Annotated in this window: 58 protein-coding genes, 3 tRNA genes, 2 pseudogenes and 1 riboswitch (2 of these 64 running past the window's edge); of the genes and pseudogenes, 21 read left to right on the top strand and 42 right to left on the bottom strand. The window is 43.9% G+C overall.

The genetic code is table 11. From position 1 onward, the window contains the following. A protein-coding gene (locus EL144_RS02440) for a divergent polysaccharide deacetylase family protein (RefSeq protein ID WP_232010646.1) crosses the window boundary here: on the top strand, positions 1 to 709 show its 3' portion. 197 nt of this gene lie to the left of the window's left edge; the window shows 709 of its 906 coding nt (coding positions 198-906); the start codon falls outside the window, past its left edge; it ends in the stop codon at positions 707 to 709. 61 nt (positions 710 to 770) lie between these two features. Here EL144_RS02440 and EL144_RS02435 read toward each other — a convergent pair whose 3' ends face one another. The 9 genes from EL144_RS02435 to deoC all read right to left on the bottom strand — a co-directional run bounded on the left by EL144_RS02435 (position 771) and on the right by deoC (position 8,965). Then, positions 771 to 1,253 carry a pentapeptide repeat-containing protein gene (locus EL144_RS02435; RefSeq protein ID WP_005701921.1) on the bottom strand — a complete coding sequence of 161 codons (483 nt, stop codon included), beginning with the start codon at positions 1,251 to 1,253 and terminating at the stop codon, positions 771 to 773. A 21-nt stretch (positions 1,254 to 1,274) separates the two neighbouring features. Then, the gene (locus tag EL144_RS02430) at positions 1,275 to 2,360 is read right to left on the bottom strand and encodes a tetratricopeptide repeat protein (RefSeq protein WP_032995005.1); all 1,086 of its coding nucleotides are present in this window, start codon (positions 2,358 to 2,360) and stop codon (positions 1,275 to 1,277) included. 17 nt (positions 2,361 to 2,377) lie between these two features. Next, the gene (locus EL144_RS02425; protein ID WP_005703472.1) at positions 2,378 to 3,964 is read right to left on the bottom strand and encodes a DUF4384 domain-containing protein; all 1,587 of its coding nucleotides are present in this window, start codon (positions 3,962 to 3,964) and stop codon (positions 2,378 to 2,380) included. Positions 3,965 to 4,019: 55 nt separating this feature from the next. Beyond that, positions 4,020 to 4,400: a hypothetical protein gene (locus tag EL144_RS02420; protein WP_005701924.1), complete on the bottom strand. Its 381-nt coding sequence runs from the start codon at positions 4,398 to 4,400 to the stop codon at positions 4,020 to 4,022. 62 nt (positions 4,401 to 4,462) lie between these two features. Continuing rightward, on the bottom strand, positions 4,463 to 4,840 hold the full coding sequence (locus EL144_RS02415; RefSeq protein ID WP_225791922.1) for a hypothetical protein: 378 nt from the start codon (positions 4,838 to 4,840) through the stop codon (positions 4,463 to 4,465). A 137-nt stretch (positions 4,841 to 4,977) separates the two neighbouring features. Then, positions 4,978 to 5,346 carry a hypothetical protein gene (locus EL144_RS02410; RefSeq protein WP_032995007.1) on the bottom strand — a complete coding sequence of 123 codons (369 nt, stop codon included), beginning with the start codon at positions 5,344 to 5,346 and terminating at the stop codon, positions 4,978 to 4,980. Positions 5,347 to 5,875: 529 nt separating this feature from the next. Then, a complete protein-coding gene (locus EL144_RS02405) occupies positions 5,876 to 7,411 on the bottom strand; it encodes a YifB family Mg chelatase-like AAA ATPase (protein ID WP_005703474.1) in 1,536 nt (511 codons plus the stop codon). 108 nt (positions 7,412 to 7,519) lie between these two features. Further along, on the bottom strand, positions 7,520 to 8,269 hold the full coding sequence (gene deoR / locus EL144_RS02400) for a DNA-binding transcriptional repressor DeoR (RefSeq protein ID WP_005703475.1): 750 nt from the start codon (positions 8,267 to 8,269) through the stop codon (positions 7,520 to 7,522). 24 nt (positions 8,270 to 8,293) lie between these two features. Continuing rightward, on the bottom strand, positions 8,294 to 8,965 hold the full coding sequence (gene deoC / locus EL144_RS02395) for a deoxyribose-phosphate aldolase (protein WP_005703476.1): 672 nt from the start codon (positions 8,963 to 8,965) through the stop codon (positions 8,294 to 8,296). A 233-nt stretch (positions 8,966 to 9,198) separates the two neighbouring features. Here deoC and EL144_RS02390 point away from each other — a divergent pair, with 233 nt between their 5' ends. Beyond that, positions 9,199 to 10,566 (top strand): patatin-like phospholipase family protein, encoded by a 1,368-nt coding sequence (locus EL144_RS02390; protein ID WP_050332724.1) that lies wholly within the window; start codon positions 9,199 to 9,201, stop codon positions 10,564 to 10,566. A gap of 191 nt (positions 10,567 to 10,757) precedes the next feature. Beyond that, the gene (locus tag EL144_RS02385; RefSeq protein WP_005703478.1) at positions 10,758 to 11,159 is read left to right on the top strand and encodes a pyrimidine dimer DNA glycosylase/endonuclease V; all 402 of its coding nucleotides are present in this window, start codon (positions 10,758 to 10,760) and stop codon (positions 11,157 to 11,159) included. A 306-nt stretch (positions 11,160 to 11,465) separates the two neighbouring features. Here the strand turns inward: EL144_RS02385 and EL144_RS02380 are convergent, their stop codons facing one another. The 6 genes and pseudogenes from EL144_RS02380 to EL144_RS02355 form a co-directional block, all read right to left on the bottom strand. Then, positions 11,466 to 11,780 carry a hypothetical protein gene (locus EL144_RS02380; RefSeq protein ID WP_005703479.1) on the bottom strand — a complete coding sequence of 105 codons (315 nt, stop codon included), beginning with the start codon at positions 11,778 to 11,780 and terminating at the stop codon, positions 11,466 to 11,468. A 288-nt stretch (positions 11,781 to 12,068) separates the two neighbouring features. Then, entirely contained in the window at positions 12,069 to 13,250 is a 1,182-nt protein-coding gene (purT, locus tag EL144_RS02375) for a formate-dependent phosphoribosylglycinamide formyltransferase (protein WP_005703481.1), read from the bottom strand. A gap of 17 nt (positions 13,251 to 13,267) precedes the next feature. Then, positions 13,268 to 13,771 carry an S-ribosylhomocysteine lyase gene (luxS, locus tag EL144_RS02370; RefSeq protein ID WP_005703482.1) on the bottom strand — a complete coding sequence of 168 codons (504 nt, stop codon included), beginning with the start codon at positions 13,769 to 13,771 and terminating at the stop codon, positions 13,268 to 13,270. 200 nt (positions 13,772 to 13,971) lie between these two features. Further along, positions 13,972 to 14,460 (bottom strand): YqaA family protein, encoded by a 489-nt coding sequence (locus EL144_RS02365; RefSeq protein ID WP_005703483.1) that lies wholly within the window; start codon positions 14,458 to 14,460, stop codon positions 13,972 to 13,974. Continuing rightward, positions 14,453 to 15,067, bottom strand: a pseudogene (locus EL144_RS02360) (sugar O-acetyltransferase). Before EL144_RS02360 ends, EL144_RS02365 begins: the two are co-directional and overlap by 8 nt. Continuing rightward, positions 15,061 to 15,669, bottom strand: coding sequence for a beta-phosphoglucomutase family hydrolase (locus tag EL144_RS02355; protein ID WP_005703486.1), 609 nt, complete (start codon positions 15,667 to 15,669; stop codon positions 15,061 to 15,063). Before EL144_RS02355 ends, EL144_RS02360 begins: the two are co-directional and overlap by 7 nt. Positions 15,670 to 15,798: 129 nt before the next feature. Here EL144_RS02355 and EL144_RS02350 point away from each other — a divergent pair, with 129 nt between their 5' ends. Continuing rightward, positions 15,799 to 16,179: a PRD domain-containing protein gene (locus EL144_RS02350; protein ID WP_005703487.1), complete on the top strand. Its 381-nt coding sequence runs from the start codon at positions 15,799 to 15,801 to the stop codon at positions 16,177 to 16,179. 71 nt (positions 16,180 to 16,250) lie between these two features. On the opposite strand, the gene EL144_RS02345 is transcribed toward EL144_RS02350, so the two are convergent. From EL144_RS02345 to EL144_RS02320, 6 genes are all read right to left on the bottom strand, one after another. Then, positions 16,251 to 16,327: transfer RNA gene (locus tag EL144_RS02345), tRNA-Arg, on the bottom strand. 54 nt (positions 16,328 to 16,381) lie between these two features. Then, positions 16,382 to 16,458 (bottom strand) — tRNA-Arg (locus EL144_RS02340). A 17-nt stretch (positions 16,459 to 16,475) separates the two neighbouring features. Continuing rightward, positions 16,476 to 16,569: transfer RNA gene (locus EL144_RS02335), tRNA-Ser, on the bottom strand. Positions 16,570 to 16,693: 124 nt separating this feature from the next. Continuing rightward, positions 16,694 to 18,709 carry a DNA helicase Rep gene (gene rep / locus EL144_RS02330; RefSeq protein WP_050332727.1) on the bottom strand — a complete coding sequence of 672 codons (2,016 nt, stop codon included), beginning with the start codon at positions 18,707 to 18,709 and terminating at the stop codon, positions 16,694 to 16,696. A 9-nt stretch (positions 18,710 to 18,718) separates the two neighbouring features. Next, a complete protein-coding gene (locus EL144_RS02325) occupies positions 18,719 to 18,949 on the bottom strand; it encodes a YceK/YidQ family lipoprotein (RefSeq protein ID WP_032995010.1) in 231 nt (76 codons plus the stop codon). Positions 18,950 to 19,060: 111 nt separating this feature from the next. Then, the gene (locus EL144_RS02320) at positions 19,061 to 19,621 is read right to left on the bottom strand and encodes a porin family protein (RefSeq protein ID WP_005703492.1); all 561 of its coding nucleotides are present in this window, start codon (positions 19,619 to 19,621) and stop codon (positions 19,061 to 19,063) included. Positions 19,622 to 19,835: 214 nt separating this feature from the next. Between EL144_RS02320 and polA the strand changes: the two genes are divergently transcribed. Beyond that, positions 19,836 to 22,634, top strand: a complete 2,799-nt coding sequence (gene polA / locus EL144_RS02315; RefSeq protein WP_050332731.1) for a DNA polymerase I — start codon at positions 19,836 to 19,838, stop codon at positions 22,632 to 22,634. A gap of 15 nt (positions 22,635 to 22,649) precedes the next feature. Continuing rightward, complete coding sequence (locus EL144_RS02310; RefSeq protein ID WP_005703495.1) at positions 22,650 to 22,967, top strand: cupin domain-containing protein; 318 nt, start codon at positions 22,650 to 22,652, stop codon at positions 22,965 to 22,967. 109 nt (positions 22,968 to 23,076) lie between these two features. Here the strand turns inward: EL144_RS02310 and EL144_RS02305 are convergent, their stop codons facing one another. After that, positions 23,077 to 24,258, bottom strand: a complete 1,182-nt coding sequence (locus EL144_RS02305; RefSeq protein ID WP_005703496.1) for a glutathionylspermidine synthase family protein — start codon at positions 24,256 to 24,258, stop codon at positions 23,077 to 23,079. A gap of 2 nt (positions 24,259 to 24,260) precedes the next feature. After that, a complete protein-coding gene (locus EL144_RS02300) occupies positions 24,261 to 24,812 on the bottom strand; it encodes a hypothetical protein (RefSeq protein ID WP_005703497.1) in 552 nt (183 codons plus the stop codon). Between the two features lie 232 nt (positions 24,813 to 25,044). On the opposite strand from EL144_RS02300, the gene EL144_RS02295 reads away from it, so the two are divergent. Beyond that, complete coding sequence (locus EL144_RS02295; protein ID WP_005703498.1) at positions 25,045 to 26,325, top strand: O-acetylhomoserine aminocarboxypropyltransferase/cysteine synthase family protein; 1,281 nt, start codon at positions 25,045 to 25,047, stop codon at positions 26,323 to 26,325. 108 nt (positions 26,326 to 26,433) lie between these two features. On the opposite strand, the gene brnQ is transcribed toward EL144_RS02295, so the two are convergent. Continuing rightward, positions 26,434 to 27,762 carry a branched-chain amino acid transport system II carrier protein gene (brnQ, locus tag EL144_RS02290; RefSeq protein WP_005703499.1) on the bottom strand — a complete coding sequence of 443 codons (1,329 nt, stop codon included), beginning with the start codon at positions 27,760 to 27,762 and terminating at the stop codon, positions 26,434 to 26,436. A gap of 121 nt (positions 27,763 to 27,883) precedes the next feature. Continuing rightward, positions 27,884 to 29,251: a bifunctional UDP-N-acetylglucosamine diphosphorylase/glucosamine-1-phosphate N-acetyltransferase GlmU gene (gene glmU / locus EL144_RS02285; protein WP_005703501.1), complete on the bottom strand. Its 1,368-nt coding sequence runs from the start codon at positions 29,249 to 29,251 to the stop codon at positions 27,884 to 27,886. An 82-nt stretch (positions 29,252 to 29,333) separates the two neighbouring features. Between glmU and EL144_RS02280 the strand changes: the two genes are divergently transcribed. Beyond that, positions 29,334 to 30,464, top strand: a complete 1,131-nt coding sequence (locus EL144_RS02280) for an anhydro-N-acetylmuramic acid kinase (RefSeq protein ID WP_005703502.1) — start codon at positions 29,334 to 29,336, stop codon at positions 30,462 to 30,464. Next, positions 30,461 to 31,375 (top strand): N-acetylmuramic acid 6-phosphate etherase, encoded by a 915-nt coding sequence (gene murQ, locus EL144_RS02275; RefSeq protein WP_005703503.1) that lies wholly within the window; start codon positions 30,461 to 30,463, stop codon positions 31,373 to 31,375. The genes EL144_RS02280 and murQ overlap by 4 nt, the downstream gene beginning before the upstream one ends. A gap of 162 nt (positions 31,376 to 31,537) precedes the next feature. Here murQ and EL144_RS02270 read toward each other — a convergent pair. From EL144_RS02270 to EL144_RS02205, 14 genes and pseudogenes are all read right to left on the bottom strand, one after another. After that, positions 31,538 to 31,681, bottom strand: a pseudogene (locus EL144_RS02270) (class I SAM-dependent methyltransferase); the annotation flags it as partial. A 624-nt stretch (positions 31,682 to 32,305) separates the two neighbouring features. Continuing rightward, a complete protein-coding gene (locus EL144_RS11485) occupies positions 32,306 to 32,635 on the bottom strand; it encodes a hypothetical protein (RefSeq protein ID WP_232010644.1) in 330 nt (109 codons plus the stop codon). Next, positions 32,632 to 33,009, bottom strand: a complete 378-nt coding sequence (locus tag EL144_RS02260) for a hypothetical protein (RefSeq protein WP_232010643.1) — start codon at positions 33,007 to 33,009, stop codon at positions 32,632 to 32,634. Before EL144_RS02260 ends, EL144_RS11485 begins: the two co-directional genes overlap by 4 nt. Positions 33,010 to 33,131: 122 nt before the next feature. After that, the gene (locus EL144_RS02255; protein ID WP_005701970.1) at positions 33,132 to 33,491 is read right to left on the bottom strand and encodes a hypothetical protein; all 360 of its coding nucleotides are present in this window, start codon (positions 33,489 to 33,491) and stop codon (positions 33,132 to 33,134) included. A 1-nt stretch (position 33,492) separates the two neighbouring features. Beyond that, on the bottom strand, positions 33,493 to 34,659 hold the full coding sequence (locus EL144_RS02250; RefSeq protein ID WP_232010642.1) for a hypothetical protein: 1,167 nt from the start codon (positions 34,657 to 34,659) through the stop codon (positions 33,493 to 33,495). Then, the gene (locus EL144_RS11480; protein ID WP_232010641.1) at positions 34,656 to 34,793 is read right to left on the bottom strand and encodes a hypothetical protein; all 138 of its coding nucleotides are present in this window, start codon (positions 34,791 to 34,793) and stop codon (positions 34,656 to 34,658) included. The genes EL144_RS02250 and EL144_RS11480 overlap by 4 nt, the downstream gene beginning before the upstream one ends. A 363-nt stretch (positions 34,794 to 35,156) precedes the next feature. Next, positions 35,157 to 35,486, bottom strand: coding sequence for a hypothetical protein (locus EL144_RS02240; protein WP_050332968.1), 330 nt, complete (start codon positions 35,484 to 35,486; stop codon positions 35,157 to 35,159). Next, complete coding sequence (locus EL144_RS02235) at positions 35,487 to 36,812, bottom strand: hypothetical protein (protein WP_126379365.1); 1,326 nt, start codon at positions 36,810 to 36,812, stop codon at positions 35,487 to 35,489. It lies immediately after the preceding gene. Then, positions 36,805 to 38,505: a DUF4123 domain-containing protein gene (locus EL144_RS02230; protein WP_232010640.1), complete on the bottom strand. Its 1,701-nt coding sequence runs from the start codon at positions 38,503 to 38,505 to the stop codon at positions 36,805 to 36,807. Before EL144_RS02230 ends, EL144_RS02235 begins: the two co-directional genes overlap by 8 nt. Before the next feature lie 200 nt (positions 38,506 to 38,705). Next, on the bottom strand, positions 38,706 to 39,464 hold the full coding sequence (locus EL144_RS02225) for a class I SAM-dependent methyltransferase (protein WP_005703615.1): 759 nt from the start codon (positions 39,462 to 39,464) through the stop codon (positions 38,706 to 38,708). A 2-nt stretch (positions 39,465 to 39,466) separates the two neighbouring features. Then, on the bottom strand, positions 39,467 to 40,564 hold the full coding sequence (gene trmA / locus EL144_RS02220; protein ID WP_005703614.1) for a tRNA (uridine(54)-C5)-methyltransferase TrmA: 1,098 nt from the start codon (positions 40,562 to 40,564) through the stop codon (positions 39,467 to 39,469). Positions 40,565 to 40,623: 59 nt separating this feature from the next. Beyond that, positions 40,624 to 40,953 carry a DUF413 domain-containing protein gene (locus tag EL144_RS02215; RefSeq protein WP_005701977.1) on the bottom strand — a complete coding sequence of 110 codons (330 nt, stop codon included), beginning with the start codon at positions 40,951 to 40,953 and terminating at the stop codon, positions 40,624 to 40,626. Between the two features lie 58 nt (positions 40,954 to 41,011). Then, on the bottom strand, positions 41,012 to 41,629 hold the full coding sequence (dsbA, locus tag EL144_RS02210) for a thiol:disulfide interchange protein DsbA (RefSeq protein ID WP_005703613.1): 618 nt from the start codon (positions 41,627 to 41,629) through the stop codon (positions 41,012 to 41,014). A gap of 14 nt (positions 41,630 to 41,643) precedes the next feature. After that, positions 41,644 to 41,910, bottom strand: coding sequence for a YihD family protein (locus EL144_RS02205; protein ID WP_005703612.1), 267 nt, complete (start codon positions 41,908 to 41,910; stop codon positions 41,644 to 41,646). 66 nt (positions 41,911 to 41,976) lie between these two features. Between EL144_RS02205 and mobA the strand changes: the two genes are divergently transcribed. The 12 genes from mobA to ribB all read left to right on the top strand — a co-directional run bounded on the left by mobA (position 41,977) and on the right by ribB (position 52,897). After that, positions 41,977 to 42,558 (top strand): molybdenum cofactor guanylyltransferase MobA, encoded by a 582-nt coding sequence (mobA, locus tag EL144_RS02200; RefSeq protein ID WP_005703611.1) that lies wholly within the window; start codon positions 41,977 to 41,979, stop codon positions 42,556 to 42,558. 110 nt (positions 42,559 to 42,668) lie between these two features. Next, a complete protein-coding gene (locus EL144_RS02195) occupies positions 42,669 to 43,190 on the top strand; it encodes a hypothetical protein (protein ID WP_005703609.1) in 522 nt (173 codons plus the stop codon). 108 nt (positions 43,191 to 43,298) lie between these two features. Continuing rightward, positions 43,299 to 44,837, top strand: coding sequence for a fused PTS fructose transporter subunit IIA/HPr protein (gene fruB / locus EL144_RS02190; protein ID WP_005703607.1), 1,539 nt, complete (start codon positions 43,299 to 43,301; stop codon positions 44,835 to 44,837). Between the two features lie 2 nt (positions 44,838 to 44,839). Next, complete coding sequence (fruK, locus tag EL144_RS02185; protein WP_005703606.1) at positions 44,840 to 45,781, top strand: 1-phosphofructokinase; 942 nt, start codon at positions 44,840 to 44,842, stop codon at positions 45,779 to 45,781. Between the two features lie 4 nt (positions 45,782 to 45,785). Beyond that, positions 45,786 to 47,450, top strand: coding sequence for a fructose-specific PTS transporter subunit EIIC (locus EL144_RS02180; RefSeq protein ID WP_005703605.1), 1,665 nt, complete (start codon positions 45,786 to 45,788; stop codon positions 47,448 to 47,450). Positions 47,451 to 47,587: 137 nt separating this feature from the next. Continuing rightward, positions 47,588 to 47,824 carry a hypothetical protein gene (locus EL144_RS02175; RefSeq protein ID WP_005703604.1) on the top strand — a complete coding sequence of 79 codons (237 nt, stop codon included), beginning with the start codon at positions 47,588 to 47,590 and terminating at the stop codon, positions 47,822 to 47,824. A gap of 183 nt (positions 47,825 to 48,007) precedes the next feature. After that, positions 48,008 to 48,739, top strand: coding sequence for a DUF4424 family protein (locus tag EL144_RS02170; RefSeq protein ID WP_005703602.1), 732 nt, complete (start codon positions 48,008 to 48,010; stop codon positions 48,737 to 48,739). A gap of 29 nt (positions 48,740 to 48,768) precedes the next feature. Continuing rightward, positions 48,769 to 48,984, top strand: coding sequence for a DUF4424 family protein (locus EL144_RS11675; protein ID WP_005703601.1), 216 nt, complete (start codon positions 48,769 to 48,771; stop codon positions 48,982 to 48,984). 23 nt (positions 48,985 to 49,007) lie between these two features. Next, positions 49,008 to 49,427: a DUF4189 domain-containing protein gene (locus EL144_RS02165; protein WP_005703599.1), complete on the top strand. Its 420-nt coding sequence runs from the start codon at positions 49,008 to 49,010 to the stop codon at positions 49,425 to 49,427. Positions 49,428 to 49,438: 11 nt separating this feature from the next. Beyond that, entirely contained in the window at positions 49,439 to 50,890 is a 1,452-nt protein-coding gene (modF, locus tag EL144_RS02160; protein WP_005703598.1) for a molybdate ABC transporter ATP-binding protein ModF, read from the top strand. Positions 50,891 to 50,918: 28 nt separating this feature from the next. Beyond that, positions 50,919 to 51,848 (top strand): AEC family transporter, encoded by a 930-nt coding sequence (locus tag EL144_RS02155; RefSeq protein ID WP_005703597.1) that lies wholly within the window; start codon positions 50,919 to 50,921, stop codon positions 51,846 to 51,848. Between the two features lie 139 nt (positions 51,849 to 51,987). Then, a riboswitch (FMN riboswitch) is annotated at positions 51,988 to 52,158 on the top strand. 94 nt (positions 52,159 to 52,252) lie between these two features. After that, positions 52,253 to 52,897 carry a 3,4-dihydroxy-2-butanone-4-phosphate synthase gene (gene ribB, locus EL144_RS02150; protein ID WP_005703596.1) on the top strand — a complete coding sequence of 215 codons (645 nt, stop codon included), beginning with the start codon at positions 52,253 to 52,255 and terminating at the stop codon, positions 52,895 to 52,897. Between the two features lie 106 nt (positions 52,898 to 53,003). Here ribB and EL144_RS11475 read toward each other — a convergent pair whose 3' ends face one another. From EL144_RS11475 to tssM, 3 genes are all read right to left on the bottom strand, one after another. Then, on the bottom strand, positions 53,004 to 53,672 hold the full coding sequence (locus tag EL144_RS11475) for an autotransporter outer membrane beta-barrel domain-containing protein (RefSeq protein WP_005703595.1): 669 nt from the start codon (positions 53,670 to 53,672) through the stop codon (positions 53,004 to 53,006). Positions 53,673 to 53,778: 106 nt separating this feature from the next. Then, entirely contained in the window at positions 53,779 to 56,241 is a 2,463-nt protein-coding gene (locus EL144_RS02145) for a S8 family serine peptidase (protein WP_005703594.1), read from the bottom strand. 489 nt (positions 56,242 to 56,730) lie between these two features. After that, on the bottom strand, positions 56,731 to 57,213 hold the end of the coding sequence (gene tssM / locus EL144_RS02140; protein ID WP_005703593.1) for a type VI secretion system membrane subunit TssM. 3,201 nt of this gene lie beyond the right edge of the window; 483 of the gene's 3,684 nt are visible here — the last part of the coding sequence; its start codon lies beyond the right edge, outside the window — the gene reads right to left on this strand; its stop codon occupies positions 56,731 to 56,733.

Below are 57,213 nucleotides of genomic sequence, written 5' to 3'. Positions count from 1 at the left end.
TGCACAAATTCTCGCGTTGCCTCAAGCGGTTTCCGTGGCGATTATTCCCGCCGCGCCACACGCTAAAGCGCGCAACCAACAGGCACATCAACAAGGACGTGATATTTTGATCCACATGCCTATGGAAACGGTGTCGAAAATCAAGATTGAAGGTGGCGGGCTACATTTGGGCATGACGCAAGATGAAGTGAACCAACGCGTACAAACTGCTAAAAATATCATATCTAATGCCATTGGGATGAACAATCACATGGGGAGTGCCGCCACCGCTGATGTGCCATTAATGACGAAATTAATGACCGCACTTCGTGAACATCATTTATTTTTCCTCGATAGCCGTACCATTGGGCGGAGCATGGCGGGGAAAATAGCAAAAGAGCAGGGCGTACGCGCGTTAGATCGGCACATATTTTTAGACGATAGCGATGCTTTTGCCGATGTTCAACGGCAATTTCAGGCTGCTGTACAGTATGCCCAAAAACATGGTACTGCCATTGCTATTGGTCATCCGCGTAAAAATACCATTGCAGTGTTGCAGGCCGGCATTGCCAATTTGCCGTCAGATGTGCAATTGGTTTCTATGGGCAGTCTTTGGCGGAATGAAAAAGTGGTACCGCCGAAACCGTTTATTTTCCTCTTTAGCGCCACACCCGCCCCAACCTCGGCGCCACCTTATGAAAATGTGCCATCGCTACGTGGCGTGCCTTAAAATTGCGATATAAAAAGCCCCTAAAAAGGGGCTTTTTATATGAACAAACTAACACGGAAAGTTACCAAATCGTGCCGTCAGTTTTAGCGCCTTCAAAGTTAGCATTGGTAATATCTGCACCTTTTAGATTTGCTCCGGACAAATCTGCTCCGGCAAAATTAGCATTAATTAAAATGGCGTCTTCCAAATTAGCATGGCTTAAATTGGCATTTCTTAAGTCTGCATTAGTGAAATCCTTCCCTTTGAAATTCTTCTTAGCAAAGTTGACTCCCTGTAATTTGGCGTTGATAAAATCTTCCGCGTCAGCTCTCACCGGGCCTGATGGGCCTTGAGTTACGGTGGTTTTGCCATTTACAGTGGTAACGGTTCCGTTAATGACAGTGCTGCTTCTGCCGGGAAGATTTTGTTCGGACACAGCCCCAGGACCAATCGCTTTGTTAACAATTGCTCCATTGACGGAAACCTTCTGTTCATTTGCCATCGCTCCGGTTGATACGGAAGCGAAAACGGTGGCAATAAGGGCTTTTGTTAATGATGATTTCATTGTGTTCTCCATTGACTGTGATTATTTTGTTAGCGCGCCAGGGCGAAGAGATAACAGATTTTCCAGCGGATCATCTTCTACCAATGTCGTTCTTACCGCAGCGGTACGAGTTGGAGCATTTGGATTGCTATTGTCCGGCGTTAAAATAATCGGCGGAGTCGCAACCAAATTAGAGGTTTCTTGCATCCACAAGCTGTTCAGATTTGTGCCTGATTGATTCTGTTTGGATAAAATAATCGGTAAAACTTTGCGTGCTTGTGCATTACCTTGACCTGCTGCAACACGATAGAACCGAATGGCCTCGCCAAAGTTTTTAGGCACGCCAACACCTTTGTGGTATCGAGTGGCAAGTTCATAACTGGCTTGCCCGTTGCCTTCTTGCGATTCTTTTTTGAGTTTCTGAATATGTTCACTGGTTGCGGTTACCGGTGGTGTGCTGACAACCGGGGCAGAACGGTTATTACCATTGGTAATGGTTTGTTTATTCAAGGCTGCAGCATGACTACCTAATGAAATCGCACGATTATTCCAATGAAGCGCCTCCGCGATATTACCTTGCTGGTAATACAAATTGGCAAGTGCGTTTGCCCCTACGGAGTCGCCCATATCGGCCGCCTTTTTAAACTGCCGAACGACTGACTGATTAGCTGTTTGTTGCGCCTGCTGTTTGTTTTCCATTAGACCCAACAAGGTATAAGCTCTGGCAAACCCGAGTTTACCGGCTTTTTCCAAATAATACTTCGCTCCACTGAAATCAACTTCAGTGCCATAACCCATAAATAAGAAATAACCTGTCGCCATTAATGCTAAAGGATTATTACTCTCTGCATATGGCGCAAACTGGTTGTAGGCCTTGTTGTAATTGCCCCGTTTATAATCACTGAAGGCTTTATTTAATACCATTGATACATTGTTCGTATCTTGCGATGCTTGTTCTTCGGTTGCAGCTGGTTCAGTTGTTTCAGCCGGAGCCGTATTTTCCGTTAACTCGACAGAGTTATTAATCACAATCTCAGCATTGCTGTGAGGACTAACTAACGCAGTCACAACAGTACTAAAGAGCGAGAAAAATAGAGTGCGATTAAATTTTTTGGAAAATACAGGCATTGATTACTTCCTCACGTCTAGTTAACAGTGTAATTAATGGTTTGAGCACCTTTAATTTCGTCTTTAAAGTTTTCTTTTAGCGCATCAGAAAGTTCGCTCATACTTTTCACATTAATCGGATTGAACGGCTCACCAACCAGTGGTGTTAATCTGCCTTGTAATGAACTGTAAGAAGCGATACACATAACAGATTCATTACCTTTAGCGCTTAAATCAAGTGAGAAAGAATTATTGCCCGGCAATTGCAATGGTTTATCCGGTGATAAACTTTCTTCTGTTTGTAATGGGTTAGGGTAAATCTGAGCAATACTGTTGTTTGCATCTTGATAGAAACAACTTAAATGCGCACCACCTTTATTAACATTCGCCGTTAATTCAAGCTTATCTCCCACATTATATTGCGGCTTACTTGAGGCTAAATTGATGGTAATCGGATCACCTTTATCGGTATGAAGGTAAGGATAACCGCCACGAGGTTCATTGAGCTCGTCATCTTTCTTACCGCTTGGTTCTAAACCGGCTTTCTTAATATCGCCGTTAGAACCTACACGGGCATAATTCTTCATCATACGTTCGTATGTTTCAAAATTAATGAAACCTGATGGCGTCGCTTTGTTATCTTTTTGAAATTCACTTAAAGCGGCTTTTAACTCCAGTGAATCTTTACCATTCACTTTGCCGTTGTAGTAACCTAGATTACGCAAACCGGTTTGGAAGAATTTAATTTTTTCACTATCACCCATACCACCGTACCAATCTAACAATTCACGTTGAAATTCCGGATGGGACTGATCTAAAGATAAACATTGCCAATACGGTACTTGCGAGTACTTACCTACGAGCTCAAGTACCCCTAAATCAGTTAATGTTCTAACAGCGGCGCCGACACCTTGTGATAAGTTACGTTCAAAAGAGAATTGTACGCCGACTTTTTTAATTTTTGCTCCGGAGTCAAAACCAAATCCTTTATTGGCTGCAACAATTTCATTAGCAGAGTCGATACCCGGATAGAGTGTTCTGGTAAGGAAATCACCGATATGTAATTCCATGCCTAAGGCTGTTGTAATTAAATCGCCGGCTAAACCAATTTCAGCATCATCACTAACGGAAACCCCGAGACTGTTAGATTTTTTCAATACGTTTTGGTCTACAAAGGAGACAGAACCGGAAATATAAATCTGCGGTGCTGGAATTTGTACGCTACCGGTTGGTAACAAAAGGCTGGTGAGTGTTTGAACGGTATCTTGTTTGATTGGGTCAATTTCAAAATCAACAACGCGGAATGCACCACTGGTGCGAGACATCTGAGAAAGCGCTGTAACGATCATATCGTTTGCAGAAACAAGCGCCTTCCCCGACGGATCGTTAATTTTCTTAATAGCAACAACAGTCTGCCCAACATTACTTTGTAATAACAAATTATCCATACAGTTCAGACTGTCACTAAAACTGGTCATGGCCCTTACCGGTTCGGATACCGGACGAGAATGTGTTGTTGTGGATTCAATATAAGGGCGATCACCATGTAACTGTGTACCGGTGGTACAACCCCCTACCAAACTTACTAGCACGAAATACGCGCAAAACGAACGATAGATTTTCACTTTATTATAGTCCGGAATAAAAAATTAAGTTTATAACTTATTGTTGATTAGTTTTTTATTTGCAAAGGTTGATTACATCACCTTTTACTACAACATTTTTATTGGTATTACGGCTTGGTCCGTATCTGCCGGAACTAATCCCTTTTGTTACATTTGTTGTACCAATATTGGTTGTACAGTTTCTAGAACCGTGCGCTCCTACCCCACTGCGGCTAGTACTTGCAGTAGATTTTGCAGATTCTGCCATATTTTCAGCATCGGCCTCTGACATACCTATTCTCGCCCAGTTTTGTGCTTGAACAGAATTTACTTTGGCACGATCTAAGGGGGACATTCCAATTCTTTGTGCTAATTCAGACTGTGCGGAAAAAACGGAGAATGAAATAAGAAGTGAACTTAACGCGATCCCACATTGATGAAAATATCTGTTTTTCATATGAATGCTCCTCAACACTAAACTATCGGGAAATATTGACTATTTCCCGATAGTTATAAATACTAATCGTCTGAGTTGTTAGACGCCATATTTTGAGTAGCTGTACCTACACCCATCGCGAAGTTAGATACGGCACCTTTTACGGTAACGGTTTGTTTGTTGTCACCACCGATAGTTACTTTACCGTTATTAGATGCTAAGTTTTGAGTTGCTTTACCAGCACCCATCGCAAAGTTAGATACGGCACCTTGAATATCCACGGATTGTTTGTTATTACCGCTAATGGATACTTTACCATTATTGGACGCTAGGTTTTGGGTTGCCTTACCAGCCCCCATCGCAAAGTTCGATACAGCACCTTTAACATCTACTGACTGTTCACTTTTACCTTGGATGCTTACTTTGGCGTTTGCGGTGCCTACTGCAAATGCGGCGATCATGCTAACTACAAGTGTTGTTTTTAATAAGCTTTTCATGTGATACTCCTATTAAGTAATAAAATTATAAGATAGTACTAATGCCCGTCTTATTCTTGCGTAGAGCCTACAGACTCCAATTCTTGATAGAGCCGTTGCTATTAATCCTTCACGACAGAACCAATATTAACTTCTGACTTTCCACCCCCAGAGGCAGAATTCACAATAGTTCCCACAGAGACAACCTGATTATTACTTCCGGAATAATTAACGGAAGAACCTAGGTTAATTGCGGCTTTACTATTTCCACCGGTTGCTGTATTCACTAATGAACCATTAACGGTAACCGTCTGGTTATTATTACTTCCTACAGATCTCCCTACCGTGGAACCCACATTGATAGCAGCATGACTACCAGTTCCATCAGATTTATTTACGACACCACCAGAGATGGTGACATTTTGGGTGTTAGTTGCTGTAGCGAATAAAGCAATAAACAATGTGGTGAGAGCGATTAAGTATTTCGTCATATTGTTAACCTTACTATTGCCATTATTAATAAGTCCCAAAATGGAACCTACTTTATCAAAATTTGATTTACGCAAACTTACACAACCGCATTGAAATTTACACTTCATTGCAGTTGGTTTACATAAGCTGTGACTTAGTCAATTTTTATAAGTTCACTAAAAATATTTATATTCTGTTCATTATTTGATCTTTATCATATTTTTAAATACTTAATATAAAAAAATGTTATTGTTTATCTTTTTGAATTATATGAAATTAATATTAGAAAAGTTCATTTATTGAGCAATTGGAAAATCTCTTAATAAATTTTTAAGAAATAAATGATTTTGATTAAAAAATAACCTATTTTAAGAGATCGGTGACTATTTTTTGAACGGTGAGTTGGTTTTGATTTGTCAGATTTATGTAAATTATGTCAGTTTTTACAGTTTAAAGATACTACAAAAGATAAAGTGCGGTGGGTTTCAAAAATGTTTTCAAAACTCACCGCACTTTGGGTAACGTTATTCTAATTTTTAACTTATTAATTTAGCTTGATTCTTTCGATAGCCTCTGTAAAAACCGATCCATTGCTCGGTAGCCTAATGCTTCAGCCAAATGTTTTTGGGTAATGCATTTTTCACCTTCTAAATCAGCAATGGTGCGTGACACTTTTAAGATTCGGTGGTAAGCCCGTACGGAAAGCCCTAGTTTGGTCAGAGCACTTTCAAGAAATAACGCGTCTTTGCCTTCCAGTTTACAATCGCGTTCAATTTCTTTACCGGTTAAGTGGGCGTTTATTTTGCCTGCACGTTCTAATTGGATGTTGCGGGTTTTTAACACTTTTTCACGGACGATTGCGCTAGGTTCGCCACGCTCCGTATTATTTTGCAAACTGCCTTGTGGCAACAAAGGCACTTCAATGGATAAATCAAAACGATCCAGAAATGGGCCGGAGAGACGATTTAAATACCGCATGATTTGCTGCGGCGACGTACGATTGTGTGTCCCTTGATAATGCCCCGTTGGGCTTGGGTTCATCGCCGCGATAAGCTGAAACCTTGCCGGAAACTGAATTTTGGCATTGGCACGCGAAATAATGATTTCTCCACTTTCTAACGGTTGGCGTAAAGCATCCAGCACCTTACGTTCAAATTCAGGCAATTCGTCTAAAAAAAGCACACCATTATGCGCGAGAGAAATTTCGCCGGGTTTTGGAATTGTGCCACCTCCCACTAAAGCCGGAGTGGACGCGCTGTGATGTGGGGCACGGAAAGGGCGTTGTTTCCAGTTATGAAAATTCAATTCATTTTGCACGAGACTGGCGACGGAGGCGGTTTCGATGGCTTCTTGGTCGGTCATTTCCGGTAATAGCCCCGTTAAACGGCTGGCAAGCATAGTTTTACCAGTGCCGGGTGGGCCCAGAAATAACAAGTTATGTTGCCCGGCTGCGGCAATAATCAGCGCCCGCTTGGCGTGTTGTTGACCGATAATCTCCGTCAGATCTTTTTGATTTTCGCCGCCAAAATCCACCGCACTTTGAGCCATTATGTCCTTTGCCAAAGGCAGTTCCCCTTGATTATTGAGAAATTGCACAACTTCAAGCAATGAATGGGCAAAATACGTTTCTTGATCGGAGATCAATGAGGCTTCATTAGCATTGCCATAAGCGATAATACATTTTCGTTTTGCTTTTTTGGCAGCCAAAATAGCAGGAATTACGCCATGTACCGCGCGGAGTTGACCGGTTAATGCCAATTCACCGATAAATTCAAATTGTTTTAATTTTTCCGCGTCAATATAGCCTGAAGCCGCAAGCATACCGATAGCGATAGGCAAGTCAAAACGTCCGCCTTCTTTGGGTAAATCAGCAGGCGCGAGATTGACGGTAATGCGTTTGGCGGGATATTTGAATTCGGCGTTCAGCAATGCACTACGAACTCGATCTTGTGCTTCTTTAACAGTTTTTTCCGGCAATCCAACCAACGTAAAGTTAGGCTTGCCGTTACTTAAATGCACTTCAATCGTCACTAAAGGCGCCTGCACGCCCATTGAAGCACGACTGTAAACGATGGCTAAAGACATCTTGTCCTCCGTAAATAATAGGAATGACAACATAAAAAAAGCGTGTTGTGAAGGCTACTTCAAACACACTTTTTTGGGCTATGGATCGCAAAATTGAATTTTTTGTTATTATTTTATTTGTAGTTGTGGGACATCGCCGAAGGCGGAGGGGAGCGGTTGGTTGGAGATCAGTAAATCAAACTGTGTTAGATCGCCAATGTAACCTTGTTGGGTTTTATGCACTTTGTGGTGATCAAAAACCAAAATCGTCTGTTGAGTTTTTGCCATGGCTTTTTGTTTCACTTTCACTTCTTCCAAACTAAAACAAGTGACGCCTTGTTTAATGTCCACGCCGGCGGCAGAAATAAAGGCTTTGGTGGTACAAATGGCGTCCAGTTCATTGTTAAGCCGTATGGAGGCGAAGAAGGAGTTATGTCGTGAATAATGTCCGCCGCACAAAATGACATCGCAGTAGGGTTTGTCTTGCAATGCCATGAAGCTGTTGATGCTACAGCAAAGTGCGGTGAATTTTATGGACGGATCAATCTGCGAAATAATAAAAGGGATGGTGGAGCCGCAGTCGAAAAATACCACGTCACCGTCTTTTACCAACGAGGCTGCCAGCTTGCCCACCCGCATTTTTTCCGTGACATGGCGTGTTTGCTGATCGAAGATTTGATAATTGTTGCCGCTTTTTTGCGGGTTCATCACAATATAACCGCCTAATAACACCACGTTGCTACCATCATTGCTTAAATCACGGCGCAAAGTCATCTCCGACACATCCAACATTTCCGCTGCGTCACGCAAATGAATTTTATCCATCTGCTTTAATAAGAATTCTAGCTTTTGTACCCGTGAATGTTGTTTTTTAACCATGGTAGCGTTCCCAATTTAGGCAAATTAATAAGTGCTATTGCTGTCCTGCACGCCGTGAATAATCGCAATACCGGCACTGGCACCAATACGGGTAGCACCGGCTTTAATCATAGCAATGGCAGTTTGCGTATCTCGGATACCGCCGGAAGCCTTCACGCCAATGTCACCTACGGTGTGTTTCATTAATGCTACATCTTCCACTGTTGCACCGCCTTTGTTAAACCCAGTCGACGTTTTCACAAAAGCCACCTTCAAGGCTTTACAGATTTCGCAGGCTTGTACGATCTCCTCTTTGGTGAGCAAACAGGTTTCTAAAATGACTTTTAATGGCGTGCCGTTGCAGGCATTTAAAACTGTTTGAATATCTTCTTTTACCGCCGACCATTTGTTAGATTTTATCCAACCAACATTGATGACCATGTCGATTTCATTGGCGCCGGCGGCAATGGCTTCTTGGGTTTCAAAGGCTTTGATCGAACTTAAATTAGCCCCTAACGGAAAGCCGACGACGGTGCAGATTTTTACATTGGAGCCGGCAAGTTTTTGTTTTGCCAAAGGAATATGACAAGAATTAATACAAACGGAAAAGAATTGATGTTCAATGGCTTCATCACAGAGTTTTAGAATATCCGCATCGGTTTTTTCAGCGGTGAGTGCGGTGTGATCAATATAATGGGCGATTTGTTTTGCGTTCATAAGTGGTTCTCCTTCAATAAAATTATTTACGAATTATAATGAAAAAATTTTTGTAGAACGTGATCTAGGTAACATTTTTGAGGATTTTTATACAAGGTTGTCAGTTTTGTGAGATTTTTAACATTGTGGAGAGCACTCTTGCCTAAAAATGCGAGTAAAACTTACCGCACTTTACCCCTTTTGCTCAAAAGCAGTAAAATGCGCTTAGGCTTATTTTTACCACCCATACATTTATGAAACCTTGTTTCCTTTTTAATACTCTATGGCTTGTCTGCTACATTATATGGCTGTCAGCTTGTAATCTGGTGACCTATCAACCTACTGAAACCATTAGCCAAATTGAACCGCAAACAGGTTATCGTTTAAGTACCGCCATGGAGCAAGCGTTACAAAAAGAAAATTTGCTGATTGTGACTTTTTCCGGCGGCGGATCACGCGCGGCTTCATTAGGGTATGGGGTGCTGGAACAGTTTAAAAACACACCGGTTCGGCCAACGGAAAAAGGCGATACGTTGCTAGATAATATTGATGTGGTGTATGGCGTGTCCGGCGGGGCTGTGCTAGCTGGTTATTTTTCTTTGGAAGGGCGGGATGTTATTCCCAAATTTAATGAGCGTTTTTTAAACAAGAACCTTCAGAAGGAATTGATTACGCAAGTCTTTTCTCTTTCTAATGTACCCCGTTTAACCTCCTCGCAATTCGGGCGCAGTGATTTGTTGCAGGAACAGCTTAATCTGACGTTATATAAAAACAAAAAATTTGCCGATTTGGCAACTCAACGTAAAGGCCCTTTTGCGGTAATCAGCGCAACAGATATGACGGCAGGGCAGAAAGTGAACTTTACGCAAGATTTTTTCGATATGCTGTGCCTGAATTTAAACGATTTACAAATTGCTCGAGCCGTGGCCGCATCAAGTGCGGTGCCTTTGATTTTCTCACCAATCACGCTAAATAATCATGGCGGAAATTGTCATTTTTATCACCCCTTGCACATGACATCGCAATATCAGCTTAGCACGTTAGCGCAGCAAAATTTGATGGCGATGAAGGCATACGTGACCCGCTATCAAGACACGCAATCACACCCTTATTTACATTTGGTGGACGGTGGTTTGACGGACAATTTAGGTCTGGCCGGCTTGTTAGATATATCCAATGTGATGCAGTTAGAAGAACTTTATGCCATGTTAGAGCAAAGCCAATTACGCAACATTGTGGTGGTTAATGTGAATGCACAAAATGAAATCACCACGGAAATGGATAAATCGGCGGACATTCCCGGCATTACTGATGTGGTGAATACGGTCATTCGTGTGCCGATTAATAAAACCAGTGAATCGACCTTGCAATACTCGCAGAAATTTACCGAACAATGGAATGCATACGCCAAGCGACATAAGGGCAGGAAAATTCAGATTTATTTTGTGAATTTGAGTTTGAAGCAGTTGCCTGACGGCAAGCTGAAAAATGAGGTGCTAAATATCGGCACATCCTTCTATTTGCCGACCTCCGATGTTGAAAAATTGCGTGCCGCCGCCAAGATTTTGTTGGATCAATCAACAGAATATCAGGCGGCGCTGAAGGTGTTTCAGGAAAAATAGTATAGTCGCAATTCGTTCTTAGGATTAAAAGTGCGGTCAAAAAAACAAAATTATGTAGCCGTAGCACAATTCTGAAATGACGACCTCTGAGCTTGTTGGGGTGTAAGTAATGTTAGAGCCACACAAATAAGCTGGACGGCATACTGACTTTCTTCTAGTATTACACCTCTTTATTAATTTTGTGATGATTTATGACCCGAATTAATCTTGTCCCGCCGAGTGAATTGTGCGATCAACATTTGCTTGCCGAACACCGCGAACTTACCCGTATTCCCAACGCTGTTGCCAAAGGGAAATTTCACCTAAAAGGCCAACCGACGGAATATAAACTGGGTGAAGGTCATGTGCGGTTTTTCTTTAATAAAATGGCCTTCTTGAAAAAACGTTATGGTGCACTCCATGCCGAATGCAGAGTGCGTGGTTTCAACGTGACATATATTTGGCCGCAAGAACTCAGCACCGATCCCGCATTATGGCTAGATTACATCCCCACCGAACAAGCCCTAGCCACTAACCGTCAACGGATTGAAGAAAGAATGCCGGCAAAGGCCAGATTCACAGAAAGGAAAATTCTCTTGGAAAAGGATTCATAAATCACTTTCCGTGATTTATTCTTCTTTTGGCATCACTGAAAAAGCGAGTGTGTAAAAATATTACTTTTTTTGACCGCACTTTGGGGCATGATTATTTAATTACGTGGCCGAAGCTATCCCGTATAGACTATCGAGGGAGGCTATGAAGTGATAAATTATGAACAAATTGATGACGCCAAATGGACGATTACCGTGATGAAATAGATTTCAAAGTATGGTTGGATTTTTAGGAACAAAAAAAGCAATGAATCGAAATTCATTGCTTTTGTGTTTTCTTATATTGCTAGTGTCTTTCCCTATTTCTCACTAATCATCGTCGTCATCGTGATAGCGGTGTTTTTTGTGGTGGTAATGATGATGGTGATGATGGCGACGTTTTTCCCAACGATCATCGTCGTCATTATCGTAATAGCGTTTTCCTTTTTGCACTTGGCTACCGATGACGCCGCCCAATGCTGCGCCGCCTAATGTGGAGCCCATATCTCCACCAAGCCAATTTCCTGCAAGTCCGCCGATTGCCGCGCCTGCCGCAGTATTGCGTTGTGTTCTGTCCATTTCACAGGCGGAAACCGAAACGACTAATGCAACAATAGTTAACCCTTTGATAAATTTAGATTTCATAAATCTACTCCTAGTTTATTGTAGGGATAATTTAACGTTACGTGGGTAACGGGATTAAATATCCGTCATGGTAAAAGAAGAGGTATCAATTCATTTGATTTAACCACATCACTTTTACTACGGAGAAAAGAAATTAGTTCAAAGTGGCCATGTTGCCAACAGTTTTACATCGGAAATTATCAATGAGGAATTTGGTTGAAGACTTGTAAAATCAGGAAGGGAGCAGAAAAAAGTGCGGTTAAAAAACATAATTATTTTTTACCGCACTTTTTAATCAAATTTGAGAAATTACAAAATAACCTCTAATTTTTCATAAGCACGACGGACTTTTTCCAAGGCTTTTTCCGTACTGACGTCACGTGCTAATAGCACACCTAGACGACGATGTCCGTTCACTTCGCCTTTACCGAAAATACGCAGGTTGGTTTGCGGTTCGGCCAACACATTGTCTAAATTGGCAAATTGCACTTGGTTGGATTTGCCTTCTACGACAATGGCCTTAGATGCAGAGGGGCTGATGAAATCAATTGTTGGAATTGGCAAACCAAGAATTGCACGGGCGTGTAATGCAAACTGAGAGAGCTCTTGTGAAATCATTGTGACCATGCCGGTGTCGTGTGGGCGCGGGGAAACTTCGTTGAAAATGACGTCATCACCACGAATAAACATTTCTACGCCGAAAATGCCACGTCCGCCAAGGGCGCCGGTGATTTTCTCCGCAATGTTTTGCGCTTTTTGCAATGCGACTTCTGACATGGCTTGAGGCTGCCAAGATTCGCGGTAGTCACCGTCTTCTTGAATGTGTCCCACCAGTGCCAGAAAGGAGGTACCGTTGATATGGCGGACGGTTAATAAGGTAATTTCGTAATCGAATTTAACAAAACCTTCTACGATAACCCGTCCCGCGCCGGCGCGTCCGCCTTGTTGGGCATAATCCCAGGCGCGTTGGATTTGATCTAACGAACGAATAACGCTTTGTCCATGGCCGGAAGAGGACATAATCGGTTTGACAACACAAGGAACGCCAATTTTTTCCACCGCACTTTTGAAGTCGGCAAAGTTGTCGACGAATTGATAAGGCGATGTTGGCAAGCCTAACTCTTCGGCCGCCAAGCGACGAATGCCTTCACGATTCATAGTGAGCTTGGTTGCTTTGGCGGTAGGAATCACCGTGAAGCCTTCTTGTTCCAGCGCAACCAACGTGTCGGTGGCGATAGCTTCCACTTCCGGTACGATATAATCGGGACGCTCTTGCTCCACTAAGGCGCGTAGGGCTTCACCATCCAACATGGAAATGGTATAAGCGCGATGTGCCACCTGTTGTGCGGGTGCGTTTTCGTAACGATCTACCGCAATAACTTCAACGCCCAGGCGTTGTAATTCAATCACAACTTCTTTGCCTAACTCGCCAGCACCAAGCATCATGACTTTTACCGCTTTGGCGGTTAATGGTGTGCCGATAGTGGTCATATTGGTTCCTCTCAAAATTAGTGATTTAACAAGGCTTCATCTAAGGTCAACTCTTCATTTTTATTGATACTAACGCCGCGTGCTAACACATTTTGGGCGATTTGATGAGCTTCAGCCAAGGAATGTTCGGTGTAAGTACCGCATTGATACTCGTTTAATTCAGGAATTTGGCTTTGTTCTTTAACATTTAAAATATCCTGCATGGAAGCGAGCCACGCCTTTGCCACTTGTTGTTCATTTGGCGTGCCGATTAAGGACATATAAAAACCGGTACGACAGCCCATTGGGGAAATGTCGATGATTTCTACATCATCATTTAAATGATCGCGCATAAAACCGGCAAAAAGATGTTCTAAGGTATGAATGCCTTTTGGTGGCAAATTTTCTTTATTCGGAATAGTGAAACGTAAATCGAAAACTGTTATAGTGTCGCCCCTTGGCGTACTCATAGTTTTAGCAACTCTTACTGCTGGAGCTTTCATACGAGTATGATCCACTTTAAAACTATCAAGTAATGGCATAATTTCTCCTCAAATTTGCTGTTTTTGCTTAAAATATAAGCGATCGTAAATTAATTTCAAATTTTTGTAAATTTTTTTGAACTTTTTACTTTATACTATTGTCATATGTTACAAGCAACTTGCAGTTGTTTTAATAAAATTGGTTCCTTAGGTTATTCGCCTCTCCTCGTGGGAGGCATTTTTTTACCCATTTTACAGTGTTATAAAAAAACATTAACCCCTAAAAATAATAAAAAAACATACCGCACTATTTTGCCAAGGGTAATAAATACTAGGCAAGCCACCCAGTTCAAACGCAACCAACCTGCCACTGCACAAAACAAATCCCCCACGATGGGCAACCAACTAAAAAATAGCATCAGACTGCCATAGCGTTGTGTTTTCTCTAACACCCAAGTAATTTTGCGATGGTCTTGTATTTTTTGCATAGGAGGTAGCCAACGACCTAATAAATAGGTGGTCAGACTTCCTAAACTGTTCCCGAACACGGCAACCCACAATAAACTTTGAATATCGGCAGAAAAATAAGTAGAGCCTGCCCACAATAACGGGGTGGCGATGGTAAGAAAAATAATTTCGGAATTACCGGGTAATACGGTGGAACTTAGAAAAGCACTGGCAAACATAATCCATAAACGATGTTCACCTAATAAAGATTGCCACCAATCCCAGCTAAAAAGATCAAACATGCTCTTGCTGTGGCATATAGTTGCGCAGATAGCTCTCGCGATCCGCTGAGGTAATTTGACGAACTACCCGACAAGGTGATCCCATAGCAAGGCTATTGGCAGGAATGTCTTTTGTCACTAAGGAGCCGGAGGCAATGACGGCATTATTACCAATGGTTACACCACCTAAAATGACAACATTGCCCCCCACCCAGACATTATTGCCAATCGTAATCGGCTTGGCTTGTTCCCAGCCGGCAAGGCGTAAATCCGCATCGAGCGGATGACCGACGGTGTATAAGCTCACATTAGGGGCAAACATCACATCATCACCAATGGTCACAGGAGCATTGTCTAAAATGGTGCAGTGATAATTTGCGAAAAAGTTTTTCCCCACACGAATATTCGCCCCATAATCGCAACAAAATGGCGAATTAATATGGACGGTTTCGTCAGCTTAGCCAAACAATTCTAAAATCAACCGCACTTTTTCCGCGTTATTACTTGGACGGGTGGCGATATTGAAATCATAAAGCAACTCTTTAGCGCGCAGACGCATTGCTACTAACTCATCAGAATAAGCTTGATGAGCCAACCCCTGTAGCATTTTGTCTTTTTCGCTTAGCATGACGTATCTCTTAATAATTTATTTACCCGCACATCAAACACATCCATGCCGGCACGCAATCCTGCTTGAATACCTAAATCGCCATCTTCAAACACCAAACAACGTTGCGGTTTTACCTTAATCAATTCGGCGCAACGCAAAAAGGTATCCGGTGCCGGTTTATGATTCTGAATGTCTTCGGCGGTCACGATAGCGGAAAAATATTTCTCAAAATCAAATTTATCCAACAGGATTTCAGTCATGGCACGGTGGGAGCCTGTGCCGAGTGCAAGCGGTTTTTTCGCATAAAAAGAACGTACTACATTGGCTGCGGGTAATAAGGTGGCATGTTTCATGATCAATTCTTTGCCATATTCGCGTTTTAATTCAATCACATTATTTAATTGGTCTAACGGCATGGCATGGCGTTTCATCATTTCCAAAGCAATGGTTTTCACCGGCGCACCGCCCATCTCATATAATAAATTGCCGTTAAACGGATAACCGAAATGTTGCCCCACCATTTCCCATGCTTTCGCGTGGCTTGGCATAGTGTCAATGACCGTACCGTCCATATCAAAAATTAAACCGTCATATTGGTTGATAACATCATTATCTAACATATCGCCTTCCGAATTGTCTGACTTAAAAAATGAAGAGAACGTTATTTTGCTATAAATTTGTGATCAATGCACCGTTTAATTAATGTGAATTTGGTTATACTTAACTGATTTTCTTGACGGATAAAGCGAATGGATATTCAACAACGGCTTTGGGCATTTCAAATGCGCGAATTAATCGACGAGCATATCGTGGATACCGTGCTAAACGTCCGCCAACACCTGCAACGACACTGGCAGGTTGATGTGGAAACCGAGCAGGTAAAAATGATGTTGGTGCATATTGCTAGCGCATTAGGGCGGATTAAACGTGGTCATCGAGCTTCGCCGTTATATGCCGATTTTTTGGCTGAAATTCAAAGTGCGGTGATTTTTCCACAAGTTTTAATTATTCATCAATATGTGCTTGAGTTAATGCCACACAACATTCCGGAAGAAGAACAAACCTATTTTCTGGCAAATGTGTATGGGCTAGTGTTGGATCAACCGCACGTGTTAGAACGGCTTCGTTAAAAAATACACGAAAAAACGACCGCACTTTTGATTGTTTTAGAAAATGAGTTGGAAATTATAAAGAAGTAAAATGGCGCACCCGAAAGGATTCGAACCTTTGACCGCTCGGTTCGTAGCCGAGTACTCTATCCAGCTGAGCTACGGGTGCGTAGTTGGTGTTTAATTTGCTCAGACCATTTTAAACAATAGAGTCGATTTAAAATGGCGCACCCGAGAGGATTCGAACCTCTGACCGCTCGGTTCGTAGCCGAGTACTCTATCCAGCTGAGCTACGGGTGCGAGACAAATTAAACAAATGGCGGTGAGAGAGGGATTCGAACCCTCGATGGAGTTTTTGACCCCATACTCCCTTAGCAGGGGAGCGCCTTCAGCCTGCTCGGCCATCTCACCACAATCGGTTGTGGGCGGTATGATACGGGTTTATGACAATAAGTCAAATTATTTTTTCCAAAAAGTGTCTGAAATCAACTTGGTTGCCTGATTTCTGGACAACTTCCTACACAATGTTTTGCCCTTATTTTCCGCGTAAAATCGCCCGTAAATTGGCAATATGACTTTGCGTTTTCGCCTGTTGCTGTTCGGCAGTTAACGGCGGTTTATCCCGTTCCCACTGCAAATCGTTTTCCGGTAACTCCAGTAAAAATCGGCTTGGTTCCGGACGAATCAATTCGCCGAACTGGCGTCGTTCTTTGCACAAAGAAAACCATAGATTCTGCTGCGCACGAGTAATGCCCACGTACGCCAAACGGCGTTCTTCCTCCACGTTGTCTTCGTCAATGCTGGTTTGATGCGGCAAAATGCCTTCTTCCATGCCGATTAAAAACACATACGGAAATTCCAGCCCTTTGGAGGCATGGAGCGTCATTAATTGTACCTGATCGCTGTCATCTTCCTCTTCGCCCCGTTCCAGCATATCGCGCAACGTTAAGCGGGTGACGATTTGGTTCAGATTCATCGGCTCGTTAAATTCATCGCCTTTGAGCATATCAGCAACCCAATCAAACAACGTTGCCACGTTTTTGCTCTGCATTTCTGCGGCTTTGGAGCTGGTGGCGTATTCGTATAAATATTCTTCATAATGCAACGAAGCAAGCATGGAACGCACGGCGCGTTCAGGTTCGGAACGTTGTATTTCATCATTCAATTCAACAATCCAACGGGCGAATTTTTGCAACGCATCATAGGCTTTCGGTGTGACCCTCTGAATCAGCTCAAAATCAAAAATCGCTTCAAATAAGCTGACATGTTTTTCTTGTGCCAGTGAACCCAATTTTTCCAGTGTTGCCGTACCGATTTCCCGTTTTGGCGTGTTCACAATGCGCAAAAACGCCGCATCATCATCTTGATTCACCACCAAACGCAAATACGCCATCATATCCTTAATTTCCGCACGGGAGAAAAAGGATGTGCCGCCGGAGATTTTGTATGGAATGCGGTTTTGCATCAGAATTTTTTCCAGCAAGCGCGATTGGTGGTTACCGCGATACAAAATGGCATAATCACGATAATGGGTTTTAGCGATAAAACGGTGAGCAATCAGTTCGCCCACTACACGTTCCGCCTCATGTTCTTCGTTTTTCGCTTCAATAACTTGTAACTTTTCCCCTTCGCCTAAATTGGAAAAGAGTTTTTTGTCGAAAACATGATCATTGTTATCGATGAGGATATTGGCGCAATGCAAAATGCGTTGGCTGGAGCGGTAATTTTGTTCTAGTTTAATCACCCGTAACACCGGAAAATCATCGCGTAATCGCACCATATTCTGTGGTCGTGCGCCACGCCAAGAATAAATAGACTGATCGTCGTCACCCACTACGGTGAAACGCGCACGATCGCCCACTAACAACTTAATCAACTCATATTGGCTGGTATTGGTGTCTTGGTATTCATCTACCAACAGATAGCGAATTTTCTCCTGCCATTTTGACCGCACTTCGGCGTTCTGTTTGAACAGTAGGGTCGGCAACATAATCAAATCATCAAAATCCAAAGCATTGTAAGCGCGTAGCTGCTTGTTATAGCGGTCGTAACAATGAGCGAAGGTTTGTTCTTGATTATCACGTGCCAATGTCAACGCTTGTTGTGGACTACATAAGTCATTCTTCCAATTAGAAATGCGATTAATTAGCGTGCGTAGTAAATCTTTGTCTTCTTGCAATAGATCGGCGGTGAGCTCTTTTAACAACGCCATTTGATCATGTTCATCAAACAGCGTCATATTAGCTTTAAAACCTAAATGCTTGTATTCGCGTTTAATAATGTCAAAACCAAGGGTATGAAAGGTGGATACAATTAGCCCTTTGGAGGATTCCTTACCGATAGAATGCGCCACACGTTCTTTCATTTCGCGTGCGGCTTTATTGGTGAAGGTGACGGCGGCGATTTGCTTTGGTAAATAACCGCACTTGCCGATTAAATGGGCGATTTTATTGATGATCACGCGAGTTTTGCCGGAACCGGCTCCCGCCAAAACTAAACAAGGCCCGGAAACATATTCCACCGCCTGTTGTTGTTGAGGATTAAGTTTCATAATTAACAGTTATTCGCTTTGCGACCACGCATAAGGCAATAGCGCAGTATCTAACAGGAAGGACAACGGCAGATCCAAAATCGGCAAACCCCAGCGCTTCGCCATCTCAAAATCATATTTGGTGCCTGCATAAGGGCTATAAGGTTCTGTCGGATCCACGAGTTTTACCACTGTGCCACACGCGCTTGTAGTGAAAAGTTCGGTCGAAAAAAGCAGTGTTTTGAATATTGGAAATTTCATAAGTAGGTGGATTTTACACCAAATAAGCAGAAAGGTTTAGGAGAACCCAATACATAAAAATATTGCGCCACAGGTTACCCCATGGCGCAATATTTTTGAAATGAATTCAAATTAGAAACGATAAGTGGCGTTTGTACTAAAGGTGTTGCCTTTTAGTTTATAGCCATCAAATTTAGTGTGAGTTCTTAAATATTCCACGCCTAATTCAAAGTTTGGCGTTAAAGCGGCTTTCACACCGGCACCGAAACCGATACCGTTTTTAGTCTCGCTCGAAGTTGAGGAATAACCCGGCTCTCTATATTCGGCTTTGAACTTCGCAGTTTGTACACCAATTTTAGCATAAGGCAAAATATTTGGGGTTACACGATAACCTTGCAAATAGCTTACACCTAAACGGGTTCTTTCCTTAATTTTGAGGTGGGAATAACCGTAATGATCATCACGTAAAGTTGAGTTATTTAATTTCAATTTACCTTCAATGATACCAACGAAGTTATTACCGTAGTCGATGCCGTAATCAGCGATTAAATCAACATTGGAAATGCGTTTCGCATCTTTGTATTTTGTCGTACCCACGTCAACACCCACACCAAAACCGGTAAAATCAGACGCTACCGCAGAGGTAGACACAAGAACAGCTGCGCTAAGCGCTAAGAGAGTTAATTTTTTCATAAAAGTCCTCTGTTAGATTTAGTTAAAATCGCCTTGAGTATAGGCACTTTATTTATATGGATCAAGATCTTTCGTTTCTGTTATGGATCCCCCCCTTAAAGTGCGGTGGTTTTTCCCAGCAATTTTAACTGTTTATTCACTGACCATTTTTCATGCGCTGACCCCCAATTTTCGCTATAATGCGGCAACGTTTTATCAACATAATGAGATTATTATGGCCCAAATTGCTGCAAATCCCCTTGTCCTCGTGGACGGTTCTTCTTATTTATACCGCGCCTTTCACGCTTTCCCTCCACTCACCAATTCCAACGGTGAACCAACAGGCGCCATGTATGGTGTGCTGAATATGTTGAAAAGCTTGATTTCTCAAGTGCAGCCAAGCCACATTGCGGTGGTGTTTGATGCCAAAGGCAAAACTTTCCGCGATGAAATGTTTGAGCAATATAAATCTCACCGTCCGCCGATGCCGGACGATCTGCGTAAACAAATCCAGCCGTTGCATGACATGGTTCGTGCATTGGGGATTCCGCTGTTGGTAGTGGAAGGCGTCGAAGCGGACGATGTAATCGGCACGTTGGCCCGCCAGGCGTCGCAAAATGGGCAAAAAGTACTTATCAGCACCGGCGACAAGGACATGGCGCAGCTGGTGGATGACAACATTATGTTGATTAATACCATGAACAACAGCCTGCTGGATCGCGCTGGAGTGATTGAAAAATACGGCATTCCGCCGGAACTGATTATTGATTATCTGGCGTTGATGGGTGACAGTTCCGACAACATTCCCGGTGTCTCAGGCGTAGGTGAAAAAACAGCATTAGGACTTTTGCAGGGCATCGGCAGCATGGCACAAATTTATGCCAATCTGGATAAAGTCGCCGAACTGCCGATTCGTGGTGCGAAGAAACTCGGTGAAAAATTGCTTGCTGAAAAAGACATGGCAGATTTGTCCTACGCGTTGGCAACCATCAAAACCGACGTGGCATTGGCATTTTCCCCGCAAGAACTTGCGCTTGGTGACAGCAACAATGACGCCTTAATCGAATATTTCGGGCGGTATGAATTTAAACGCTGGCTAGGCGAAGTGATGAACGGCACCAATTCTGTAACGCAACCGACGCAATCGGTGAAAATTAACCATTATCAAGCGACGCCGACAGCCAAAACCGATGAAAGTGCGGTTGAAAATTCCATTAAATTTAAGATTGACCGCAGCCGCTATGAAAATATTCTGACTGAAACAGATTTAGCTCGTTGGGTGGAAAAATTAAGTGCCGAGAAACTTATTGCGGTGGACACGGAAACCGACGGGTTGGATTATATGTCTGCTAATTTGGTCGGCGTGTCTTTTGCGTTAGAAAATGGCGAAGCGGCGTATTTACCGTTGCATTTGGATTATTTCGGTGCGCCAAAAACGTTGGAAAAAAGCACCGCATTTGCCGCTCTCAAACCAATTTTAGAGAACCCGAATATCGGTAAAGTCGGGCAGAATCTCAAGTTTGATATGACTATTTTTGCCCGCAACGGCATTGCTTTACAAGGTATTGAATTTGACACCATGTTGCTTTCTTACACCCTGGACAGCACCGGTCGACACAACATGGACGACTTAGCGAAACGCTATCTCGGACACCAAACCATCGGCTTTGAAAATATCGCCGGCAAAGGGAAAAATCAGCTGACATTCAACCAAATCCCGCTAGAGCAAGCAGGCGAATATGCGGCGGAAGATGCTGACGTGACCATGAAATTGCAACAAGTGTTGTGGGAAAAACTTAAGTCGCAACCAAGTTTAGTGGAACTCTATCAATCCATCGAATTGCCGTTGCTAGGCGTGTTGTCGCGTATGGAGCGTTGTGGTGTGTTGATTGATTCTGATGCGCTGTTCTTACAATCTAACGAAATTACCGAAAGATTGACCGCACTTGAAATGCAGGCGCACGAACTGGCAGGACAACCGTTCAATTTGGCGTCCACGAAACAGTTGCAAGACATTCTGTTCGATAAACTCAGTTTGCCGGTGCTGCAAAAAACGCCGAAAGGCGCGCCGTCTACTAATGAAGACGTGTTGGAGGAATTGGCGTACAGCCACGAATTGCCGAAAGTGTTGGTGGAACATCGCGGTTTGAGCAAACTGAAATCCACTTACACCGACAAATTGCCGCAAATGGTGAACCCGCAAACCGGGCGCGTACACACCTCTTACCATCAAGCCGTAACTGCAACAGGGCGGCTTTCTTCCAGTGATCCGAATTTGCAGAATATTCCGATTCGTAACGAGGAAGGGCGCCGCATTCGCCAAGCCTTTATTGCGCGTGACGGCTATAAAATTATCGCCGCCGACTATTCCCAAATCGAGCTGCGCATTATGGCGCATTTGTCCAACGACGCAGGTTTGATTAACGCATTCGCACAAGGTAAAGACATTCACCGCTCTACAGCCGCTGAAATTTTCGGTTTACCGTTGGAACAGGTGACGAGTGAACAACGCCGCAACGCTAAAGCCATTAACTTCGGCCTGATTTATGGCATGTCCTCTTTCGGACTTTCCCGTCAGCTTGGGATTTCCCGCGCGGATGCGCAACGCTACATGGATTTGTATTTCCAACGTTACCCGGGCGTGCAAACCTTCATGCACGACATCCGTGAAAAAGCGAAAGCACAAGGCTATGTGGAAACGCTGTTCGGACGCCGTTTGTATTTGCCGGAAATCAATTCTTCCAACGCCATGCGTCGTAAAGGTGCGGAACGGGTGGCGATTAACGCGCCGATGCAAGGTACCGCCGCCGACATCATCAAACGCGCCATGATTAAGCTAGATGAAATTATGCGCGATGATCCGGATATTCACATGATCATGCAGGTGCATGACGAATTGGTGTTTGAAGTGCGGTCAGAAAAAATCGCGTTTTTCAGCGAGCTCATCAAACAATATATGGAGGCCGCTGCTGAGCTCGTGGTGCCGCTGATTGTGGATGTTGGCGTGGGCGAGAACTGGGACGAAGCTCACTAACGTTAAGGAGAGAGCATGGCACACAAAATTATTCGTAGCGCAGATTTTACCGCCACCCGAGCTTGGGGTGGTTTGGATATCACTGAAATGAATGGTATCAGTGTGCGGTTACATTGGACAGATGAACCTTACAAATGGCATATCAATGATGGTGAGGAAGTTTTTGCGGTGATGGATGGCGTCGTGGAAATGCACTACAAAGAGCGCGGCGAAGCCAAAAGTGTGTTGTTAGAGACCGGTGATATTTTCTACGCCGGCATCGGCACCGAACACGTTGCCCACCCACAGGGCGAAGCGCGGATTTTGGTGATTGAAAAGGCGGGGAGTGTTTAAATAAGAAAGATAAAAGTGCGGTCAAAAAACAGTTAAATTTTTGACCGCACTTTTCCCGCGGACCAGGCGTCATCGCTTTGATGTGTATGTGAAATACGACTAAGCCGTTTTATTCCACGAAATAATGAGGGATAAAGTGGCTGTCATTGCCGGTGACGGCGGTGAAATCTTCACGCAAGCCCATTCCGCATGCCACATCGCCTACCACCCAAGAACCGATGACCGGATACATCCCGTTAAAATTCGGTAACTCAAATTTCTGTTGATAAATATAACCGGCATTGGCGTAGAAATTAGAATGTTCACTGCCTTTAGCGGCAAATTCCAGTCCATTGCTTTTTTCGTAGTAAAACACGTTGGCACCTTCACGGCCTAATAACGGCTTTTTCACCCAAATGGATTTGCGATCCGTAATGTCGTGTCGATTGAAATACGTCGGCAATAAATACGGGTGGTTCGGGTGTTTTTGCCACAGTTTAGCAAGCAGGGCTTTGTTGCTGAGTAACAATTTCCATGCCGGCTCAAAAAATTGCGTTGCGCTGTTTAGCATGTGCGGTGCATATTCGGTGTTAGTCATCCATTCCAACGGATACAATTTGAACAACATTTCAATGGGTTGATTGTTGAGATCAACAAATTGGTGCGTGTCGTTATCGTAGCCGATGTCTTCAATGGATAATCGGTGAATATGCCAACCCGCGTTATACGCTACATCGGCGAGATAATCCAAGTTGCCCCAATCTTCCCGTCCGGCATCTGACATGCCGGCAAAATGGAAGCCGACTTTGTCGCTTTGCTGTTGCAGCACGGAAAAGCGGGTGATCAATTCTTCATGAATCCAGTTAAATTGGTCGCGATTTGGTAAACCTTCCACTTGTTCCAACCACTGCCATTGCACCACGGCAGCTTCCAGTAAAGAGGTTGGCGTATCAGCGTTATATTCAAACATTTTGAGATTATTGCCGTCATAGCCGAAGTCAAAACGGCCATATAAGTGCGGTGCGTTTTCACGCCAAGATTGTTCGATCAGATTTTTTTGTAAATCGGTAAAACGATAGTGCTCATAATCGCCTTGTTTCACTTCATCGGCGACGAAATCCATGCTCATGGCATGTAATTCGTTGGTAGCATCTTCGATTTTGTCGATTTCCGCTAACGTAAATTCGTAGGCAACATTGTCCGACCAATAATGTGAACCGTCGGAAGAAGGTAGATTGTAATAATCGAATCCCACCTCAAGTAGCTGTTGCACCATGTTGGGGCGGGTTGGAATACCGGTTATGCGTTTCATCGTTAACCACCACTTTTACTGGTGTTACTGCTACTAAACCCACCGCGTGAAACCGGTTTGCTGTTCGCACTGCCGGCTCCGCCTTTAACCAACACCGGCTTGCCGACGGAATGATTGCCTTGCGGTCGAATAATTTGTCCTGTTGGTGTTGAAACGGCTCGGTCATTCGGGTGGTAACTTGGGCCTAAAAAACTCCCAATGGTTTTAGCGATCATATAACCTGCCGCGGCACCTGCAATCGCGCTGCCCATAGAAGGGCCTTCATGACCACTTACTGTGGATGTTGATGTCGTATTATTGTCACTCGCAGCGGTGTTATTTGGGTCGTTTACTGCATTGCTGTGGCTACTTGCCAAGTGACTATTGCCGTATGCCATATTGTTACCTGTATTTGCAGTTTGAGATTGATCCGCTTCGCATAATTCCGGTCTAATCCAGTCGGCGATACAATCATCCAAACTGTTGTACACATCGCGCTGTACTTCATCTTCTGAGCAGCCACCTAACAGCGCTACCACAGACAATGTCACCAAGATTTGATTTTTCTTTTTCATTATAAACATCATGTCATTAGAAAGTTTTTTCGTATTCTCTTTTTATCATGTCCAAAAGAGGTTCCTGTCGTCTCAACGCATTGACTTTGAAAGGTGTCATGATAGCACAGAGTTGCTACATCGATGAGTGCTGCGTAGAATTAGAAACGCCGAAAATTCGGTTGGACTTATTCACGCCGTAGGATTAGTATTTGTAGTCTGACTTAACAAGATATTAACAATAGGATGTTTTATGAAACCTGAAACGATTGCGTTACACCAAGGATTCCATGCCGATCCCACCACCAATGCCGTGGCAGTACCGATTTATCAAACTACCAGTTACGTCTTTAACGACTCCCAGCACGGTGCAGATTTATTCAACTTAAAAGTACCGGGCAATATTTATACCCGTTTGATGAACCCGACGACCGATGTGTTAGAACAACGCATGGCGGCATTAGAAAAAGGGATTGGTGCCGTGGCGACCTCAAGTGGCATGGCGGCAATCAACTATGTGGTAGAAACCCTAACCGAAGCCGGTGATAACATTATTTCCTCCAATCGTATTTACGGCGGCACAGTCACTTATTTCACCCAAACCCTAAAACGCAAAGGCGTTGAGGTACGTTTTGTGGATCCGAGTAAACCGGAAGACATTGTGAAACTCGCCGACGCCAAAACCAAATTGGTGTTCTGTGAAAGCATCTGTAACCCGACCATTGATGTGGTAGATTTGCCGAAATTCGCTGAATTCGCTCATCAGGCGGGTGTGCCGTTGGTAGTGGATAACACCGTCGCCACTCCGATGATTTGTCGCCCGTTAGAGTTAGGCGCAGATATTGTCGTACATTCCCTCACCAAATACGTGGGCGGGCATGGCACCACCTTAGGCGGTATTATTGTAGATGCTGGAAGATTTGATTGGAAAGCCCAAGCAGAACGCTTTCCGATATTAACTCAACCGGATGAATCCTATCATGGCGTCGTGTATGCTGACGCGCTCGGTGCCGCGGCATTTATCGGTTGCGTACGGGTTGTCGGTTTGCGCAATACCGGTGCCGTCATTAGCCCAATGAGTGCTTTCATGTTATTACAAGGGTTAGAAACGCTCTCTGTGCGCTTGGAACGTCACTGTGAAAACGCCTTAAAAGTCGCTGAATATCTGCAAAATCACCCGCAAGTCACTTGGGTTAACTATCCCGCATTGCCACAAGATTTACGCAATCCATTGATTCAACGGGATTTTGGTGGTCGCGCATCCGGCTTATTAAGCTTTGGTATCAAAGGTGGTCGCGAAGCCGGTGCCCAATTTATTGATGCACTCAAAATGATCTTACGGTTAGTGAATATCGGCGATGCAAAATCCCTTGCTTGCCACCCGGCCACCACCACACATAGCCAATTAAGCGAAGAGGAATTAAACCGCGCCGGTGTCACCTCAGACTTAATTCGTATCAGCGTCGGCTTAGAACATATTGACGACATCCTAGCCGATATGGAACAGGCGTTTGCTGCAGTAAAAGCAAAATAAAAAATACAGAAAAAACTGACCGTACTCTGGGCGATAGCTTTAAAGTGCGGTCAGTTTTGAACGTGTTTTTAAAGAAGTACGACGAATCTTTTTGATTCGCCGTAAATATTATTCCATTTCAAAAACTTCGGTATGTTGCCGCTGAGGCAATACAAGGGATAAGCCGATACTAACCAATGCCGGTGTTAGCCAATAAAGTGAATAACTCGCAAAAGGCAAGTGGTGGATAAGATCTGTCAACCAGGTTAATTGGCATTGTTCAGCAATAACACTGGCGAGAGAAATCGCCGTGACCAAGGCAACGGTCAGCTGCATGCCGATTTTAGACAGTGCAACGAATTTGTTCACGATAATCAACAGAACAATCACGATAGTGACCGGATAAAGTACCAGCAACACAGGAATAGAATATTGGATGATTGCACCCAAGCCTAGATTTGCTATACCAAAACCAATCAAGGTAAACAGCGTGGCATAGGTTTTGTAACCCAACTGAGGGAAACGCTCACGGAAAAACTCGGAAACGGCAACAATTAAACCGGCCGTCGTGGTAAAACAGGTTATGGTCACCATCACGGCTAAGAAAATTTGCGCGTTAGCCCCGAAAATGGCTTGCGTCGCTTGAGAGAGAATATATACGCCTTTGTTTACGTCAGATGCCATGACTTCAGCGGGCACGGGAAAATGGTTACCCAAATATGCCAAACCGATATACAGCAAACTAAAGCCCAACGCTACCACAAGACTAACCAACCACACTGTGGAAACATATTCCCGTTTATTTCGAAAACCCAACTGCTTCAGGGTTTGTACCACTACCACACTAAATGCCACGGAAGCCAGCGCATCAAGGGTGTTATAACCTTCAATAAATCCTGTACCAAATGCCGATGTGACGTAGTCTCCAAGGGCAGAGGGCGGTGTGGTATCGCCGTATTGCAGGATACCTAGAGTGACCAAAACCACAATTAAAAGAGCGAAAATTGGGGTCAAAATTCGTCCGATACTGTCGAGAATTTTGGAGGGATTTAAGGCGATCAAGTAGGCGGCAATAAAATAAAGCACGGTGAAGACAACCAAACCAACCGAGCTAAACGATGTCGGCAGCATAGGCGCTGCGCCTACTTCATACGCTACCGTTGCGGTACGCGGAATCGCAAAGAACGGCCCGATGGAAAGGTAAAGTGCGACTAAATACAAGGTAGCAAACCAAGGCGCGATTTTTACCGATATTTCATGCACATAGCCTTTGGGGTTAAGTGCGCCGATCACCAAGGTGAGAATGGCAATACCCACGCCGGACAACACAAACCCGCTAATCGCTTGCCAAAAATTCTCTCCGGATAAGGCTCCTAGGCTTGGCGGAAAAATCAAATTTCCCGCGCCGAAAAACATTCCAAATAACAGTAAGCCTGTTAATGCTGCTTTTTTTATCATGATTTTTATTCTTTTATATGATTGAGTTGGTGCGAGTATAGCATTATGAATGAGACCATCAAAAAAGAGCAGTACAGCATAGCCGTATTGCTCTTTGAAATGTTAAATCAACTCACATTCCTTATTTCTTCTTCGGTCTTTCCCAGCCTTGGATGTGTTTTTGTGGCACGCGTGTAGTGACCAGTTCATCGTGTCTGACATCATCGCGGATGGTGGAACCTGCACCGATGGTGGCGCCGCTTTCGATGGTGACCGGTGCGACGAGTTGGCTGTCGGAACCGATAAATACGTTGTCGCCGATGATAGTTTTGAATTTATTGGCACCGTCGTAGTTGCAGGTAATCACGCCCGCGCCGATGTTACAATCTTTACCAATTTCTGCGTCACCTACATAGGTTAAGTGGTTCACTTTGGAGCCTTTACCGATTTGTGCTTTTTTGATTTCTACAAAGTTGCCCACATGCGTGTTTTCAGCCAGTTCTGTGCCCGGGCGTAAGCGGGAGAATGGGCCAATAGCGGCATTTGCACCCACGGAAGTATCTTCAAGCACGGAATATGGTTTGATTTCTACGTCATCACCGATGTCGCAGTTAGTGAGTACACAACCTGCGCCGATTTTCACCCGATTTCCTAACCGCACTTTGCCTTTTAAGATCACGTTCATGTCGATTTCTACGTCTTTGCCGTGGGTGAGTTCGCCACGCAATTTAAAGCTGTTCGGATCAAGCAACATTACGCCGGCAAGTAATAATTCACGCGCTTGTTTTTGTTGGAAATATTGCTCAAGTGCAACCAGTTGTAGACGATTGTTGGCGCCTTCCACTTCCATTAAGTCGGCGGCTTGTACGGCGGCCACTTGGCAACCGTCACGATTTGCCAAAGCGATAACATCGGTCATGTAATATTCGCCTTGGGCGTTGTTGTTATCCAACTGTGTCAGCCATTTTTTGAAAGAAGCACCATCAGACACCATCACGCCGGTGTTCACTTCTTGAATTTTGAGTTGTTCGGCATTTGCATCTTTTTGTTCTACGATGCCGACGACATTGCCGTTTTCGCGCAGAATGCGACCGTAACCTGTCGGGTTATCCAACACCACGGTGAGTAGCGCAATGCCTTTGTCAGGTTTAGCGGCAATGAGTTTTTCCAAGGTTGCCTTGGTAATGAGAGGGGCATCACCATAAAGCATTAAAATATTTTCATCATCGGCAAAAAACGGCGCCGCTTGTTGCATAGCATGGCCGGTGCCAAGTTGTTCCGTTTGCAGAACCCAGTTGACAGGCTCATTTGCTAATCGTTGTTGCATTAAATCGCCGCCGTGGCCATAGACCAAATGAATGTTGTGAGCACCCAATTGTTTGGCGGTGTCGATAACATGTTTTACCATCGGTTTGCCCGCAATCGGGTGTAACACTTTCGGTAAATCGGAATACATACGGGTGCCTTTTCCGGCGGCGAGGATAACTACGCTGAGAGCTTGAGTTGTCATAAATTTTCTCTTTTGTTCGCTAAAAATTACGCGCTAGTATATCATTCTTGCAATTTTGAGTTAAGTTAAGGATAAGTGCAAAATGCAACAGGAATATTATCTTGGCATCATGTCCGGCACCAGTTTGGACGGTGTGGACATAGCTCTGATGGCATTCGCTGAACAATCGCAATTTATCGTCGGTCAATTTACGCCGATGCCAACGGATTTACGACAAGATTTATTGCAATTAGTTTCTGAGGGCAGCACCACATTGCAACAATTAGGTGAGTTGGATCAACGTTTGGCATTATTGTATGCCGACAGCGTGAATCGCTTCCTCGCCGAACACCACCTTCAATCGCATCGCATCCGCGCTATCGGCTGCCACGGACAAACCGTGTGGCACGCGCCGTCGGGCGATTTTCCGTTCACCATGCAGTTAGGTGATATGAACCTGCTTGCCGCACGCACCGACATTGACGTAGTAGGGGATTTTCGGCGTAAAGATATGGCGTTTGGCGGGCAAGGGGCGCCGTTGGTGCCCGCCTTCCACCAAGCGTTATTTTATGACGAACAGTGGGCGACGGTGGTGTTGAATATCGGAGGTATTAGTAATATTTCCGTGCTGTTGCCGAATCAGCCAATCATCGGCTACGACACCGGCCCGGGCAATGCGCTGATGGATGGTTGGATAGCCCGCCATCTTGGTCATACTTTTGATGCCGACGGGCAATGGGCGCGCGGGGGCAAAGTGCAGTCGGATTTATTAACAAAAATGTTGGATGAACCTTATTTCCAACTGCCGCCGCCGAAAAGCACCGGGCGCGAGTTATTCAATTTGGCGTGGCTTGAAAAAACGCTCGCCAAAACCACCGCACTTGAAGGCGACATCCCGCCGCAAGATGTGCAAACCACCTTACTTGAATTTACCGCACAAAGCATTGCTCTTGCCTTACGCCAAATAGCAACACCGTTGCCACCTCGTTTGTTGGTTTGTGGCGGTGGGGCGAAAAATGGGGCGTTGATGGCTCGTCTGCAAGCCTTGTTGCCAAACTGGCAGTTGCACAAAACCGATGATGTCGGATTGGATATTGATTATGTAGAAGCGGCCGCGTTTGCCTGGCTTGCTTATCAACGCATTCATAACCTACCTTCCAACCTACCAAGCGTGACCGGCGCCAAAAGTGCGGTCAGTTTGGGCGCTATTTTTCAGGCGGAGAAACACGTATGAGCGAACACAATTTATTAAATAGCCTTGAAAAGATGCTAAGCGAACAACGCAACCCAAATACCCTGCACATTGATTCTTTGCCGTCGCTGGATATCGTGACCTTATTAAATAACGAAGACAAATTGGTGGCGTTGGCGGTGGAAAAAAATCTGCCGCAAATCGCGCAGGCGGTAGAACGCATTGTGGCGGCATTTCAGGCGGGCGGCCGTTTGGTGTATATGGGTGCCGGTACCAGCGGGCGCCTTGGCGTGTTGGATGCTTCTGAATGCCCGCCGACGTTTGGTGTACCATCAAGCATGGTAGTGGGATTAATTGCCGGTGGCGAAACTGCATTGCGCAACGCCGTAGAGGGGGCGGAAGACAATTTGGCGGCGGGCGAACAGGATTTACGCCATATTAATTTTAGTCGCAAGGATGTGCTGGTGGGTATCGCTGCCAGTGGTCGTACGCCTTATGTCATCGGTGGCTTAAACTATGCCAAACAACTTGGCGCCACCACGGTTTCTTTAGTCAGTAACCCGAACGCCGTCATGAGCGACATTGCCGACATCGCCATCACCATCGCTGTTGGCCCTGAGGCGTTGACGGGCTCCAGTCGCTTAAAATCCGGCACGGCACAAAAAATGGTACTGAATATGCTTACTACCGCCGCCATGATCCGTCTCGGTAAATGCTACCAAAACCTCATGGTGGATGTACAAGCTACCAACCAAAAACTTAAAGCCCGCGCCATTCATATCGTCATGCAAGCCACCGACTGCGACCAGACCACCGCCGAACAAACCTTACACACCACCAAAGGCAACGCCAAATTGGCCATCATGATGTTGTTGAGCGGATTAGATAAAACACAGGCAGAAACCGCTTTAGCGCAGAATCAGGGGAGATTGCAATCGGCGCTAGCTAGCTAAGAAACGAGCATTAATAACGAAAGTGCGGTGAAAATTTACGATGAATTTTCACCGCACTTTTGCTTAGAAGGTTGCCGTCAAACCCAACTTCACGGTTCGGCCGGGGCCCGGCATGGAGGAGCGGGGCATGGGGGTAAAGAGGGAATTTATATAAAAATTAAACTACCCATGCTTCACATACACATCAAAGCGATGGTTTTTGGTTTCGCGGGAAAAGTGCGGTGCTTTTTGCGCGAGAAAATCAGCGTAGTCGGGGCGCTTAACTACGACGCGCTGACGGGCGAGTTGGAGTGCGGGAGCAAGCATTCTTGGTACTGACTAAATGCTGAAACTTTGATAATGAGCGTCTCCTGACGCGTGTCCAGAAATACAAAAAGAGCGCTTGATCTCCCAGGTGTTTTATAAATAGGGTGTTTCCTATATCTTATTATGGCATGTTGTTATATATATTCTTTTTACATTGCTTGTCTCATCAATTATTTTATTGTACGGCACTTCTATGTTGCCTTTTATAAATTTAAATTCTGTATATCCTTTCTCATTAGGATTATATTTGAAATAAAATAGAAATGATTTTTTATCCCCAGAGGATATGGTTAATTTGTTATTTATATATCCTTGTTCTGAACTTTTTAAATTTGGGGTATAAGTATGGTATTCAATATCATATGGACATTGATTATGAAGAAAATACCCTGTGGTAGGTAGCGGTTCAATGGGTAAACATGATATTAAAAATGGACAAATATTAAATAGTACAAATTTTCTCATTTTAAACTTCCTATTTTTATTAATCTCTCTTGATGGTGGCGCCTACTGACGCATGTCCAAACATATAAAAAGAGCGGTCAATTTTTCGATTGTTTTATAAAAAATATTGCGCTATTTAATTTTTTGTTGGGCGAATTAATCGGTTTTATCTAATTTTCATCACTTGTGGATTGGATATTCTCTGGGCAGGCTATCATATTTATAAATATGCTTATTTGGATTCTCAATATGAAATTTATGATCTTTATTCTTCGCTTGATAAGAGACATTAATTAATGAGTCTTGAATATTGCTGGGTTGCGCATGTGTAATAAATTGTTTGTGCTCCTTTTTATCTAGCGAAAAATTTTCAGGAACAGCCATTGGGTCATGAATTTCAATTTTATAAGGACATAAATTTTCATAAATTACATTTGTATTGACACGTTCAAAAGGAACACAAGCTACTAGCAAAAATGCACTAATATATGTATATCTATTATTTTTCATTTTTTCCCTCCAAATTTTACAAAGGAGAGCCATATTAAACTCTTAAGATCATAATCTATTGCTCTAAATAGGCTAGGAGCAATACGATAGTTATAATATTTCATCAAATCTACATGGCCTTTTTGAGGGTTAGATTCATGTCCCTTTTCACCTTTTTCCGGGGTATCATAACCACTTAATACACCTTTGCAACTTCCTTTGTGTACCCAAGAGTAATTATTTAATCCTGTGCTTTTATATGCATAGCTAGCCAATATAGGATGTCCTGATTCATGTGCTGCTGTCAGCATAAAGTCATCATAGGCATCACTTTTAGAACTATAATGCTCATAGTATCCCTGAAGATACCAAACTCTTGTCACATCAGAAAACAAATTTCCTAGTCTCCTTGATGGCGTGCGTCTCCTGACGCGTGTCGAGAAATACAAAAAGAGCGGTCGATTTTTCAGCTGTTTTATGAAAAATCTCTCGCTCTTTAAATATTTAAACTTCCTAATTAGTTAGCTTTTATCCAGTTGCCATCACCTGTAGGTTTAGCATTCTCAACGCAGGCAACTAAGTTGTAGCGCGCTTCTAAATAACGATCAATATGAAATCTCTTTTTTATACTATTTTCTATAAAATAACGCTTTTTAAAAGTGGTGTTCATCTCATTAGTGTTATCGCTATATACAAAGAAACGGTTTTCGTGCTGATTTCTTTCTAAAGATATATCATCAAGAGTGTTATCATCGGAGCTAATACTTATTGTATTAGGGCAAAAATTGTAATATGTAACTCCTCCTTTTGATGGCTCAAAAGGCAAGCACGAAGCAATTAGAAGTAATGAATATATAAAAATAATACGTTGAAGCATTTTATCCTCCAAGTTTCAATTTAGAAAGCCATACTACGCTCTTTACGTCATATTCAACAGATTTAATATTTTTATAATCAAAATCATATTCGGGATAGTATTTCATTAAATCGCCCTTTATTCTTTCATATCCTTTTTCTCCATATTCTGCTGTTTTATGTCCCCCGAATAAGCTAAATCCTTTAGCACTTCCTTTGTGAACCCAAGAATAATTATTTATTCCTGTGCTTTTATAAGCGTAACTCGCCAAAACAGGATGGCCTATCTCGTGAGCGGCTGTCATGCTGAAGTCATTTTCTATTATATCAAGACCATAACCAAGTCTTCTCCAATATCCGTAAAGGTACCACACTCTTGTTGAGTCAATTACCCCCCCTTTCCCTCTTCCAGCACTATTAACAATACTTCCAATAATGCCGCAAACACAAGAACCATTTACTGAACGAGGAGCAGATTTTCCCATTTCCACTTGCAACGTCAACGAAGGTGCTGCTTTTTTCGTGGCCAATACAGGATTAACCGTCACAACATAACTGCCTTTAGTCGTATGAATCTGTCCGCCCCAGTGTTTTTTGATTCCCTCAATCGCTAATCTTTTTAACTCTTCAAAAGACGGCGTATCCGCATTGGCTTTTCCCGACACACCGCCATCATCAAACGCCACCCGCCATTCCACATTAACGGTTTTTGCATTACGGTTAACCTGCACATCCAACCAATCCACCGGCTCGGCACATTCTTTAAAGGGTTGGGCAAGAAGTTGTACGGCGTCATCTTTAAACGCAGAACCAATTATACCCACCGCACGAATATAAGTGGTTTCATCTTTCAACAGCTTCGTATCCAGCACGTTATCAATATAACCGTCCCATTCCCAAAGGTAAGTGCCAACCTCTACTTTACCTTTCCCTTCTTTCAGTTTTTTCGCGTCGCTTTTCGCCAACTGGAAACGTTTTAAAATTTGACCGCTCTTTATGGTGTCAGGGGCGATTCGGATAATCTCAACATAAAGACTTTCCACATCGCGCTGTTGTACCGTGATTTCGACATTAATCTTTTCCTCACCTTTTTCACCGGGGACGGGAACATAAGGATTAAGATTTTTACTGTCGTTATACCACGCCTCCCAAGCCTCAATATTAAAGGCTTCGAGCTCAAGTGGCGTCAACGTACTCGGTAATACCCGAATCTTAACCGAAAACGGGCATTCATCGCTACAACGGGTAGGCCTTCCAGTTTGTCACCCATTTGTTCGGGGGTGGCATGCATCCCTATTTTGGTTTCTTCCGACACTTTATACATATAATGGGTTCTCCTTAGTTACTGCGAGCATTTTATTTGCCCGCTTTTGAAGCATTTGCAAGAGCTGTTCTAGTTTTTCCGAAATCGGTTTATCGCTATTGAGAATTTCCCCGGCCCAAGGCATTAGTAGGTCACGGTCAAACCCTATACCCAATACAAGGCTTAATAGCAACCATGCGCCTTGTTGATGTTCTTGAGTAATGCCAAATTGTTTTGGGGCATAGGCGAGAGATTGGTGAATATGGGCTGGTTATATATCGGAAGGTATTATGGATGGAGATAAATAAAAAAGAGCGCTTGATTTTTCGGTTGTTTTATGAAAAATTTTGCGCTCTTCAAACTTTTTAGTTAATTGGTTTTTATCTAGTTCCCATTGCTTGTTAGTTTGGTGTTTTCGGGACAAGCTATAAGAATTTGATTATATTCATGAGAATCGGGTGAAATAAAGAAGCTTTTTTTTATTCCGTTTATAACAAAAAATTTGTCATTATTTTGGGAAAGCTTGCTAGCGCCAGAAAATCCCATGCTTTCCCCCTCTTTTAGTATGAATTTATTAGGGTGGATATTATTACCACCATAAACTTCTATTTTGTAAGCGCAGTTATTTTTAAAAAAAATTGTGCTTTCTAATGGCTCAAAATTGAAACAAGAGGTTATTAATAATGTATATAAAATTATAAAGATATTTTTCATTTATAATCTCCCTAAATTTAACTTGCTTAACCATATCATACTTTTTATGTCATATTCATTTGCTTTGAATAAAGTTGGGTGGATATGAACCTTGTAATATTTCATTAAATCAGCATCTCCACTAAGATAATCTTCATACCCTTTTTCTCCCTTCTCTGGTACTGCATAACCGCTCATAACTCCCTTGGAGCTCCCTTTATGTATCCAAGAGTAATTGCTTAGTCCTGTACTCTTGTATGCATAACTCGCTAAGATTGGATGCCCTGATTCATGTGCTGCAGTTTGCATAAATTTAAGCATTTTATATGAATCATCCCAACCTGGGATTCCATTAAGATACCAGACCATGGTCATATCTGCAGCAGGTATAATATCGTCAATTAAATGTGTTACCCCTCGGGCTATTCTAGGTAAGATACCACAAGCACAGGAGGAATTAACCGAGCGATCACCCCTTGGATCATTGCTTACTCGTAATGTCAGTGAAGGTGCGATATGTTTTGTCATAAGTTTATCGTAAATCGGTTTTACTGTTACAAAATATAGCCCTTTACTTGTATTAATTTTTCCTTCCCAATGATTTCTAATTCCATCTAGACATAAATTTATTAATTCGTTAAAACTAGGTGCTCCAGAAGGTCTTTTGTATATCTTATGCCCATCATCAAACGCCACCCGCCATTCCACATTAACGGTTTTTGCATTACGGTTAACCTGCACATCCAACCAATCCACCGGCTCGGCACATTCTTTAAAGGGTTGGGCAAGAAGTTGTACGGCGTCATCTTTAAACGCAGAACCAATTATACCCACCGCACGAATATAAGTGGTTTCATCTTTCAACAGCTTCGTATCCAGCACGTCATCAATATAACCGTCCCATTCCCAAAGGTAAGTGCCAACCTCTACTTTACCTTTCCCTTCTTTCAGTTTTTTCGCGTCGCTTTTCGCCAACTGGAAACGTTTTAAAATTTGACCGCTCTTTATGGTGTCAGGGGCGATTCGGATAATCTCAACATAAAGACTTTCCACATCGCGCTGTTGTACCGTGATTTCGACATTAATCTTTTCCTCACCTTTTTCACCGGGGACGGGAACATAAGGATTAAGATTTTTACTGTCGTTATACCACGCCTCCCAAGCCTCAATATTAAAGGCTTCGAGCTCAAGTGGCGTCAACGTACTCGGTAATACCCGAATGTTAACCGAAAACGGGCATTCATCGCTACAACGGGTAATATCATTAGGCAAGCCTTCCAGTTTGTCACCCATTTGTTCGGGGGTGGCGTGCATCCCTGTTTTGGCTTCTTCCGACACTTTATACATATAATGGGTTCTCCTTAGTTACTGCGAGCATTTTATTTGCCCGCTTTTGAAGCATTTGCAAGAGCTGTTCTAGTTTTTCCGAAATCGGTTTATCGCTATTGAGAATTTTCCCGGCCCAAGGCATTAGCGGGTCACGGTCAAACCCTATACCCAATACAAGAGTTAATAGCAACCATGCCCCTTGTTGATGCTCTTGAGTAATGCCAAATTGTTTTTGTGCGTAGGTGAGAGATTGGTGAATATGGGCGATGAATTGTTTTTCCGTCACATAGTGTGAGAAGTAAGGTCGGGCGATTTGTGCAACTTGTTGCACCACATTATTCACAGACAATCCTCCTTGCGGTTGAATGACGTACCAGTTGAACAAGGTGTTGGCCATTTGAATGCTATTTTCTAATTGTTTACCAAGAATCGTCGGCATTGCCTGATTAAATGTGTGTGTGATGTGCTCCATGCGGCGGTCTGCCGGTTGCCGCTCATGGTTGAGATATTGATGAATAAAATGATAAAGCGGGTCTTCATACCAATATGCGCCCAAATAAAGCATGATATGTCCGAAATAGGCAATGTCGGCCGGGCGAACGACTTGATGAGAAAGCGCGGCAGCATAAACGTGTTCGACGAAAGCTGATTTGTGTGTGTCCTTTAACGTACGGAATCTGTTCGGATGATTGGTTGCATAGAGGGCTATCAATTGGCATTTAAATTTCGTTAAGAGTAACGTACGGATAGCATGATTCTCGATTTTGCCGAACTCAATTTTTGCCGGAATGATATTTTCCGGTAACGGATTTAATGTGAATGTAATAAATTCGTTTTCAAGACGCAGACCGAATGCGTCAATAACGCAGTCCTCATTTTTACATCCGAATAAGGCAGCAAGATTAGACGGATACCGGGAAAGCAGTGGTAAATAGGCACCTAAAACCTGTGGATCATAAAAACGAAAGAAATACCATTTTTCTGTTTCTGGTTCATGGAGATGCGTAAATTTTCTGAGGTGATGATAAACCGTATCAAAGTCTTTATCGCTGCGGATAAAAATTGCCGGGTTTGCTTCCCAGTGACTTAATACAGGGCTTTCCATTTTTCTAAATAATTTTTGTAAGAGCGCTATGCTGCCACTATTGCTCGGATCGAATTCAAAGAGATAGGGGGCAGCATTTTCCAATGTCTCACCTGTTTTCCCTTTATAAAGATTGGCAAGTCTTCCCGCGCCTTGCAGTAAGGAGGGGTAACCGACGACTTTTGCAGCATCAATGACAGCATAATAATGTTTACCCGGTTGTGATAAATGAGGTGGATCAACGTCCTTATTTGCGAAGGTATGTAATTCATCTAACCCTATTAGTTGAGCAAAAAAGTCTGTTTTTAAAATGCCTGGGAGTGCGTTATCGGTAAATATGTCCGGAAAAGGCTCAAAGGTAACGGATTGTGGTACAAGATAATCTATATTGCTACCAATGGCTTCAGCCGATAGCTCATCTTCTTTAAATAAGATAATTGGATTTCGTCGTGATATTTGTTGTGCCAGTCGCCATAAGGGGGCGGAAAACCCGTGTCGGGTAAACCAAGTTTGAATAGGCTGTGGCGCAAGTTGTGCATCGCCTTGCAGTTCATTTTTCGTAAGGAAAGTTTTTACCGCCTCCTGATAGCTTTCTTGGTTTCCTGCTAATCCGGCAATATAGCCCATATATTGCTTATTGGGAGAGTCTATAGGAATAAGGCGATAGTACGTAACCCAAATGATGTCGCTTTCTTTATGCATAATGAAATAATCTTCGCGCTTCTTGATTGAATGGGCGTATCTTAACATAGTCAGTAGGAGATAAGAAAAGCGATATTTTTTAATATATTAGCGAGAGTAAATCTTCTATATGAGGATGAGCGAATTTACCCATGCTTCACATACACATCAAAGCGATGGTTTTTGGTTTCGCGGGAAAAGTGCGATGCTTTTTGCGCGAGAAAATCAGCGTAGTCGGGGCGTTTGACCACGACGCGATGACGGGCGAGTTGGAGTGCGGGCGCAAGCAGTTCGTCCGCATCTAAATCGGCACCGACTAAATGTTGAAACACGCGCATTTCTTTCTTCACCAAGGCGCTTTTGGCTTTGTGTGGGTACATGGGGTCGAGATACACTACGTCAGCGAAATCCGAGTCAGGATTCAGTTGATTGATGTGTTGATAAGGCAACAGTTGCATATTTTGTTGCATCCAAGGGCCGATTTCTTCATCGGCATAAGCACGTTGCAAACCGTCTTGTAATAACAAACGAACGACCGGGTGGCGTTCAAGGAGTTTCACTTGGCAACCGAGCGCCGCCAATACAAAGGCATCACGCCCTAGGCCTGCCGTGGCGTCAATGACCGTAGGTAAATTATCTTGTTTAATGCCTACCGCTTTTGCCACCGCTTCTCCACGCCCGCCGCCAAATTTGCGGCGATGTGCCATGGTGCCGCCGACAAAATCCACAAACACCGCACCCAGTTTCGGTTCGTCTAATTTGCGTAATTCCAAGCGTTCTGTGCCTTCCGCTTCCGTCCATACTAACGCCAACGGGCTGTTCGGATCATGCGTTAAGCCGGCTTCGGCAAAAAGTGCGGTTGGTTTTTGCGGTGTTTTGGTTTCGCAGAGGAGTTGGATGTTCATGTTTATTCTTTTCTCACCAACCAAACGCCCGCTTCCATGTGTTCCGTGTAAGGAAACTGATCGAACAATGCGGCTTTTTCAATATGATGGGTTTGGTTGAGCGTTTGCAGGTTGTCGCACAACGTATGCGGGTTGCAGGAAATATACAAAATGCGCTCATATTGTTGTACCAGTTTAACGGTATCCGCATCTAAGCCGGCCCGTGGCGGATCAACGAAAATGGTGTTGCATTCATAGGCTTTCAAATCAATGCCTTTTAAGCGATTAAATTCGCGTATGCCCTGCATCGCTTGCGTGAATTCTTCGGCTGACATTCGGATGATTTGTAAGTTGTTTATCTGATTCGCCGCGATGTTAAATTGCGCGGCGGCTACCGAAGGCTTGGCAATTTCTGTGGCCAGCACCTTGCGGAAATTTTGTGCTAATGCAATGGAAAAGTTGCCGTTGCCGCAATAAAGTTCCAATAAATCCCCGTGGCTATTGCGGGTGCAATCCACCGCCCATTCCAACATTTTGCTATTCACTGTCGCATTCGGTTGCGTGAAGCTGTTTTCCACTTGGCGATAAATGTAGTCTTTACCGTGAACGCGTAGGATTTCATCCACATAATCCTGTTCCAGACAGATTTTCTGCTTGCTGGCACGTCCGACAATTTGCACGTTAAAACCTTGCTGTTGGAGTTGTGAACGCAAGGTTTGCGCAGCGGTTTGCCAATCTTCATCCAAGGCTTTGTGATACAACAAACTGACGATAATGTGTTGGCTTTGCGTGCTTAAATAATCGATTTGGAACAGTCTGTGGTGTAATACCGTTTGCTGTTTCAACAACGGTAACAACGCCATCATCGTACGATTAATCAGTTCGCTTGCGATAGGAAAATTATCTACCCGATAACGTTGTTTGCTCTGTTGGTCAAACATAATGTGGTAGAAATCATCGCCTTCGTGCCAAATGCGAAATTCCGCACGCATACGGAAATGTTGTGTAGGCGAGGCGAACACTTGCAAATTAGGCGCGTTAAATGGCGCCAAAAGTGCGGTCAGTTTTTCTTGTTTTTCTGCAAGCAGAGCGGAATAGTGGGTTACGGGTAAATTCTGCATGGTGATAAGTAAAACAAAAGGCTCGGAATTCCAAGCCTTCTGATTGTTATTTAAGTGGTTTAGTCTGCCGAGTAGTCGTCCAGGTTGTCCACGCCAACCACGCCGGATAACGTGTAAAGGCGTTTGTTGGAGGAAATGCGGCTGCGATATTTATTCCAGGTTTTCTCGAAGAAAGTTTCCGGTGCGCGCTCACCACGACAAAATGCTACAAAGGCTTTTTCTTCCTTGGTTGCCGGTTTACGTTCGCCTGCATCCAATGCACGGAAGGCTTGTCCGTGTTGTTCTAAAGCTTGTGCTTCTTTGATGGTGTAATCACCGTGACGGGCAAAACCACGCGGATAATTTTTGTCGTCGAAAAAACGACGGGTTACGCTAAAACTCTCAGCCATATAATCCTCTAAAATACGTATCGAAAATAAAATCGGCAGGCATTAAACCAATTTTTCATTATTTTTGCAATAAACCTTTTACGGTTTGCACATATTCGTCTATAAAATGATTTTCATCATGCGCCAAGCCTTCCATATTCACACGATATTTACCGTTAACATAGAAATCCGGCACGCCACGCACTTGGTATTTTTTTACCAAGTTTTGTTGTTTGGTAACCAAACCGTTCACGGCGAAGCTGTTGATGCCACCGTCAAATTGTTCGGCAGATACGCCGTTATCAATGAAAATTTGGCGGATGTCGTCCATGGATTTTAACGCATTAGTTTGTGCCGCTTTAAATAATGGTATTTTGACCTTTTCTTCGGCGTTAATGGCTAAGGCCAATGCCCATGCACGAGTGAGATTTTCTGATTGAGGGCCTAAGAAATCCACATGATATTGCTTGAATGACGTACCTTCCGGTAAGGATTCGGCAATTTTTTGTGGGATGTGGTATTGCGCTTCAAAGGAATAACAATGCGGGCAGTAAAAAGAGAAAAATTCAATCACTTCAGGTTGTGCACTACGTTGTTGCCCTTCCACCACCACATATTCTTTGTTTTCCGTTAATTCTTGGGCTTGGGTAGAGAAAGAAAAAGTCGCTGCCAGCGCTAAAAATAACCATTTTTTCATTTTGTAATCCTGTCTTATTTAATAATACCGCGTGCTTTTAATAGCGCGGTTTTGAAATCTTCTTCGTAATCTTTTTTAATACCGGGAATCGGCTCGAATTTATCTTTACCCGCCATTTTCAAGTGGTAAATAATGACTTCATCGGACAATTCTGCGAGGGGCTTATCAAACCCGGCTTCGTTGGCGATTTTTTGTAAAATTTGCATTAACGATAAATCGGAGTCTTTAGACCAGTAAGGCTGTAAAAGTTCCAACACTTCATTCAGGCGATGACATTTCATACGCTTTTCCTTATTATTGAGAAATAAACGGGCGAGATCATACTTTAATTAACCTCGGAAGAAAATATGACAATTTCAATTAGTGCCGTCATTTTAGCCGGCGGACAAGCCAAGCGTATGGGCGGTGCGGACAAAGGGCTACAATTGCTACACGGCAAACCGCTGTTTCAACATATTTACAAGCGTTTACGCACTCAGGTAGAACAGATTTCCATTAACGCCAATCGCAATCACACGGGATATTCTGCCGATGGATTAGCGGTATTTGCCGACCGTATAGCCGGATTTCAAGGGCCGTTAAGCGGGATTTTAACGGCGTTGGAACGATCCGAGACGGATTTTGTCTTATTCGTACCCTGTGATTGTCCTTTTTTTCCACAAAATTTGTTGGAAAAGCTCAAAAGTGCGGTCGTTTTTCACGGCGTTTCTATTGCTTATGCCCACGATGGCGAACGCGAGCACCCGACGTTTTGTTTGATGGCGCGTAGCCTAAAAGACAAGTTGGCGGATTATTTGGCTTCAGGCGAACGACGAATGTTGCAGTTTATGCGTCAAAACGGTGCGGTGAGTGTGGATTTTTCTGAAAATAAGCAGGCTTTTACCAATATCAATACATTGGATGATTTAACCCGTTTTGAGAAGCAATAATAACTATTCTTAGCTATTTATTGATAAACAAGGGATAAGCAGTATAATGACTGCCACTTCTTGCGTTGGCTTATTCATTTCGTAACTTTACGTTAAATTCAAGGATTTTTATGTTAAAAAAACTTTCTATTCTTTTTATTGCCGCCACGCTCAGTGCGTGTTCTCTTTCGTCTTATGTGCCATTTATGGGCAGTAAAAAAACAGTGATTAACTTAGACGCAGAGAGCATCGATCAAAAATCCTACGCCACCGCTTATGAAGCCACGGTGGAAACCTACCGCGATCGTGTACATGATAATTACAACGTAAATTCCTTCGCTAGCGGCGCCAATGATTGGTATTTGGGTCGAATTCTTATTCCAATTGAACAAATCAAAGAAAAACTTTATAGCCCACAAGGTCAAGATTCCGATATTTATGCCTATTACAGTGGTGTCATTCATGCCGAGGCGTTACAAACGAATTTCAGCAAACTAAATCCACAATGTTGGAGCCACATTAATACACCAAGCCTGACCCAAGGCATTTATGATGCCATGTTAGATTTGCAAAGCGGTAAAGTGCGGTCAGAAGATGATGAATATATCGTGCAAGGTTCCGAACAACTACTTAAACTTTGCGCGGGGAAATAATAAAAAACTGTCGGTTTTTGCCGGCAGTTTTTTTGTATTTTTAACTTTAGCTGAAAGGTTTTTGCTTTCTTCAGCACCCCATCTCAACTTCGTTGATAAGGAGAAAGAATGTTTAATTTACCTGAAAGTAACATTCATTTAGCGGCTCAAGCAGACAATAAGCAACAAGCGATTGAGCTGGCCGCCAATGCGCTTGAACAGGCCGGTTATGTTGAACATGGCTATTTGCAAGGTATGTTAGGACGTGAACAACAAACGTCGACTTTTTTAGGCAATGGCATCGCCATTCCGCATGGCACCTTGGAAACCCGTGGCATGGTGAAAGATACCGGTGTGCAGATTTTCCAGTTTCCACAAGGGATTGAATGGGGCGAAGGCAATATCGCTTATGTGGTGATCGGCATTGCGGCGCGTTCTGACGAACATTTGGCATTATTGCGTCAACTTACTCACGTTCTCGGCGATGAAGACACGGCCGCAAAATTGGCCACATTGACTGATGTAAAAAAATTCCGTGCCATTTTAATGGGCGAAGCGGACGATTTTAGCGTGAATGCCGATAACTTAAGTTTAAACGTGGATACGCAAAGCCTGTTGACCTTAATCGCCATTAACGCCGGCAAATTGGAACAACAAAGTGCGGTCAATAATCAATACGTTTCGGAAGTCATTGCCAATCCGGCATTGCCGTTGGCGCAAGGCTTATGGGTGACCGATGCCGCCGTTGGCAATCAAAAGAATGCGCTGGCTTTCAGCCGTGCAGTTCAACCCTTCCAATTAAATAATAAGGCCGTACATGGCGTGGTGACCGTCGCCTATGTGAACGATCAAATAAATGACACTCTCGCCCGTTTATTGGATCCGCAGGTGCAACAAGTGTTACTCAACGGCGACAGCGCACAGATTGCTGCGGCATTAAACGGCAAGCCGATTCCGCAAGCTACGACACAGACGACTTCAACCGCTTCCGCCGCGCCGTCTGTGGCTGCCGGTAGCGTTGTCGGCACCTTTACCATTCGTAACGAACACGGTTTACACGCCCGTCCAAGCGCCATTTTGGTTAACGAAGTGAAAAAATTCACCTCTAAGATTACTGTGGAAAATCTCACTCGCGGTGGGGCATCGGTGAACGCTAAGAGCCTGATGAAAATCGTGGCCTTGGGTGTTACTCAAGGACATCGTTTGCGTTTTGTGGCAGAGGGCGATGATGCCCAAGCCGCTATGGAAGCGATCGGCAAAGTGATTGCCGCAGGTCTCGGCGAAGGTGTTTCTGCCGTGCCGCCAAGTGAACCGGATACCATCGAGGTGGCAGGAGGCGCAGCTCCGGCCACTTCTGCGCCAAGCAATGAAAGTGCGGTGGAAAATCCAAGTGAATCTGTGGAAGGCATTTTTGAAGTGAAAAACGAACATGGTTTACATGCCCGTCCGGCGGCAGTGTTAGTGAACGAAGTAAAAAAATATAACGCCAATATCGCCGTACAAAATCTTGATCGCGATACGCCGTTGGTCAGTGCGAAAAGTCTGATGAAAGTGGTGGCGTTAGGCGTAGTGAAAGGCCATCGTTTGCGTTTTGTCGCCACCGGCGAGCAAGCGCAACAAGCTATCGCGGGTATCGGTGAGGCTATTAACGCAGGATTAGGGGAATAATTATGGCAAAAGTCGCAACCATCACCTTAAATGCCGCTTATGACTTGGTCGGGCGTTTAAAACGTATCGAATTGGGCGAAGTCAACACCGTGGAAACCCTCGGACTTTTCCCAGCGGGCAAAGGTATTAACGTGGCGAAGGTGTTAAAAGATTTGGGTATTGACGTCACTGTGGGCGGTTTTCTCGGTGAAGACAACCAAGGGGATTTTGTTGCCTTATTCGACAAACTAGGATTACAAGATAAATTCCAACGCGTGCCGGGCAAAACCCGTATCAACGTGAAAATTACCGAAACCGACGCGGATGTTACCGATTTAAACTTTTTAGGCTATGAAATCAGTGAAAGTGCGTGGCAACAATTTGTGGCGGATTCTCTTGCGTATTGCAAATCCTTCGACATCGTTGCCGTGTGCGGCAGTTTACCGCGTGGCGTGACGCCGGACTTGTTCGCCGATTGGTTAAAACAATTGCATCAGGCAGGCGTAAAAGTGGTGTTGGATAGTAGCCACGCCGCGTTAACCGCAGGTTTAAGCGCACGGCCTTGGTTGGTGAAACCCAACCACCGCGAATTAGAAGCTTGGGTGGGTTATACCTTAAATTCACTGGAAGAAATTGTGTCTGCCGCTAAAAAATTAAAAGCACAAGGCATTGCCAATGTGATTATTTCCATGGGTGCCCAAGGTTCCGTTTGGTTAAGTGACGAGGCTGTGATCCAAGCACAACCGCCAAAATGCGAAAACGTGGTGAGCACCGTCGGTGCCGGCGATTCTATGGTGGCGGGCTTGATTTACGGCTTAATCAACGGCTTTTCACAGCAAGAAACCTTGGCTTTTGCCAGTGCGGTTTCCGCTTTTGCCGTGTCGCAAAGTAATGTCGGGATTGCCGACCGCACATTGCTCGATCCTATTTTAAATCACGTCAAAACGACAGTTATTGAGGGATAATCTTATGCATATTTATTTAACCCCAACCGCCAATTTCGGTCATGCAAAGGCCTTTTTATTGCGTGAAATGCTAAGCAAAGCCGCGCAAGCGCAACATCAAATCGTGGACAGTGCCGAGGCGGCGGATCTAATCGTCGTTTTTGGGAATGCTTTGCCGAATAATGCCGGATTTAATGGCAAAAAAGTGTTTTTGGCAAAAATTGACGAACATTTCAATGCACCCGAAAACTTGTTGGACCAGGCTATTCAACAGGCGCAGGATTATGTTCCGCCTGCCGAAAGTGCGGTCGTTTCTAACAGTAAAATGAAAAATATTGTAGCGGTGACCGCTTGCCCGACAGGCGTTGCGCATACGTTCATGTCTGCCGAAGCTATCGAAACCTACGCCAAACAACAAGGCTGGCAGGTGAAAGTGGAAACCCGCGGACAAGTGGGTGCAGGTAATGAAATTACGGCGGAAGAAGTGGCGGCAGCGGATTTGGTGTTTGTGGCAGCGGATATTGACGTGCCGTTGGACAAATTCAAAGGCAAATTAATGTATCGCACCTCCACCGGACTTGCGTTGAAGAAAACCGCGCAAGAATTCGATAAAGCCTTTAAAGAAGCCAAAATTTACGAAGGCGGCGCAACGTCCACGGCGAAAGCCGAAGAGCGCGGCGAGAAGAAAGGCGTCTATAAGCACCTGATGACCGGCGTATCGCACATGTTGCCGTTGGTGGTGGCGGGCGGTTTGCTTATCGCCATTTCCTTCATGTTCGGTATTGAAGCGTTCAAAGACGAAAACATCGCAGGTGGCTTGCCGAAAGCCTTAATGGATATCGGTGGCGGCGCGGCGTTCCACTTAATGATCGCGGTGTTTGCAGGTTATGTGGCGTTCTCCATCGCCGACCGTCCGGGACTTGCCGTGGGGTTAATTGGCGGGATGTTGGCAACGACCGCAGGCGCGGGGATTTTAGGCGGAATTATCGCCGGCTTCCTTGCGGGTTATGTGGTGAAAGGGCTTAATGATGTGATTAAATTACCACCAAGCCTGATGTCCCTTAAACCGATCTTAATTTTGCCGTTATTGGGGTCTTTCATTGTCGGCTTAGCCATGATTTATCTCATTAACCCGCCTGTCGCGAAAATCATGACGGCGTTGAGTGAGTGGCTAAAATCCATGGGCGATGTGAATGCCATGGTGCTTGGCGTGATTATCGGCACCATGATGTGTATCGACATGGGGGGGCCGGTAAACAAAGCGGCTTATACCTTCTCTGTGGGCATGATCGCCTCTCAGGTTTACACCCCAATGGCAGCGGCAATGGCAGCAGGCATGGTGCCACCAATCGGCATGGCTATCGCCACTTGGTTAGCGCGCAGTAAATTCACCTCCAATCAACGTGATGCGGGTAAAGCCTCTTTCGTACTTGGCTTCTGTTTTATCTCCGAAGGGGCATTGCCATTTGTGGCGGCAGATCCGCTGCGCGTGATTATCAGTAGCATCCTTGGTGGTGCCACTGCGGGGGCGATTTCCATGAGTTTAGGTATTACCTTGCAAGCGCCACACGGTGGCTTATTCGTGATTCCGTTCGTCTCCGAACCGCTTATGTACCTTGGTGCCATTGCCATTGGTTCTGTGTTGACCGGCGTAGTTTATGCGGTGATTAAACCAAAGGTGGAAGCCTAATCATTCCCCATCGGGGAATTTAAATCGGCCCCAAAGGGGCTGAAGGATGTGTAACCGTGGGTAATTTATTACCCACGGCAGAACCTAAAAAAACATTTTCAAAATCCACCGCACTTTTACCTCACAAGGAAGATAATATGCCATTTAGTGAAGCTGAAAAACACGACCTTCTGTCGCAAAAAGGCATTGGTGCAACGATCTTAAAACGTTTGACGGAAATGGGGTTGGATGACGTCAAAATACTGGCAGCTACCAGCCCGGATTTTATTCTTCAACGCGGTGCAGAAATCACCGGTTCAACCTGTTGGCGCAATAGCCCACAAGCCCGAAACGCTATTGAAACGGCAGTGAATTGGGCAAAAAGCAAGGTTTAGCCCTAAGATAGTGGCTTACTCTGATGGCGCACGTCTTCTGATGCGTGCCAACCAGAGTAATGTATTACTCACAGCAAAGCCTCAAAAACGTTTTCAAAACCCACCGCACTTTTTATCCCTAATCCTACCAATTCCTGCTATGATTTTCGCCGTTCATCAATACATTATTTCCTGAGGACCAATATGAAAAAATACGTTGCTTTAACCGCGCTCTGTTTCGCTTTTACTGCACAAGCCAACGACAGCATGGGGTTTGTCTCCACTGGTGGCGTGGAATACATCAAAAATGACAATATTGCCATGCAAAAAGAAAATCTGTTTATCAGCCCCGATAAAATTAAGGTGGACTACAAATATCAAAATCTCACCGACAAAGACATTACGGAAACTGTGCTATTCCCATTACCTGAGGTTTCTCTTTATGATTACGGAAACTTTGCGGATACAGCAGAGTTAATTAATACCTTTAAAATCTACGCTAATGGTAAGGAAATTAAACCTCAAGTGCATGTGCGGGCGTTTCTTTATAAAACAGAAAAAGAAGGGACAGAGGAACAAAAATTGGTGCCTCATGATGTGACGACGATTTTCAGAGATTGTGGTTTAACTGAGGAAGAATTGATGGAACCTTGGTTGCGCAAATCTGCATCGGCAGAGAATAAAATTTTGAAGTGTAAAGATCCTCGTTTAGCCAAATTTGAATTGGAAAAATATGAAGGTGAACTGTTTTGGGGCGGGCAAATTATTTATAGTTGGCAGCAAACCTTTAAAGCTTCCGACACGACTTACATCAGCCATGAATATGCCCCGTTGGTCGGTGGTGGCGTGTCTATTTCGTCTATATTAGAACTCGGTGAGGAGACACCGTTTACCGAGCAATTGGTCCTGAATTTAAACATGCCATTAAAAAATTAATTCCTGAGGGCGGTGGTTCTTATCGTCAGTTGGGCTATATTTTAAAAACCGGGGCCAACTGGGCAAAACCAATCGCCGATTTCACCTTAACCATCGAGCGACCAAAAGATCAGCTAGTGTCATTTTGCTGGAAAGGCAAAGGGGAAGTGAAGAAAGTCTTGCAAAACGACAAGGTAGTACAATTCCAAGTACAGGAAAAAGATTTCTTGCCACAACAGGATTTAGATGTGTTGTATGTACCGTAAAACAGTGAATGAGGAGTAAAAATATGCGCAAACTTATGGTGATGATGGCAATATTTTGGAGCATATTGAGCTATGGGAAAGAAGAGCGGGTTTATCCGTCACAACCGCCTAAATTAGACTTTCCTATGCATTGGAGCGTCATTGCATATAATCCGCATACCGGTGCCTTTGGTTACGGTGACAATAATATGAGCAAAGCGGCTGAAAGGGCTGCCTTGCAGGGATGTGTGCAGGCATCAAACGATGACAAAACCCAAGATTGCCGCGTTGTGGCTTCCGGCAATCATGTTTGTGTAGCACTCGCCGTCGGGCAGCAACCCAATATTTATGGCATGGCACAAGTCGGCTATCGAGACCCGGAAAAAGCGGAAGAGAAAGCTTTGCAGCAGTGTCATGTTCATGGGGAAAATTGTTCCGTGGTACTGTCTGCTTGTGGTAAATAAAAGGAGCAATCATGCCTCAACTCAATATAGAAAACGCGCAATTTCGACTGCATGAAAAACGTTTGCTAAATCTACTGCACTTTTGTGTCAAGACTCGGGATTATTGGGTCGTGGTGGGCAGTAACGGCAGCGGAAAAACGGCGTTTTCATTAGCGTTACAAGGGGCATTGCCACTTGAGGCGGGCGAATATCGCTGTGATTTTGAACGCATTGGGTTGTTTTCTTTTGAACGGCAACAGCAAATTCTGGAACAAACTTTTAAAGATCGTAACAACGACACGGTGAGTCCCGACGATTTCGGCAAAACCGCACGTCAGACCATTTTGAACGGTAGTGATAAGGAAACCTTGTGTGACTCTTATGCGGCGCTGTTGCATATTACGTCGTTGTTGGAGCGTCCGTTTATGTTGCTTTCTACCGGCGAGAGCCGCAAAGTGTTGTTGGCGCAGGCATTGGTTGCCGAACCGCAATTATTAATTTTAGATGAACCTTTTGAAGGACTGGATCAACAGTCCGTGTCGGATTGGCAACAATTGCTACAACAGCTCAATGAAAAAATGGCGTTGGTGTTGATCGTCAATCGCTTTTCCGACATTCCTTCTGCTGCTGATCATGTGGCGTTGTTAGATCACAACCAGTTAATTTTGCAGGGAGAACGGTCCGAAGTTGAGCAACAAAGTCTATTTCAACAGGTACAATATGCGGAACAAAACGTTGATGTGCCGTTGCCGGAAAGTGCTGTGTCGCCGATTAAATTACCGCCGAATCAATCCCCTTTTGAACTGAAAAACGTTACCGTTCAATATGGTGAGAATGTCATTTTAAATCGGCTTGATTGGACAGTGGCGCCTGAGCAAAATTGGTGGATTAAAGGGCCTAACGGTGCGGGAAAATCTACGCTATTGTCGCTTATTTGCGGCGATCATCCGCAATCTTATGCTAATCATGTGGTTTTATTCGGTAAACAGCGGGGAAGTGGCGAAACCATTTGGGAGATTAAACGCAACATCGGTTATGTCAGCAGTCAGTTACACATGGATTATCGGGTCAACTGTTCTGCGTTAGAGGTGATTCTTTCGGGCTTTTTTGACAGCATCGGCGTATATCAAAGCGTTCCCGGCGCATTGCGGATCAAGGCGATGCAATGGCTTACGCGCTTGAATATGGAGGCGTTGGCAAATCGTCCGTTTCGTTCCCTTTCTTGGGGACAACAGCGCTTGTTGCTGATTACCCGCGCGATGGTGAAACACCCGCCCATATTGATTTTAGATGAACCGTTGCAAGGCCTCGACGGCATGAATCGCAAACTGGTAAAGCACTTTATCGAACAACTGGTGAATAATAGTCAAACCCAACTACTCTTCGTGTCCCACCAAGATCAGGACGCGCCGAATTGCATTACGCATGTGTTTGAATTTATCCCGCAAGGCGATGGATACGTTTATAAACAAAGTGCGGTGTGATTTTTAATTATTTTGACGAAGAACAACTATGGATATCGCATTCATTCTCGGCACGAAAATCGTTGAACTGACCCTTATTGTGTTGATGGGCTATGGGTTGGTGAAAAGCAAATTGCTTAAATCGGAAGACAGCAAGCCGCTGTCTATTATCGGGTTATATATCATTAGTCCCGCCGTGATGATCGAAGCCTTTCAGATTCCTTACACGCCGGAAATTTTAGACGGATTGCTACTTTCTTTGGGCATGGCCGTCTTTTTACATATCATGCTGATTGTCATCGGGGCATTGCTGAAACGGTGGCTTCATCTTGATCCGATTGAACACGCCGCGTCCATTTATTCCAACTCGGGCAATTTGATTATTCCTTTGGTGATGTCCTTGTTTGGCAAGGAATGGGTGATTTATGCCAGCTGTTTTATTATCGTACAGACCTTTTTATTTTGGACGCATTGCCGTCTGATTATTGTTGGGAAAGGCAATTTAACGCTAAAAACCGTACTGAAAAACATTAATATTTGGTCTATCATGATTGGGGTGACTATGTTTGCCCTACAGATTAAATTGCCTGACATGATTAATGGCACACTGACATCTGTTGGTATGTTTATCGGTCCAAATGCCATGTTAATCGCCGGTATGTTGATTGCCGCCATTCCGTTGCGGACAATTCTTTCCTCTAAGCGCATTTATTTGGTGACTTTTTTGCGCTTGATTATGATTCCATTAATATTGTTGGTCATCGTGAAAGTCTGTGGTTTCGCCGATTGGGTTGAAAACGGTGAAACCATTGCGCTCATCAGTTTCCTCGCCACCACCAGCCCTGCGGCCTCTACCGTGACACAAATGGCACTGATTTTTGGCAACAACGCACAAAAAGCCAGTGCCATCTACGGCGTCACCACCATGCTTTGTATGTTCACCATGCCATTGATCATTGCGTTGTATCAGTTGTGGTAAAAGTGCGGTCGTTTTTTTAGGTGTTTTACGATACCTTTGAATTTTAATTCAACTCTGCTTGTTTCTATTCTTTTTCTATCTGATTCATGATTTCCCCAAAAACCGATTTTATCGCCCTTTCCTTTGCGTTATACTACGCAAGCATTCTCAGGGCAGGGTGAAAGTCCCTACCGGTGGTGAGCGTGTTAACGTAAGCCCACGAGCGTTTGAGACAAAAGTGCGGGTGATTTTTCCCATGTTTTTCTCAAAGTCAGCAGATTTGGTGTGAATCCAAAGCCGACAGTGATAGTCTGGATGAAAGAGAATAAAAAAGCAGCACAGGTTTTGCGAAAGACCTGTGTCGTCCTTTTTATCCATTCGCCCTGATTCTGGTATTCATTAATTTTATAAAAAAGGTATTTACTATGAATCAGTCATTATTAGCCCCTTTCGGTACTGCTGAGGAGCGCGTTAAAAACGCACTTGAGGCGTTCAAACAAGGCAATGGCGTCCTTGTATTAGACGATGAAAATCGTGAAAACGAAGGCGACTTAATTTTCCCCGCAGAAACCATCACCACCGAACAAATGGCAATGTTGATCCGCCACGGTAGCGGCATTGTGTGTTTGTGTATTAAAGATGAATTGTGCAAACAGTTAGATTTGCCACCGATGGTTTCCAACAACACCAGCGTAAACAAAACTGCATTTACCGTCACCATTGAAGCGGCAAACGGCGTATCTACCGGCGTATCTGCCGCCGATCGCGTGACTACCATAAAAACTGCGATTGCTGATGGTGCCAAACCTTCTGATTTGCATCGTCCTGGCCACGTTTTCCCATTACGTGCTGCCGCCAACGGTGTATTGCAACGCAATGGACACACTGAAGCTGCTGTGGATTTAGCGCGTTTGGCCGGCTATAAAGAAGCGGGTGTGATTTGCGAAATTACCAATGATAACGGCACCATGGCGAGAACGCCGGAGCTTATTGAATTCGTTAAAAAACATGGTTATCCCATTGTGACCATTGAAGATTTGATTAAGTATCGGAAAAAATTTAATTGTTAAGTTGCTTTGTGTGGAGTGAGGAAATTCATGTTGAAAACTCATCGCACTTTTCTTCGGATATTCATTAAAAAAGTGCCATTTTCATGGCACTTTTATTTTGAGCGAATTAAAAAGCGTATTTTAACTGCGCATTAACACCGTTAGATTTTGTGTCATTGTTGTAAGCGCCTTGATAGCCTAATTTCAAGCTAAATGCCGGAGTGAAATTCGCTTGAATGGCAAGGCCTGCGGTGATGAGGCTGGTGAGCTTGTTGCCATAAAGCGTAGCTTGCGCCTGATCGTTGATGATCATCACTCCTTGTGGCGTTTTGTCATGATAGAAACGATGATAGGCCACATCCCCTTGAAGGCTGAACGATACCGCACCTAAGCTAAACGGAATGCTTGGGCGTAGGCCAACGGAGGTGGCAAATAGGTCACGTTTGTTGTCGGCTACGCGGATTTCACCTTGAGTGAAACCGTCGGTGTTGATATGCAGATAACTTACGCCCGCATAAGGCTCAAGCGCGAAACTGTCGCTTTGTATGCCGCGATAGGCTAATTCGGCGAATAGGTCTTCGGTTTGACTGTGCGTTTTGCGTTTGTTGGCGACAGCTAGGTGTTTTTCGTCTTTGCTTCGGGTATGAATAAAACCGGCTTTCAGATTGAGATCGGCGGTTAATGCGTAGTTGCCATATACGCCTAAATGCAATGCACGATCTTTGGAAGTGCGGTCATTTTTATGCGTGTTTTTTGTTGCACCGAAAAATGCCCCTACGTTGGATGTATCGTTCACATTGAAATCGGCACCGAGTAATTGATTGTAGCTATGGGTGCTTAAGCCGTGAGTGCTTAGGTAGTTGTAGCTACTGTTACTCCAAAGACGGGTATTTTGATTTAACTTAGCATTTATGGTCGTCGGTCGTCGGCCAGGTAAGCTGTTGGCGTAACGTCAAGTTATTGATCAAATTATGTTGTTGCGCCGCTAAATCGGCGTCATAGTTTAAGCCGTCAAATGCGTTATAAGCTTGCGCTTGACTCGCGAAGAGTAGGCCTTGGTACAAGCTACCGGTGCTATTATCAATCGCATTAGCTATAGCTGTCTCATTGGCACTTCTAGCCACGTTGGACATCGCTTGTTTTTGCATCGTGAGTCTAAGGGTGCCGGCATTGCTTTGATTAGTCGCGACAAAGAAGGCATAAGGGCTGGTTGCTTGTGCTTTCTCGGCATTAACAAAAGTGCCGGAACCTTGTATGTTCACTGTTTGGTGTGGGTTTTGGCGTAGCTGTTGTTGGGTTGCTTCATCAAATTGCGCTGATTGCAGTTTGGCACCGTCCTCGAAAGTTGCATGAATATTGGCGATTCCGTCATTTAGTACGAAAGTCCCGCCTTTGGCGATTGTTGCTGTGACAGCTTGTGCAGTACTGGCTATTGTGGTGGTTGTATAACCATTTGGTCCGGGTTTGGTAACGTTGGCTTTAGTGAGAATTTCTAGAGCAGCACCGTCTCTGACGAATACACCTTTTGATGAGCCAACAGACTGATTAAGTGCAGATAAGCGTCCTTCTTTGACGTCCACTTTGCCACTGAAACTGTTTGTCCCGGTTAGCGTCAATGTGCCGTTGCCATTTTTTACCAAGGCGCCTTCATAACCTTGAGCTGCCCGCTGGTTACGCGCAACTTCGCGATCTAAGCCGACTTGATATTCCGCTTTTTCCTCTGCTGTTGCGCCGGCCCGATTTTGCATTAAGGCTTGTAATTCTGCTTTGCGTGTTGCCCAAGTTGCGGCTTCAACTTGATCTTCTAACTTACGTGCTTTGATGGCCTTATCGCTTATGTCATTTGACCAAAGGTCATCTTGATTTAAGGTAACGTTAAATTCTCCTAAGAATTGACCCGGACCAAACATCGCTTTGCCAAGATCTAAAATACCCCAACCCCAAACTTTACTCGGTACGCCTTGTTCGGTTTCCCAGCGTTCTAATGGCTTACCTTCAAGTCCTTTGCGAAGCGTGGTTTGTCTTGCTGTCGTGAGCATCACATCACGCGCTTGAGCCGTTGTCATATATGGGTAGCGGGCGAAAATCACGCCAAGTGCACCGCTGACATGTGGGGCAGCCATAGAGGTACCGCCGGCAGACTTATAAACGGCATTGCCGTAGGTTTTATTATCTTGTAATTCTACATAGGCTGAATAGATATTTTCTGCCGGCGCAGCAATTGTCCACCATTTTGAATGACCGGCTAGGTTAAATTCTTGGATATCTGAAGCAGCTTTTTTACCATTAATATCTTGGCTTGAATCATTTGGATAACCGTCACCGCCCGCTTGCCCTGTTACGTTTACCCAATATTTTTCTGCGTCAGGTCTGAAGTATGGCAACATAGCACGAGTGAAAGATTCTGCCATTAAACTGCGGTTACCTGCCGTAAATACTTGGATAACTTGTTTGTTTTTAGCCACTTCATAGGCGGCATCAATAAAGTTTTTCTTACCGCTTGTCACAAATTGATAATAGGCTTTTTTGGCTTCGCCTAAATTTCTTAAATAAAGATGAGCGGCAGGATTTGATATCGGTTCCGGTGCTTTAATGACATCATAATATTGTACGCCGTATTCAGGCACATCGCGCCAATCATATTTGGGTTTAAAGCCTTCGGCACCTGCAAAAGATGAATTGACTCGACGGTTGGAACCCCAACTATTGTTGATTACTTTGACGCCGGCATCGGCGAGGGCTGTGTAGCCTTTCAAGAAGAAATTATAGTCTTGGTTCGGGCCATAGGTCATATTATCGTTACCACCGGTGTTGGCAGAATAGAGATTCGCACCGAAAGCTACGCCGTGCATTTCATTGCCATCTCGGGTCGCTGCCATTGTGCCGCCAACATGCGTGCCATGGGCATCATTAGTGTATTTATGCCATGAACCGTCAATGTCAAAGGCCTCTCCTTTGGTGAATTTGCCGTTATCGGTTTTATCAAAATTACGTTTACCATTTTTCACCGGTTCATTTTTGTTAATTGGTCCATTACCATAAGCCGCATCGGGATATCGCATACCATTTGTATGATAAGTACCTCCGGTTTTTACCGTGTGAATACGCCCGTCTTGAAATTCAGGGTGGTTCAACAGCACACCGGAATCCATTACACCGATATTGATACCACGGCCATTAAACCCCATGGCATAGGCGGTGGAGGCGTTCATTGAGGTTAACCCCCAGTCTTTTAAGTATTCCTGAGTTTCCCAACTCGTGGTATTTCCTAACTGACCGACTTCCGTATAAGCCAATGCGCTACCAGTATAAACACCAATGAAGAGAGCTAATGCTGTTTTTCGAATAGGGATAATATGTTCCATCTTACTTTTCCTTGTGAAAATTGGTTATTTAACTGCCTGATAAAACACGAATAAGCAATTACCGAAAACTAAAGGACTTAATTTTCATTAGTATTTTATTAACTCGATTGAGACGGTTCAACGGGAAGAAGGGGGGATTTAGGGCATTTTTTGACCTAGGTCTATGAAAGTGAGGTTAATTTGGGGAGAGAAAATGTTTTGTAGGGAAATAGATAAAATACAGCAAAATCCACCATACTTTTTTCCTTTGCTCCGGTATGCTTTTTATTTCTATGTTTATTTAAAAATTACATAACTAAAAATAGAATTTCCAGCTTCCGTATTAGTTGATGTCTTTATGGAAGATGGGAGGATTATTTTTAGTGATCGGTATAAGATTTCTTTTACACCTCCAAGGAGAACTTTTGGAGATTTAGCTAGCCAAGTGTTGGCTTGTAATAAGAAATATTAAAAAACCCAAATAACAGGTTTTGTTATTTGGGTTTTAAGTTACATTTCTATATTACTATCTTCTAGTTCTTCTTCATTTATTTCTATTGGTTGAGTTTCACCATTGTTGTTTTCAGTATCAATTAATTTTGGTGGCAAGATGAATTCGTTCAGTATATGGTTGAAGAATGGGTTTGTACCATTTTCAACGGTTAAACGATAGTTAATTGCTCCGCCATTGAGTTTGAACGAAAGATCGATAGATTGTCCATTAGCCTTTTTACTGGCTGCATCAAATATTCTAAATAATGACCAATCACCAGTTTTGCGTAATGTTGCAGTTTCACCTGTTGAGCTAATTAATGTTAAGCTGGTTTCTACATCTTGACGCGTTGTATTTGGCCAAATTAGACGGCTTGCTGATGGTGTTTCGTGGCTATATTTTAACAATTGTCCATCAATATTTAGCGTTGACGCCGTAAACTTACCTGATAGACCTAACGGTTTTAGGCTAAAGGATACATTAACATTACCTGAGCCATC

Origin of the sequence: Aggregatibacter aphrophilus ATCC 33389, from assembly GCF_900636915.1 — a bacterium.
In the GTDB taxonomy this organism is placed as follows: Bacteria; Pseudomonadota; Gammaproteobacteria; order Enterobacterales; family Pasteurellaceae; genus Aggregatibacter; species Aggregatibacter aphrophilus.
The sequence above is the reverse complement of the archived record's forward strand: the minus strand, read 5'-3'. Positions and strand labels throughout refer to the sequence as shown.

Excerpts from the sequence above, each read along its gene's own strand:
- EL144_RS02435 (WP_005701921.1), bottom strand. The coding sequence starts at position 1,253 with ATGAAATCATCATTAACAAAAGCCCTTATTGCCACCGTTTTCGCTTCC.
- EL144_RS02430 (WP_032995005.1), bottom strand. The coding sequence starts at position 2,360 with ATGCCTGTATTTTCCAAAAAATTTAATCGCACTCTATTTTTCTCGCTC.
- EL144_RS02420 (WP_005701924.1), bottom strand. The coding sequence starts at position 4,400 with ATGAAAAACAGATATTTTCATCAATGTGGGATCGCGTTAAGTTCACTT.
- EL144_RS02415 (WP_225791922.1), bottom strand. The coding sequence starts at position 4,840 with ATGATCGCCGCATTTGCAGTAGGCACCGCAAACGCCAAAGTAAGCATC.
- EL144_RS02410 (WP_032995007.1), bottom strand. The coding sequence starts at position 5,346 with ATGACGAAATACTTAATCGCTCTCACCACATTGTTTATTGCTTTATTC.
- EL144_RS02405 (WP_005703474.1), bottom strand. The coding sequence starts at position 7,411 with ATGTCTTTAGCCATCGTTTACAGTCGTGCTTCAATGGGCGTGCAGGCG.
- deoR (WP_005703475.1), bottom strand. The coding sequence starts at position 8,269 with ATGGTTAAAAAACAACATTCACGGGTACAAAAGCTAGAATTCTTATTA.
- deoC (WP_005703476.1), bottom strand. The coding sequence starts at position 8,965 with ATGAACGCAAAACAAATCGCCCATTATATTGATCACACCGCACTCACC.
- EL144_RS02390 (WP_050332724.1), top strand. The coding sequence starts at position 9,199 with ATGAAACCTTGTTTCCTTTTTAATACTCTATGGCTTGTCTGCTACATT.
- EL144_RS02385 (WP_005703478.1), top strand. The coding sequence starts at position 10,758 with ATGACCCGAATTAATCTTGTCCCGCCGAGTGAATTGTGCGATCAACAT.
- EL144_RS02380 (WP_005703479.1), bottom strand. The coding sequence starts at position 11,780 with ATGAAATCTAAATTTATCAAAGGGTTAACTATTGTTGCATTAGTCGTT.
- purT (WP_005703481.1), bottom strand. The coding sequence starts at position 13,250 with ATGACCACTATCGGCACACCATTAACCGCCAAAGCGGTAAAAGTCATG.
- luxS (WP_005703482.1), bottom strand. The coding sequence starts at position 13,771 with ATGCCATTACTTGATAGTTTTAAAGTGGATCATACTCGTATGAAAGCT.
- EL144_RS02365 (WP_005703483.1), bottom strand. The coding sequence starts at position 14,460 with ATGTTTGATCTTTTTAGCTGGGATTGGTGGCAATCTTTATTAGGTGAA.
- EL144_RS02355 (WP_005703486.1), bottom strand. The coding sequence starts at position 15,669 with ATGTTAGATAATGATGTTATCAACCAATATGACGGTTTAATTTTTGAT.
- EL144_RS02350 (WP_005703487.1), top strand. The coding sequence starts at position 15,799 with ATGGATATTCAACAACGGCTTTGGGCATTTCAAATGCGCGAATTAATC.
- rep (WP_050332727.1), bottom strand. The coding sequence starts at position 18,709 with ATGAAACTTAATCCTCAACAACAACAGGCGGTGGAATATGTTTCCGGG.
- EL144_RS02325 (WP_032995010.1), bottom strand. The coding sequence starts at position 18,949 with ATGAAATTTCCAATATTCAAAACACTGCTTTTTTCGACCGAACTTTTC.
- EL144_RS02320 (WP_005703492.1), bottom strand. The coding sequence starts at position 19,621 with ATGAAAAAATTAACTCTCTTAGCGCTTAGCGCAGCTGTTCTTGTGTCT.
- polA (WP_050332731.1), top strand. The coding sequence starts at position 19,836 with ATGGCCCAAATTGCTGCAAATCCCCTTGTCCTCGTGGACGGTTCTTCT.
- EL144_RS02310 (WP_005703495.1), top strand. The coding sequence starts at position 22,650 with ATGGCACACAAAATTATTCGTAGCGCAGATTTTACCGCCACCCGAGCT.
- EL144_RS02305 (WP_005703496.1), bottom strand. The coding sequence starts at position 24,258 with ATGAAACGCATAACCGGTATTCCAACCCGCCCCAACATGGTGCAACAG.
- EL144_RS02300 (WP_005703497.1), bottom strand. The coding sequence starts at position 24,812 with ATGAAAAAGAAAAATCAAATCTTGGTGACATTGTCTGTGGTAGCGCTG.
- EL144_RS02295 (WP_005703498.1), top strand. The coding sequence starts at position 25,045 with ATGAAACCTGAAACGATTGCGTTACACCAAGGATTCCATGCCGATCCC.
- brnQ (WP_005703499.1), bottom strand. The coding sequence starts at position 27,762 with ATGATAAAAAAAGCAGCATTAACAGGCTTACTGTTATTTGGAATGTTT.
- glmU (WP_005703501.1), bottom strand. The coding sequence starts at position 29,251 with ATGACAACTCAAGCTCTCAGCGTAGTTATCCTCGCCGCCGGAAAAGGC.
- EL144_RS02280 (WP_005703502.1), top strand. The coding sequence starts at position 29,334 with ATGCAACAGGAATATTATCTTGGCATCATGTCCGGCACCAGTTTGGAC.
- murQ (WP_005703503.1), top strand. The coding sequence starts at position 30,461 with ATGAGCGAACACAATTTATTAAATAGCCTTGAAAAGATGCTAAGCGAA.
- EL144_RS11485 (WP_232010644.1), bottom strand. The coding sequence starts at position 32,635 with ATGAAAAATAATAGATATACATATATTAGTGCATTTTTGCTAGTAGCT.
- EL144_RS02255 (WP_005701970.1), bottom strand. The coding sequence starts at position 33,491 with ATGCTTCAACGTATTATTTTTATATATTCATTACTTCTAATTGCTTCG.
- EL144_RS11480 (WP_232010641.1), bottom strand. The coding sequence starts at position 34,793 with ATGTATAAAGTGTCGGAAGAAACCAAAATAGGGATGCATGCCACCCCC.
- EL144_RS02240 (WP_050332968.1), bottom strand. The coding sequence starts at position 35,486 with ATGAAAAATATCTTTATAATTTTATATACATTATTAATAACCTCTTGT.
- EL144_RS02235 (WP_126379365.1), bottom strand. The coding sequence starts at position 36,812 with ATGTATAAAGTGTCGGAAGAAGCCAAAACAGGGATGCACGCCACCCCC.
- EL144_RS02230 (WP_232010640.1), bottom strand. The coding sequence starts at position 38,505 with ATGGGCTATATTGCCGGATTAGCAGGAAACCAAGAAAGCTATCAGGAG.
- EL144_RS02225 (WP_005703615.1), bottom strand. The coding sequence starts at position 39,464 with ATGAACATCCAACTCCTCTGCGAAACCAAAACACCGCAAAAACCAACC.
- trmA (WP_005703614.1), bottom strand. The coding sequence starts at position 40,564 with ATGCAGAATTTACCCGTAACCCACTATTCCGCTCTGCTTGCAGAAAAA.
- EL144_RS02215 (WP_005701977.1), bottom strand. The coding sequence starts at position 40,953 with ATGGCTGAGAGTTTTAGCGTAACCCGTCGTTTTTTCGACGACAAAAAT.
- dsbA (WP_005703613.1), bottom strand. The coding sequence starts at position 41,629 with ATGAAAAAATGGTTATTTTTAGCGCTGGCAGCGACTTTTTCTTTCTCT.
- EL144_RS02205 (WP_005703612.1), bottom strand. The coding sequence starts at position 41,910 with ATGAAATGTCATCGCCTGAATGAAGTGTTGGAACTTTTACAGCCTTAC.
- mobA (WP_005703611.1), top strand. The coding sequence starts at position 41,977 with ATGACAATTTCAATTAGTGCCGTCATTTTAGCCGGCGGACAAGCCAAG.
- EL144_RS02195 (WP_005703609.1), top strand. The coding sequence starts at position 42,669 with ATGTTAAAAAAACTTTCTATTCTTTTTATTGCCGCCACGCTCAGTGCG.
- fruB (WP_005703607.1), top strand. The coding sequence starts at position 43,299 with ATGTTTAATTTACCTGAAAGTAACATTCATTTAGCGGCTCAAGCAGAC.
- fruK (WP_005703606.1), top strand. The coding sequence starts at position 44,840 with ATGGCAAAAGTCGCAACCATCACCTTAAATGCCGCTTATGACTTGGTC.
- EL144_RS02180 (WP_005703605.1), top strand. The coding sequence starts at position 45,786 with ATGCATATTTATTTAACCCCAACCGCCAATTTCGGTCATGCAAAGGCC.
- EL144_RS02175 (WP_005703604.1), top strand. The coding sequence starts at position 47,588 with ATGCCATTTAGTGAAGCTGAAAAACACGACCTTCTGTCGCAAAAAGGC.
- EL144_RS02170 (WP_005703602.1), top strand. The coding sequence starts at position 48,008 with ATGAAAAAATACGTTGCTTTAACCGCGCTCTGTTTCGCTTTTACTGCA.
- EL144_RS02165 (WP_005703599.1), top strand. The coding sequence starts at position 49,008 with ATGCGCAAACTTATGGTGATGATGGCAATATTTTGGAGCATATTGAGC.
- modF (WP_005703598.1), top strand. The coding sequence starts at position 49,439 with ATGCCTCAACTCAATATAGAAAACGCGCAATTTCGACTGCATGAAAAA.
- EL144_RS02155 (WP_005703597.1), top strand. The coding sequence starts at position 50,919 with ATGGATATCGCATTCATTCTCGGCACGAAAATCGTTGAACTGACCCTT.
- ribB (WP_005703596.1), top strand. The coding sequence starts at position 52,253 with ATGAATCAGTCATTATTAGCCCCTTTCGGTACTGCTGAGGAGCGCGTT.
- EL144_RS02145 (WP_005703594.1), bottom strand. The coding sequence starts at position 56,241 with ATGGAACATATTATCCCTATTCGAAAAACAGCATTAGCTCTCTTCATT.